This window comes from Sphingobacterium sp. UDSM-2020 (assembly GCF_016132525.1).
Taxonomy (GTDB): Bacteria; Bacteroidota; Bacteroidia; order Sphingobacteriales; family Sphingobacteriaceae; genus Sphingobacterium; species Sphingobacterium anhuiense.
On sequence record NZ_CP066166.1, the window covers coordinates 2,662,681 to 2,720,351 of the forward strand.

At 38.7% G+C, this 57,671-nt stretch carries 53 protein-coding genes (2 of these 53 only partly in view); 23 read left to right on the forward strand and 30 right to left on the reverse strand.

The features are described from left to right. Together JAZ75_RS11185 and JAZ75_RS11190 are read left to right on the forward strand one after the other, a co-directional pair. Positions 1-220, forward strand: partial view of a RagB/SusD family nutrient uptake outer membrane protein gene (locus JAZ75_RS11185; RefSeq protein WP_208701848.1) — the 3' end only. It extends 1,181 nt beyond the left edge of the window; only the last 220 of its 1,401 coding nucleotides appear in the window; its start codon lies off the left edge, out of view; its stop codon occupies positions 218-220. A 54-nt stretch (positions 221-274) separates the two neighbouring features. Next, on the forward strand, positions 275-1,072 hold the full coding sequence (locus tag JAZ75_RS11190; RefSeq protein WP_208701850.1) for a hypothetical protein: 798 nt from the start codon (positions 275-277) through the stop codon (positions 1,070-1,072). A gap of 155 nt (positions 1,073-1,227) precedes the next feature. Here the strand turns inward: JAZ75_RS11190 and JAZ75_RS11195 are convergent, their stop codons facing one another. The 4 genes from JAZ75_RS11195 to JAZ75_RS11210 form a co-directional block, all read right to left on the reverse strand. Further along, positions 1,228-1,458 (reverse strand): hypothetical protein, encoded by a 231-nt coding sequence (locus JAZ75_RS11195; RefSeq protein ID WP_208701852.1) that lies wholly within the window; start codon positions 1,456-1,458, stop codon positions 1,228-1,230. Between the two features lie 276 nt (positions 1,459-1,734). Beyond that, a complete protein-coding gene (locus JAZ75_RS11200) occupies positions 1,735-1,968 on the reverse strand; it encodes a hypothetical protein (protein ID WP_208701854.1) in 234 nt (77 codons plus the stop codon). Between the two features lie 441 nt (positions 1,969-2,409). Next, complete coding sequence (locus JAZ75_RS11205; RefSeq protein WP_208701856.1) at positions 2,410-2,640, reverse strand: hypothetical protein; 231 nt, start codon at positions 2,638-2,640, stop codon at positions 2,410-2,412. A gap of 131 nt (positions 2,641-2,771) precedes the next feature. After that, the gene (locus JAZ75_RS11210) at positions 2,772-2,999 is read right to left on the reverse strand and encodes a hypothetical protein (protein WP_208701858.1); all 228 of its coding nucleotides are present in this window, start codon (positions 2,997-2,999) and stop codon (positions 2,772-2,774) included. A gap of 487 nt (positions 3,000-3,486) precedes the next feature. On the opposite strand from JAZ75_RS11210, the gene JAZ75_RS11215 reads away from it, so the two are divergent. Continuing rightward, positions 3,487-3,804, forward strand: coding sequence for a hypothetical protein (locus tag JAZ75_RS11215; RefSeq protein ID WP_208701860.1), 318 nt, complete (start codon positions 3,487-3,489; stop codon positions 3,802-3,804). 70 nt (positions 3,805-3,874) lie between these two features. On the opposite strand, the gene JAZ75_RS26190 is transcribed toward JAZ75_RS11215, so the two are convergent. Further along, complete coding sequence (locus JAZ75_RS26190; RefSeq protein WP_208701861.1) at positions 3,875-4,294, reverse strand: MauE/DoxX family redox-associated membrane protein; 420 nt, start codon at positions 4,292-4,294, stop codon at positions 3,875-3,877. A gap of 830 nt (positions 4,295-5,124) precedes the next feature. Here JAZ75_RS26190 and JAZ75_RS11225 point away from each other — a divergent pair. Beyond that, positions 5,125-6,957, forward strand: coding sequence for a hypothetical protein (locus JAZ75_RS11225; protein WP_208701863.1), 1,833 nt, complete (start codon positions 5,125-5,127; stop codon positions 6,955-6,957). A 71-nt stretch (positions 6,958-7,028) separates the two neighbouring features. Continuing rightward, positions 7,029-7,127, forward strand: coding sequence for a nucleotidyl transferase AbiEii/AbiGii toxin family protein (locus JAZ75_RS11230; protein WP_232789415.1), 99 nt, complete (start codon positions 7,029-7,031; stop codon positions 7,125-7,127). Between the two features lie 66 nt (positions 7,128-7,193). Here JAZ75_RS11230 and JAZ75_RS11235 read toward each other — a convergent pair whose 3' ends face one another. Further along, positions 7,194-7,760 (reverse strand): hypothetical protein, encoded by a 567-nt coding sequence (locus JAZ75_RS11235; protein ID WP_208701865.1) that lies wholly within the window; start codon positions 7,758-7,760, stop codon positions 7,194-7,196. A gap of 913 nt (positions 7,761-8,673) precedes the next feature. Between JAZ75_RS11235 and JAZ75_RS11240 the strand changes: the two genes are divergently transcribed. Both JAZ75_RS11240 and JAZ75_RS11245 read left to right on the forward strand, forming a co-directional pair. Beyond that, a complete protein-coding gene (locus JAZ75_RS11240; protein WP_208701867.1) occupies positions 8,674-10,488 on the forward strand; it encodes a hypothetical protein in 1,815 nt (604 codons plus the stop codon). A gap of 365 nt (positions 10,489-10,853) precedes the next feature. Then, positions 10,854-12,425 (forward strand): M28 family peptidase, encoded by a 1,572-nt coding sequence (locus tag JAZ75_RS11245; RefSeq protein WP_208701869.1) that lies wholly within the window; start codon positions 10,854-10,856, stop codon positions 12,423-12,425. Between the two features lie 34 nt (positions 12,426-12,459). On the opposite strand, the gene JAZ75_RS11250 is transcribed toward JAZ75_RS11245, so the two are convergent. The 3 genes from JAZ75_RS11250 to JAZ75_RS11260 form a co-directional block, all read right to left on the reverse strand. Beyond that, on the reverse strand, positions 12,460-13,098 hold the full coding sequence (locus tag JAZ75_RS11250; protein WP_208701871.1) for a hypothetical protein: 639 nt from the start codon (positions 13,096-13,098) through the stop codon (positions 12,460-12,462). A gap of 373 nt (positions 13,099-13,471) precedes the next feature. Continuing rightward, on the reverse strand, positions 13,472-13,978 hold the full coding sequence (locus tag JAZ75_RS11255) for a hypothetical protein (RefSeq protein WP_208701873.1): 507 nt from the start codon (positions 13,976-13,978) through the stop codon (positions 13,472-13,474). A gap of 150 nt (positions 13,979-14,128) precedes the next feature. Further along, complete coding sequence (locus tag JAZ75_RS11260; protein ID WP_208701875.1) at positions 14,129-14,521, reverse strand: hypothetical protein; 393 nt, start codon at positions 14,519-14,521, stop codon at positions 14,129-14,131. 464 nt (positions 14,522-14,985) lie between these two features. Between JAZ75_RS11260 and JAZ75_RS11265 the strand changes: the two genes are divergently transcribed. Then, entirely contained in the window at positions 14,986-15,858 is an 873-nt protein-coding gene (locus JAZ75_RS11265; RefSeq protein ID WP_208701877.1) for a hypothetical protein, read from the forward strand. Between the two features lie 301 nt (positions 15,859-16,159). Here the strand turns inward: JAZ75_RS11265 and JAZ75_RS11270 are convergent, their stop codons facing one another. Continuing rightward, entirely contained in the window at positions 16,160-17,359 is a 1,200-nt protein-coding gene (locus JAZ75_RS11270) for a hypothetical protein (protein ID WP_208701879.1), read from the reverse strand. Between the two features lie 181 nt (positions 17,360-17,540). Next, positions 17,541-18,566, reverse strand: a complete 1,026-nt coding sequence (locus JAZ75_RS11275; protein WP_208701881.1) for a LacI family DNA-binding transcriptional regulator — start codon at positions 18,564-18,566, stop codon at positions 17,541-17,543. A gap of 532 nt (positions 18,567-19,098) precedes the next feature. Here JAZ75_RS11275 and punC point away from each other — a divergent pair. Then, positions 19,099-20,307: a purine nucleoside transporter PunC gene (gene punC / locus JAZ75_RS11280; protein ID WP_208701883.1), complete on the forward strand. Its 1,209-nt coding sequence runs from the start codon at positions 19,099-19,101 to the stop codon at positions 20,305-20,307. Positions 20,308-20,315: 8 nt separating this feature from the next. Here the strand turns inward: punC and JAZ75_RS11285 are convergent, their stop codons facing one another. Beyond that, a complete protein-coding gene (locus tag JAZ75_RS11285) occupies positions 20,316-21,377 on the reverse strand; it encodes a hypothetical protein (protein WP_208701885.1) in 1,062 nt (353 codons plus the stop codon). Between the two features lie 414 nt (positions 21,378-21,791). On the opposite strand from JAZ75_RS11285, the gene JAZ75_RS11290 reads away from it, so the two are divergent. The 3 genes from JAZ75_RS11290 to JAZ75_RS11300 all read left to right on the forward strand — a co-directional run bounded on the left by JAZ75_RS11290 (position 21,792) and on the right by JAZ75_RS11300 (position 24,416). Then, positions 21,792-21,935: a hypothetical protein gene (locus JAZ75_RS11290; protein ID WP_165902528.1), complete on the forward strand. Its 144-nt coding sequence runs from the start codon at positions 21,792-21,794 to the stop codon at positions 21,933-21,935. A 115-nt stretch (positions 21,936-22,050) separates the two neighbouring features. Further along, positions 22,051-23,736 (forward strand): ATP-binding protein, encoded by a 1,686-nt coding sequence (locus tag JAZ75_RS11295; RefSeq protein WP_208701887.1) that lies wholly within the window; start codon positions 22,051-22,053, stop codon positions 23,734-23,736. Positions 23,737-23,750: 14 nt separating this feature from the next. Beyond that, positions 23,751-24,416 carry a response regulator gene (locus JAZ75_RS11300; protein WP_021188241.1) on the forward strand — a complete coding sequence of 222 codons (666 nt, stop codon included), beginning with the start codon at positions 23,751-23,753 and terminating at the stop codon, positions 24,414-24,416. A 96-nt stretch (positions 24,417-24,512) separates the two neighbouring features. Here JAZ75_RS11300 and JAZ75_RS11305 read toward each other — a convergent pair whose 3' ends face one another. From JAZ75_RS11305 to JAZ75_RS11325, 5 genes are all read right to left on the reverse strand, one after another. Continuing rightward, on the reverse strand, positions 24,513-25,232 hold the full coding sequence (locus JAZ75_RS11305) for an outer membrane beta-barrel protein (RefSeq protein ID WP_208701889.1): 720 nt from the start codon (positions 25,230-25,232) through the stop codon (positions 24,513-24,515). A gap of 558 nt (positions 25,233-25,790) precedes the next feature. Further along, on the reverse strand, positions 25,791-27,287 hold the full coding sequence (locus JAZ75_RS11310) for an acyl-CoA dehydrogenase family protein (protein ID WP_208701891.1): 1,497 nt from the start codon (positions 27,285-27,287) through the stop codon (positions 25,791-25,793). Positions 27,288-27,592: 305 nt separating this feature from the next. Next, positions 27,593-28,459, reverse strand: coding sequence for a helix-turn-helix domain-containing protein (locus tag JAZ75_RS11315; RefSeq protein ID WP_132771045.1), 867 nt, complete (start codon positions 28,457-28,459; stop codon positions 27,593-27,595). 275 nt (positions 28,460-28,734) lie between these two features. Then, positions 28,735-29,367: an NAD(P)H-dependent oxidoreductase gene (locus tag JAZ75_RS11320; RefSeq protein WP_132846078.1), complete on the reverse strand. Its 633-nt coding sequence runs from the start codon at positions 29,365-29,367 to the stop codon at positions 28,735-28,737. A gap of 104 nt (positions 29,368-29,471) precedes the next feature. Beyond that, entirely contained in the window at positions 29,472-29,909 is a 438-nt protein-coding gene (locus JAZ75_RS11325; protein ID WP_208701893.1) for a MarR family winged helix-turn-helix transcriptional regulator, read from the reverse strand. A gap of 394 nt (positions 29,910-30,303) precedes the next feature. On the opposite strand from JAZ75_RS11325, the gene JAZ75_RS11330 reads away from it, so the two are divergent. From JAZ75_RS11330 to JAZ75_RS11355, 6 genes are all read left to right on the forward strand, one after another. Next, positions 30,304-31,557, forward strand: coding sequence for a hypothetical protein (locus JAZ75_RS11330; RefSeq protein ID WP_132846080.1), 1,254 nt, complete (start codon positions 30,304-30,306; stop codon positions 31,555-31,557). 19 nt (positions 31,558-31,576) lie between these two features. Continuing rightward, entirely contained in the window at positions 31,577-32,623 is a 1,047-nt protein-coding gene (locus JAZ75_RS11335) for a type II asparaginase (protein ID WP_208701895.1), read from the forward strand. A 36-nt stretch (positions 32,624-32,659) separates the two neighbouring features. Then, positions 32,660-34,072 (forward strand): aspartate ammonia-lyase, encoded by a 1,413-nt coding sequence (gene aspA, locus JAZ75_RS11340; RefSeq protein WP_410528626.1) that lies wholly within the window; start codon positions 32,660-32,662, stop codon positions 34,070-34,072. Beyond that, the gene (locus JAZ75_RS11345; RefSeq protein ID WP_208701899.1) at positions 34,069-35,415 is read left to right on the forward strand and encodes an anaerobic C4-dicarboxylate transporter family protein; all 1,347 of its coding nucleotides are present in this window, start codon (positions 34,069-34,071) and stop codon (positions 35,413-35,415) included. Before aspA ends, JAZ75_RS11345 begins: the two co-directional genes overlap by 4 nt. Positions 35,416-35,640: 225 nt before the next feature. Continuing rightward, positions 35,641-36,831: a PQQ-like beta-propeller repeat protein gene (locus tag JAZ75_RS11350; RefSeq protein WP_208701901.1), complete on the forward strand. Its 1,191-nt coding sequence runs from the start codon at positions 35,641-35,643 to the stop codon at positions 36,829-36,831. A gap of 123 nt (positions 36,832-36,954) precedes the next feature. Next, on the forward strand, positions 36,955-37,728 hold the full coding sequence (locus JAZ75_RS11355; RefSeq protein WP_208701904.1) for a glucose 1-dehydrogenase: 774 nt from the start codon (positions 36,955-36,957) through the stop codon (positions 37,726-37,728). Here the strand turns inward: JAZ75_RS11355 and JAZ75_RS11360 are convergent. Continuing rightward, entirely contained in the window at positions 37,725-38,531 is an 807-nt protein-coding gene (locus JAZ75_RS11360) for an XRE family transcriptional regulator (protein WP_168127317.1), read from the reverse strand. The two genes, JAZ75_RS11355 and JAZ75_RS11360, sit on opposite strands and share 4 nt — an antisense overlap. 206 nt (positions 38,532-38,737) lie before the next feature. On the opposite strand from JAZ75_RS11360, the gene JAZ75_RS11365 reads away from it, so the two are divergent. From JAZ75_RS11365 to JAZ75_RS11375, 3 genes are all read left to right on the forward strand, one after another. After that, positions 38,738-40,186 carry an exonuclease domain-containing protein gene (locus JAZ75_RS11365; protein ID WP_232789416.1) on the forward strand — a complete coding sequence of 483 codons (1,449 nt, stop codon included), beginning with the start codon at positions 38,738-38,740 and terminating at the stop codon, positions 40,184-40,186. Positions 40,187-40,223: 37 nt separating this feature from the next. Then, positions 40,224-40,646, forward strand: coding sequence for a DUF3995 domain-containing protein (locus JAZ75_RS11370; protein WP_132841817.1), 423 nt, complete (start codon positions 40,224-40,226; stop codon positions 40,644-40,646). A gap of 117 nt (positions 40,647-40,763) precedes the next feature. After that, positions 40,764-41,288 (forward strand): GNAT family N-acetyltransferase, encoded by a 525-nt coding sequence (locus JAZ75_RS11375; protein ID WP_208701906.1) that lies wholly within the window; start codon positions 40,764-40,766, stop codon positions 41,286-41,288. Positions 41,289-41,383: 95 nt separating this feature from the next. On the opposite strand, the gene JAZ75_RS11380 is transcribed toward JAZ75_RS11375, so the two are convergent. The 3 genes from JAZ75_RS11380 to yiaA form a co-directional block, all read right to left on the reverse strand. Then, entirely contained in the window at positions 41,384-43,183 is a 1,800-nt protein-coding gene (locus tag JAZ75_RS11380; RefSeq protein ID WP_208701908.1) for a mechanosensitive ion channel family protein, read from the reverse strand. A 243-nt stretch (positions 43,184-43,426) separates the two neighbouring features. Further along, the gene (locus JAZ75_RS11385; protein WP_208701910.1) at positions 43,427-43,897 is read right to left on the reverse strand and encodes a hypothetical protein; all 471 of its coding nucleotides are present in this window, start codon (positions 43,895-43,897) and stop codon (positions 43,427-43,429) included. A 67-nt stretch (positions 43,898-43,964) separates the two neighbouring features. Then, entirely contained in the window at positions 43,965-44,432 is a 468-nt protein-coding gene (yiaA, locus tag JAZ75_RS11390) for an inner membrane protein YiaA (protein WP_132770422.1), read from the reverse strand. 133 nt (positions 44,433-44,565) lie between these two features. Between yiaA and JAZ75_RS11395 the strand changes: the two genes are divergently transcribed. Together JAZ75_RS11395 and JAZ75_RS11400 are read left to right on the forward strand one after the other, a co-directional pair. Further along, positions 44,566-46,074 (forward strand): hypothetical protein, encoded by a 1,509-nt coding sequence (locus tag JAZ75_RS11395; RefSeq protein ID WP_208701912.1) that lies wholly within the window; start codon positions 44,566-44,568, stop codon positions 46,072-46,074. A 96-nt stretch (positions 46,075-46,170) separates the two neighbouring features. After that, a complete protein-coding gene (locus JAZ75_RS11400) occupies positions 46,171-46,923 on the forward strand; it encodes a DUF72 domain-containing protein (RefSeq protein WP_232789417.1) in 753 nt (250 codons plus the stop codon). A gap of 61 nt (positions 46,924-46,984) precedes the next feature. On the opposite strand, the gene JAZ75_RS11405 is transcribed toward JAZ75_RS11400, so the two are convergent. The 9 genes from JAZ75_RS11405 to JAZ75_RS11445 form a co-directional block, all read right to left on the reverse strand. Beyond that, positions 46,985-48,328, reverse strand: coding sequence for a GH1 family beta-glucosidase (locus tag JAZ75_RS11405; protein ID WP_208701916.1), 1,344 nt, complete (start codon positions 48,326-48,328; stop codon positions 46,985-46,987). A 281-nt stretch (positions 48,329-48,609) separates the two neighbouring features. Next, a complete protein-coding gene (locus tag JAZ75_RS11410; RefSeq protein ID WP_208701918.1) occupies positions 48,610-48,915 on the reverse strand; it encodes a hypothetical protein in 306 nt (101 codons plus the stop codon). A 143-nt stretch (positions 48,916-49,058) separates the two neighbouring features. Further along, a complete protein-coding gene (locus JAZ75_RS11415; RefSeq protein ID WP_021190746.1) occupies positions 49,059-49,502 on the reverse strand; it encodes a DUF3347 domain-containing protein in 444 nt (147 codons plus the stop codon). Positions 49,503-49,632: 130 nt separating this feature from the next. Beyond that, positions 49,633-50,490: a heavy metal-binding domain-containing protein gene (locus tag JAZ75_RS11420; protein WP_208701920.1), complete on the reverse strand. Its 858-nt coding sequence runs from the start codon at positions 50,488-50,490 to the stop codon at positions 49,633-49,635. 101 nt (positions 50,491-50,591) lie between these two features. Next, positions 50,592-50,819 carry a heavy-metal-associated domain-containing protein gene (locus JAZ75_RS11425; protein ID WP_208701922.1) on the reverse strand — a complete coding sequence of 76 codons (228 nt, stop codon included), beginning with the start codon at positions 50,817-50,819 and terminating at the stop codon, positions 50,592-50,594. A 197-nt stretch (positions 50,820-51,016) separates the two neighbouring features. Continuing rightward, the gene (locus JAZ75_RS11430; protein WP_208701924.1) at positions 51,017-52,087 is read right to left on the reverse strand and encodes a flavin reductase family protein; all 1,071 of its coding nucleotides are present in this window, start codon (positions 52,085-52,087) and stop codon (positions 51,017-51,019) included. A gap of 13 nt (positions 52,088-52,100) precedes the next feature. Further along, positions 52,101-53,528 carry an MFS transporter gene (locus JAZ75_RS11435; RefSeq protein ID WP_208701926.1) on the reverse strand — a complete coding sequence of 476 codons (1,428 nt, stop codon included), beginning with the start codon at positions 53,526-53,528 and terminating at the stop codon, positions 52,101-52,103. A gap of 25 nt (positions 53,529-53,553) precedes the next feature. Continuing rightward, on the reverse strand, positions 53,554-54,903 hold the full coding sequence (locus JAZ75_RS11440; protein WP_208701928.1) for a TolC family protein: 1,350 nt from the start codon (positions 54,901-54,903) through the stop codon (positions 53,554-53,556). Positions 54,904-55,114: 211 nt separating this feature from the next. Next, a protein-coding gene (locus JAZ75_RS11445; protein ID WP_208701930.1) for an efflux RND transporter permease subunit crosses the window boundary here: on the reverse strand, positions 55,115-57,671 show its 3' portion. The gene runs 545 nt beyond the window's last position; only the last 2,557 of its 3,102 coding nucleotides appear in the window; its start codon lies off the right edge, out of view; it ends in the stop codon at positions 55,115-55,117.

Sequence of the window (57,671 nt, forward strand, 5' to 3'; positions counted from 1 at the left end):
GCAAATTCTTACCGAACGACGAAAGGAATTGATTTTCCGAACACTTCGCTGGACGGATTTAAGGCGTTTGAATAAAGATCCTCAGTTTGCGATTACCTTGCGACGTGATATGAATAATATTACTTATGAACCATTAAAACCTAATGATTTGCGTTACACATTTTTAATTCCAACCAAAGAAGTGATTTTGTTAACGGGGATGGAGCAAAATCCAAGATAAGGATGTAGCTCTGATTTACCAATTGATAATTTAAGAGATGAAAAGATGAATATCATGAAGATAATGTTAAAAACAGGAGTGACATGCTTGCTTACGCTTACAATTGGGTTTCTGCTTTCTTGCCAAAAGAATGAAGTAATTGGAACGCTCGGCATTGCTAAAGTAAATGTGGTTAATGCAGTTGTTGGAGGAGGAGGAATAAAGGTTAATGTTTCTCCAAAAGAAATGAGTTGGAGTAGTATCCCTGAAAATCAAGTAATAGGATATGGTACGGGAAAGCTGTATATGGTGTCTACAGACAAAAGTACTCATTTGAAAGTGGTGCGTATTGTGGATACTACCCAAATTTGGTACAATAGAAATGTTAATTTGAAGAAGGAAACGATGTATACCTTATATTTATCAGGTACTCCTAGTGCTGTGGATACACTATTTTGTGCAGAAACGAAATTTCCCAAACCTATATCTAGAGATCCGGGTCATTTGATTCCTGCAAAGGATAGTGTGGTGAATATACGTTTCGTGAACTTATCCACTTCAGGGCCTGTTGTGGATATTAATATAGAAGGTCATACAACCAATGAAGTTACAGGTTTGGGATATCAGCAGTTTACGGATTTCAAAAGCTATTTGGTAACAGATCAGGATCAAGGGATTTCGCTGGAGATTAGAAACTCTTTAACTGAAGAGGTAATTGCAACTTATCAGGTGGATGTATCGAAATGGGGAAATTTGTTTAAAACAATAAGTATTGTAATTATGGGAGCTTATGATCCAGATTGGAGCTTATCTATCCCTGATCAAGATCGTTATATGGTCACAGAAGTTCCTTATGATAACGTGACCTATTGATCTTAAAAACCTGCAAAGCTATAACTTTGCAGGTTTATTTTTAGACTGCTCGTGGGCAGTAGGACTAAGCCTTAATTATAACGATTACTTAAGACATCGAAATTTGCTTATTTAAAAGCATGCTATAAATTTTTGTCAAAACACCAGTACCTTTGTTAAGGTTTTAATTTAACGTTAGTTCTATCAATTCTGTTTTGTAGTGCTAACGAAATTTCAGCTAACAAAGCTGCGTCAATTATGGGTTGCCCCATGTTATCATTTGCTTGTATAGCACAAAGAAAATTGTTGTTTCCAGGGCAAGATGGTACCGCACCTAGCAATGTGTACTCGTTTGGATTAGCTGGTTCACTAGGATTTAGTGTGGGTGTGAATGAATACCAAGGCATAATGGTCGCGCTTTTATAAATCAAAAAGCATAAACTTTAATTGGTTGCTTACTCTGTTGACAGGGTTTTCAGCTTCGCCCTTTACCTACTCGATTACGGATTTTCGGCCTGCTCCGTTTTTAATTGATTTGCTTTGGCTGATAATATTGTTGTTTCCGTCTTTTTTTAATATTTTTTTACGTGTTTGCAATTAATCAGCTTAGCTGCACTTTATTTAATTTTATTCACGCGCGTGTGAGAAAGTGTCATTTTAATTTTTATGTGCCTTTAGTTTTTTTAAGGTTTTAAAAACACATTGACAGAATTCGTTTTATTTTCCAAAGCTCTAACGATTTCACAGATTAGCATCACGGTCATGATAGGTTGTCCCATATTGTCTGTTGCTTGAATAGCACATAGATAATTGTTAACTCCTGAACAAGCTGGAGTATTCATTCCAACAAGCGTATACTGATTGGGATCACAAGGATCTCGTGAGAGTCCAGAAGGTGTAAATACATACCAGGCCATAATCGCAACGCTTTTAAAAATTAATAAACAATCTCTTTATTTGTTACTTACTTTTTATAGGGTTTTCAGAAAATTCTTTAACCATTTTTAACCATTAATATGCTATGGCTTTAATTTTACATTTGTTCTGTCTATTCTATTTTGAAGAGCGATAAGTAACTCGATGCAAAGTTCAACAGTAATATCAGGCTTTCCCATATTGTCATTTGCTTGTATTGCACAGATAAAGTTGTTGACTCCAGGGCAGCTAGGGGCCGAACCTAGAAGTGTGTACTCGTTAGGATCATGGGGGTTACTTGGAGATAGAGTTGGTGTAAATGAATACCAAGGCATAATTGTAGCGCTTTTATAGATCAAAAAGCATAAACTTTAATTTTATAACCTACTCTGTTTTGGATTTTCGGCGAGCTCCATTTTATTCCTTACTTTTTTTAAACCTTTTTAGGGTCTTAGTTTTACATTTGTGGTGTCAATTTTGTTCTGTAGAGCTGTAGCAATTTCTGAACATAATGCAGCTGTAATGATCGGGTGTTCCATATTATCATCTGCTTGTATAGCACACAGTACATTATTGACTCCAGGACAATTTGGGGCGATTCCAACAAGAACATAATTATTTGGATCACATGGTGATGCTGGAAAACTTCCAGGATTAAATACATACCAAGGCATAATCGTAGCGCTTTTATAGATCAAAAAGCATAAACTTTAATTTTTTTATTGTCTACTCTATTACAGGATTTTCGACTTGCTCCTTTATTATAAATGATGGCATTGCTCGTTGGTTAATAGTTGATACTATCTTAAAATTTTAATATCACATTTGCACTAGAAAAGTGATTGCTTAGAGCGTTGGCAATTTCACATTGCAACAATTGTGTAATGAAAGGAATTCCACCTATATCTGGTGCTTGTATAGCACATAATTGATCAAAACCAATGCACGATGGAGGTGTACTTCCAACAAGTGTATAGTTGTTGGGATTACATACATCACCAAAACCAAAAGGTGTATATTGATACCAAGGCATATTCTTATCGCTTTTATAGATCAAAAAGCATAAACTTTAATTTTTTATCGTCTACTCTGTTATAGGATTTTCGACTTGCTCCTTATTTTGTTTTATAAATGGTACCAAATCTTATTGGTACCCTCCTGCAGGAAATATTCCTGTCTTAGAATGATGTTTTCACTGTCGCATCCCGATAATACCGCCGCTGACATTTCTTTTTGCAGCGACTCATCAATGATGGGCAATCCGGCTGCATCAAAACAGGCTTTGATGGCGTAGATCTTGTCTGAACAGTCCCGGTTTGAGGGCGATTTTTTGCCGACTACATACCGTGTGTACTGCCGGGGATCGGTAGGATCCAAGCGCGTACCTTGTCTGGGTGTAAAGAGATACCATATTCTCATCTTGCTTTGCTTTGAATGAACCTAAATTTCTTTTCTTGCTTACTCGTTTACAGGGTTTTCAGCTTTCCCCTTTTATTTTTTCCATTTCTTGTTTTGAGGCGATGGTAAGCCCGTACCAGCATTTACTCTTATGGGCAAGTGGCCGGGCCTACAGCATGCACCTAAAATTAGAACACTATGAACATTATGATTTTCTAATCACATTCTTTACAATGACTTCCTTTGAGCAGTACATTTGTTGTGCTGGTTTGATTTTCCAATGCACAGCAGATCTCGGCTTCCAGATCGCAGGTGATATGGGGCTTTTTATGGTGATCGGTCGCCTGTATGGCGCAGACCATCAGGTGGCCCTCACAGTATGGCGGATGATTGCCGTACAATGTGTATTGGTTTTCGTCCTTCGGATTTCCATCCTTTGAACAGCAGGGGGTGAATGTATACCAAGGCATAATCGGGTTGCTTTTATAGATCAAAAAGCGTAAACTTTAGTTATTTAAATAAATTAAACTGCATCATTAATACACCTACTAGGGCAGTGCCAGTCAACCATATGTTGACTTTTAAATGTTTCCGCCAGGTCATGTGTTTAAACATGCCTCCACATGGGCAAGGGTAACGGTCATAGACCTGAAAAATAATCCCGGAGACGTAGACTGTGAAAATCAACATCAGTGCGAATGAAAAGTAGAGGCCTAACAATCTGGTCTCCGGGAAAAGCAATAGGAAGACAACCGAAAGCTCCAGCAGCGGTATCAGCAAAGTCAGGATCGGTACGCTCCACTTGGGGATTGCCTGTGAACCTAGTATATCGTGAAAGTATTTCATCTTGAAAAACTTCGGTATGGATGTGTAAGCCCAAAGCAGGACAAACAACAGAACAATAGCATATGTAATAATCGTCGCAATCATAATTGTAGTTTTTATCTGTGAACTAACTAAGACTAAGGTAGAAAGGATCTGCGCTGGAGCGTTAGCACATTTGTGACACTTTTTTTGTTAAGCGGTTAACAAAATAAATGCTCATTTGCGACAGTTTTATTGTTAAGAACACGCAGTATTTATTGTGAAACGATCTGGTTTTATTATTATTCAATTAAAAATTCATAACACTAGGAAATTTATATAGTTTTACCTTGAAATTGGCATCCATATTGTACGAGGTAAAAATTCTTCCTGAAAATAGAAAACCCTTAAAAATTCTTGTTTTTTTATGATCAAAATGAACTGCTTTCGGAAGTATTTTACAGTTTGTTCGGTATGCTTTCAGGAAAACTAAACCGTTAGCGCGCCATTATCTACTTTTAACTACCGTTTAGGTATAAGCACAATATAAGATTCCTGAAAATGAAGGTGTTCCGAAGGAAAGGACAGTTAATAGTGACAAGGATACTACTTTAAGATATCTATCTTATATTTTTTTCTTTTCAGTCTTTTGTTTGTTTCGTTTAAAATAATAAATTTTTTTATTGAAAATAAAATCGTTAATTTTAAATTTAGGCATAGCCTTAGGGTTGTCCATATTTGTTTCAAAAAAGGGCTTCCATAGGTAGTTGCTGTAAAACGATCAACGCCTGTTTTTTAGATAACACCTGGCCAAATACCGAATACTTATAAACCACGTTTTAACAACGAATATGACATATAAAAATAGTTTTGCATTGTGCAGTCATTGATGCAAGTCGTGGAAAAATTGTGTCAAGTTTGTTGTTAACTTTTTTTTGTATTAAACCTTTAAAAATATGACTCAAAGATTAAATGAACAGCAGTCCTTCCTGCAGGTAATTTTAAGTGATCAGCCAGAGCCACCGCTAGTATGGAGGAATTTCGATGAACCAATTGATCCCACCTTTATCTTTTTTGAATTAGAGCATATTATTTTAACAGATGGTGAGTTGTCTCTCTTTTCATTTTATGGTAAAGACTTGTTCATGCGCTTGGCTACATGTGCGTCATATCGTGATCAAAAACTATATTCTACTCCCAACGAACCTGTAGTTACTTTTCATATCCAGATGGTAAGTGATCATTATAGCCGTTTTTCAGATGACGCTAACCCGAATCTGTGGATAGCGAACCAAAACCGGTTATTCTGGCAAAATAAAGAGACTGTCATCTATGAATTGCCCTATGGTGTCTGCAGACATTTGGATCTGTTTTTTAGACCCGACCTTTTCTTAGAAATGGCGAACAGGTATCCCGTTTTACGGGAAATGGCAATGGAAGTGAAAACGTCCACATCTAAAAGCTTAGATTTTTTTGTAGCACTACATGATCAAGATATCAATGATCTGGTTGATCAGCTATTCGATGAGCTGGGAAAATATATGGTGAGTAAAGAACGGTTTCAGCATCTTGTAGAATGTTTACTCTTGCGCTGTATGGGAGTGTTTGTACCTGTTGAACCGATGCCGGATGATGTAATAACTGGAGCTGATTATTATTTGAAAGATGAACCTACATATGCATCTCCATCCGATGATAAGCCACTTTACTACCATAGGGAAGAGCTGGAAAAACTTGTTGAAAGCACGAAGTCCTTCACGAAAGTAGAACTGAAAAACAAATTTTATGAAGAAAGAAATGTCTATTTTGAACATAAGAAAACTGTAGTAGCCTTCAATATGCTCATGGAGGAAATAAAAGGTTGTTACACCAGGATCATGGGCGATATGATTGATCTTATCGCAGATTCGTATTTTGCAATAGCGACATGCTTAGATAGACAATCTGCAAATTATCCCCTGGCTGAGGTGGATTTAGAAATAGTAACTGAAGCTATAGTGTTTGCCTGTAATCAATCTGCAGAACTTCGTGTGTTACCTCCAGATGGTGTGGACCTGCATGATAAATGGTCTAAAAAACCTTTCTACCAAGACATGAATCTGGATGAGTTAAGCGTGTTGGTAGCGCAGGTTGTATCCGAAGTTGATGTAAATTCGCCTAAACTGGATGGCTCCAAAGAATCTACAGCGATATTTGCAGAATATATGAAAGCGAGTTTTGGTTTGAAACACGTTTCCTATTTTATGGACGAGCAGGAAAAAGATAAACCACAAGAGGTTGTTGAACTTTACCACATGCTTATTCAAAATTTGTCAGATGAATTTACCATAACCGAAGATGGCGAAATCAGAAAAAGCGACCTGATCCGTATTCTGGATTTTGCTTATGAAATGAACGATATGGTTCCGATGCTATTAATCGAAATTGAACATTTTTCAAAGGATATCAATTATGTTGAAAAGCAAAGTTCTGAAAAAATATGCTGGTGGCTTCTGGCTATGCAAGAAAGAAATAACGATCTTCATGAACGGGATTTGATGTTGCGTAAAGATCGGCTATTTGGTCTGGTGGACGTATATGAATCTGCGGGAAATGGGATGCATACAGTAGAATCGTATATCCGTCAAAGTAAGGCGGTTTTTGTCGATTTGCTATCCAAGCTCATAAAAGTGCGGTTCAGGATAGAGGAACAGACAAGTAGAGGAACTTTTATGTTATGCGTCAAATCATTTATTAAAGCAGGAGAAAACACCTATAAATTACAAAAGGAACCAATTAAGAAGTATTAATTTGATTCTGATTAGTATGAATGTAATATAAGACCGTAAATCCTCATCTTAGGTCAGCTTTACATATTCTAATGCAGGCACCGATTTTTGATTCATTTCGATTGGTAGGAGGTACTTCATTAAGCTTACAAATCGGGCATCGCTTATCAGTTGATCGTCAGCAAGCTTAATCGTCTTTTAGGATGTGATAGTCCTAATTGCTTGATTGGCTATTGCGGTCGTGAAAGGTTTAAATCTTATTTTATTCTGCCCTTAAAGTCTGCGTCAGCATACTGCTCATAAACTGTTTTGAGGGATAAACAAATCGCTTTAACACACTCGAAATAATACGCTACTGTAATCCAATTTCGGTCGGTCAGTTTTTCAAAAAAATATCTGGAATCAAGGAAAAGTGTCGATAGTGTTTTGATGGCACCTTCAACATTTTCAAGTTTAGACTTGTCCTCTAAGGGGATAGTTTCTGCTTTATCTTCTGATATTAGTATAGAAACTTTGAAGAAATTGGCATTTTTGTCAAAGTTTATTAAGTAATGTTGTTTGATTAAGACTTGAAGAAAATCAGGTATTTCCCTAAATAAATTTTCAAGACGGTGACCTTTTACTATGGCATTTTTTCGTGTGGTACGAATAAATGCCTTGAGGTATAGTTCAATACAGAGGCCACTCATCACATTTAAAGCGTTCATTTCTCCGATATATTGATCGTTGAGCTTAATATTTTTATTTAAAATCTGAATCGAGTTAAATATTCCATCCGCTTGCATTTTTGCAAACTTGCTTTTATTTAAACTAAAATTTTTCATTGTTTAGGTTTTTGAAAATTAACAAGTTAATGTTAAGATAGTAATTTATTTTCTCAATGCGTAATTAATGCCTTGTATAAAGTTTAATTTTTAATGGATTCTGATTTTTTCCTAACCAAATCAACACTAACTTCTAGATTTCTTCGACTCGGCTTCGACTCGGCATTGGGATTTCATCGGCTACAGTGCATGAAAAGTCGAAGGATTGTCGAGCAAAACCTGTGTGGAGGTAGAAAAAAAGGTCAAGACAGGGAAAAGATAGTTAGAAGCAATTTACTGGATGTGGCAAACAGCAAATCGAAGCATTTTCTGGCAGGTACCTGCTATCTACCTGCTTTTAACCCGCTTCGGATCTTGTTTTACTTCCGGTCGTCGTTGCACCGCATGTGCACCGTACCTCTCCCGTCCCTGCACCAGGAAAAGGACGGTGCAACTACTGTGCAAGTGCGGCGCACTTGCGAGAAAACCTGCTACAAGGGTAAAAGAAGGTTAAAAGAAAGTCCGAATAAGGCTAAAACAAACGCTGGTCAAAGCAGCCGTTTTACAAGCAGGTAATAGCATGCCATGATTCTTATCCCTTCAGGCGGTATTTTTCACAAAAGTTTTCTTTAAAAAACAATAAGAACTTGATTATTGAAAGTAAATAATTAATTTTATCACGCTTGAAATATTCATGCGAAAGAAATCTTTGTTTAAAGATTGATGTGGTCATTATGCTATTTTATAACGCTCAAGACGGGATTCCATTAAAATAGTTGCTGATCAGCTTTCAAACACGTATAAACCAAATTATTGAAATGAATGATACTTGCTGTATGTCGGTATTCTAGCTGTTTACCAGAAGGTAATGGAACTGTTACCGGTATGCTGCTGTAAATTGCTTTCCCTAACGCTTGTTTAAACCCTTATAAATATGAACCAGATCGCTAAAGATAAGAAATCAAACCTACATGTTTCACTAACAGACTCTCCGGATCGTGCTTCAGTTCGCCTGGGGAAGGATTTTTATGATGATCGTTCTGGTGTTAAACATAAACTAGTGGAGTTTGTCACAGATGGTGGGGGTGTCAATAACCAATTTTATTATGGTGATGATGCAACCCTGCGCTATTCTTTATGTATAGGAGACGGTGGAATCCCGTTGTATTCGATTCCGGAAGAACCGGTGGTCATGTTTCATATTCAGCAGGATAACGAGCAATACGCAAAGTTTGAACAATCGGATGAATGGAACCGCTGGAGCAAAGGTGAAATCAGATTAGCCTGGCAGAGCAATGAAACAATCGTGTATGAGTTGTCTCCCGGTTATACCAATCATATCGATCTGTTTATTCGGCCGGATCTCTTTCTGGAAATGGCCAACAAATACCCCGTCTTACGCGAAATGGCCATGGAGGTCAAAACTGCGAAAAACGGAAATCTTGATCTGTTTGTCAGTAACCCTGACGGGTCAATTCATCTATTTGCAACCGAAATGCTGCATGAACTTCAACGTTATGAAGTGAGTACCCAGCGGTTCCAGCATTTGTGTGAATGTTTGCTATTAAGGAGCATGGGCATTGTACTGCCTGTTGAACCTTTGGCTACGGATGCTGTGCAAAGGGAAAAGCATCTGGATTGGTCAGACTTCGATGACAGCTTATTTCAATTTGATGATGATGACGAAGAGGATGATGATGAAGGTGATGATCTGTTTACACCCTATCAGGATTATCTTTTGGATAATTTGAAGGCATATGGAAAAGAAGAACTTATCCATAAATTTTATGCGGCAAGGACTGAATTCAATGAGCTGAAAGGCGATTATTTAAAAAATAAAAAGCTTCTGAAGAAACTGAAAGAGGGCTATTTGCTGCTTATGGAAGATTCAGGAGAACTGCTGGCAGAAGCCTACTTTAGCATGGCGCTGGGGTTAGATGCGCAGACGGAAAAATTCCTGTTTGATGACCGGGAAAAGCATATATTGAGAGACGCAATAATCTGTGTCATGAATCAATGTTTTGCGTTGCGCACAGTGAAACCGGAACAGGTGAATTTGTATAACAAATGGAGCAAAAAGCCCTATTTTCCTAAGCTGGAGATCACAGAATTTGAAAACATGATGGAGATCATTGGATTGCAACTCAATATCGATGTGTCCGAATGGGGCGATACTAAAGAAAGTACAGCTGTTTTTTGTGAACACCTGCAGGATCAATTGGGGGGCTTTCGATCTTTTTCTAATTTTATGGGAAGGGATGAAAATAATAAACCGCAAGTACTTGTCGAACTCTATCATAAGCTGATGCAAAATTTGTCGGATGAGCTCACCATTACTGATGAAGGGGAGATCAAAAAAAGCGATATTATACGCATCCTGGACCATGCTTATGATAGCAATGATCCGATACAGCTGCTATTAATAGAAATCGAGTACTTTTCTCATGATGTAAATTATGTAAAAATGCAGGATGAGGATAAAATACGTTACTGGATAATAGCGCTGGAGGACCGCAGTAAAGAACTTCATAAACAGATGGAGATACTGGAAAAGGATCGTCTATTTCGTTTGATCCATATTTATGAACAATCTCCTGCTGGGTTAATGGCGGTAGATCAACTGGCCTGCAGTGAAAAGGAAACGTATGAAAATATTACGGAATCGCTTTTGATTATTGTCAAGGGTATGACGGATTGCGCGACGAAAGAAATTGTGCTTGGAATTGCAAAATCAATGATTATCGCTTAGTAAAATGTATTGAATGGTGCTAAAGGAAAGGCTTTATTTTAAAAGTCTTTTAATGCCAATTTTCTCTTTAGCATGAATGATCAATGCTTTAGTTACCTTAAAGGTTATCCATTTTTTTAACAGTTGTCGGTTCAACTTCTTCAATGGGATCGCTCTTGTCTTGTAAAAGTGCTTGTCAAAATGAAGTATTGTTACTTGATGACCACTATGGAAAATAGAGCCTGCCTATTATTGAAAAAAATAAATCTTAATCTTTTTATTTTAAGGACTAGGGAAGTCTCGGGGTTTCGGAACCTTATTTCGGTAGCGTTGCTGTAACAGCATGCCTTTTACCGTTATCGATGATATCCTTGTACCCATAATTTATGAAAAGTAGATTCTTATTGCTTATTCTTTTTTTACTGTTAACATGTACGGTAGATGCGCAAAACAAAGATGCCCAGCTGTATGCCAGAACGATCAATAGCGGCAATGCGAAAGCGCATCTCAATATACTGGCTTCAGATGAATGGAAAGGTCGTGAAGCGGGAACGCTCTGGGGCGATAAAGCTGCACAATATATTGCTGCTTATTACCAAAAAATAGGGTTGAAAGGTGCCGTTAACGGAGCTTATATGCAAGCGATAAATGCAAAGCGGGTTCCGCTATTAGAATCGCTAAAAGTAAACGGTAGCTATTTTAAACCTATTGTCGATTTTTTTAATATGCCTGCTTCCATTTCACTTACGGGATACAATATGCAGACGGACAGCATCCTCTTTGCCGGATATGGGGTTATCGACGAGGGCATGCAACCGTACAACGATTTTCAGGATCATATCGTGGAAGGTAAAGTGGTCATGTTGCTGGGATCGGGGCCCCGGGATGCCGCATTTTCATTTCAGCAGAAGATCAGCTACCTATCTTTCCATAAAGCGAAAGCGGTGCTCTTGGTAGAACCTGTAGTAGATAATAAATCGGATGGACTTCTTTTGCATCTCTCTGGCAATCCGATGATGCTGGAGGGCTCTCCGGAACTGGCCACGCTGGAAAAGATGGGGCAGGGGATGCCGATTATTTATCTGGGTAAAAAAGTAGCAGATGCGCTCTTAAAAGATGCCGGCACAGATCTTACTGCTGTCCGCAAAAAACTTACTGATACGAATAAACCCTATCCCTTTGTTTTTAAAACGCATTTTTCAGTGCAGGCTTCGCGGGCATTGGATGCTGTTCATCCGGCCAATGTATTGGGCTTTATTGCTGGCTCGGATCCCATGCTGAAAGATGAGGTGCTGCTGCTGAGTGCACATTACGATCACCTGGGCATCAATCCTTATGTGACGGGGGATCGTATTAACAACGGTGCCGACGATAATGGATCGGGAACAACCGGAATGCTGCTGCTGGCGGATGCTTTTATGCGGGCTGCTAAAGCTGGAAAAGGACCCAAACGCAGTATTTTGTTTATGGCAGCCACAGGGGAAGAAAAGGGACTGCTAGGGTCGACCTGGTATGTCGACCATCCGGTGATACCTCTGGATAAAACAATCGCCAACCTCAATGTGGATATGATCGGCCGTACCGATACTTTACCGCATCCCGATAAAAACTACATGTATATTATCGGCTCCGATCGACTGAGTTCGGATCTGGACCGGATCGTGAAGCAAACGAATACGACCTATACAAAACTGGAATTGGATGAACGCTATAATGTGCGCAACGATCCTTTTCAATTGTACTACCGTTCGGATCATTACAACTTTGCGAAGCAGGGGATTCCGGTTACTTTTTATTTTGGCGGTTTTCATGGCGACTACCACAAACCCAGTGATGATATTGCTAAGATCGATTTTGAACTGCTATGCAAACGGGCGCAATTGATTTTCTATACAGCATGGGAATTGGCAAATGGCGTTACCAGGCCTGTGGTAGATAAAAAGGTGGAAAAAAGGTAGGTGCTCATGTTGTGAAGGTGCTAACAGATGTTGATCAGGAATCTGACCGTTCATCGGGTTCTTTCGGATGCCGCTTGTTCATTTTTCTTTTAGCGGCATTGTAGGTCTGTCTGCATAGGCCGACATGAATGGCTTTGACAGTGGAGCTGGCGATGTTGCAGAATTCGGGATATGCATCTTCCAGTGTGCGGATCCGTGTTTCCGTAGGTTCACTGAGTAAGATAATCCGGCGCTGATAAGTTTGTTCTTTTTTTGTGCTGAGCTGTTCAAGGTGCTGTGCGATCTCGGGAAACTCTACCCGGAGCTTTTTAAGGTCTTCGTAAGACATCGAAAGAACAGGTCCAGCTTCGAGCATCTGCACACTATGGTTGCGCTCCTGTCCGAGATAGAGGCTGCTGTGAAATAGTACCGGTTCATTTCGGCTCCAGATGTAAGTGCCGACATTACGCTGTGTGTTTTCATTGACATAATAGGCGTGCACCATAGCATGTGGCGAGAGCCATGCCCTTCCTGTCTCGGCTGTGCCCGGTAGCTCGAGGGTCTGATATTTGATGGCCGGCTGAATGCGCGTGATCGGTAAAGCACGTTCAATCAAAGCATTTTTTTTTTCTGCTGGTAACTGTAACATAGTCTGCAGATAGCTTAACAGTAATTTTCGTTTTAAATCTTGCATAATCGTAAAATAATCAGTCGCTAGATCGCTTTTATTAAGGTTTTATATGAAACGGTAGTAATAGATTTAATGCTAGAATATTGGATTTAAGTTCAAGATAATGAGTGTTGTCGAAATAAAAAATGACTTTCGTCACTTTTTTTTATGTTTTTGATCACATATTTAATTTTTGTGTGATCAGGTTTGGTAGGGCATGTCCAATCGGTACAAGTGTTTGTGAAAATCTGATAAAATTCCATTTTTCATGCGGTTCACTTATTAAACTAACATTCTCCAGTACATGTGGAATCTTGCCTGTACATGTACTGGAGAATGATTGTAACTGTTTAGCTTATTAATTATTATTTAGCATGTGCTATTTCCTCTTTTTGAATTAGAGGTTGGCTTTGATGCGGGTATAACCCTGCCGGCTGAGTCCTACATGCATGGCTTTGGTTACGGTGGATGCTATGGTGCAAAAAAGACGGTTTTCAGCCTCAAATTTCCTAACCCGCTCCTGTGAAGGTTCATGGAGTAGACGAATCCGGTCTTGGTAGGCCTGATCGTTTTGAATAATAAGCTGTTCAATATGTGCGGCAACTTCTGGAAATGCCTCACGGACCGTTAGCGCATCTGGATAACTCATCGATAAGACCAAACCCGGTTCAAGCATCTGTATATAATTGCTGCGTTCTTCACCGGACAATAAACTGGAGGTAAATAAGATGACTTCATTTCTTTTCCATACCTGGGTACCGCAATTTATTCCTTTTTTCTTATTGTGATAATAACTGTGGATCATCGCTTCTGCCGAAAACCAAACGCGGCCTTGCTCCGCGGGGCCTGGAGATTCTAGCTGTTCATATTTTATGGCTTTTTGTTCCGTGCAAAGTGGGATCACAAATTCCAATAATTGGTTTTGCCTTTCAGGACTGATATCAAAATTCTTCTGGAGATACTGTTTAATAATTCGGTATTTATAATCGTTCATAATCTTAGTGCTTCCGTATTTTAGAGAGATAAACTGTTTTTTATTTTTGCAGTGTTTTCATCAGCTGGTTATGCGGTACCTGATCCAGATCATAAAGGGATAAATGATTGTACTGTTTGTCGTGCTGCTGCTGACTGCAGGAAGAGGGGTGCTGGATACAATAATATCTTTGACTCCAGGTTTGTCATCGGCCGCCACCGTTTCTTTGTCAAAACTCACATGAAGCTGGGCTTCCCAGGTGCTAGCGATACCTTCGGCAAGGGATGTCCTAAAGGAATCGGGCATGTTGGTGATCTGGTCGATCTGATTGCTGTGTAGGTCAAAGTAAGTCAGCATGAATGATAAAAAATTAGCTCGAATTTGCGCAATCAGAAATTGTTGTTCTGTTAAGGTAAGTGAGAAGAAATAAGTTTGAAATGCAGCAACTCCGGTGTTGTCTAGTGTATTTTTCATTATTTATCTTTTGTTTGGTTAGATCAATAAAATTCGGAACTTTTATAGCGAATCCACTATGTAAAAATGGGTATTTCATGAAATGTACATTTTTTGTACATGTTTTTTTAATATTTTCGTTTTAAAGAAAGTTAATAATTTGACTGAAAATTAGATGGTATTTTATTATTTAGAATATATTATTTCCAAAATAAGCGTTTTTAGTAAAATTATATTTGTATTTATTGTTTGAAACAAGATTTTGCTTTCGTAAGTTTGTGTTAGACCTATTTCTTTGCTCTATGATTAATGTGTATTTAAGAAAGTATGTATTTTATCTGATTGGTATATTAATATTTTCTTTAGTGGTGAATTTGGGCACCGCCGTGGACGATATCTGGTTACGGATGAAGAAGCCGTTGTTTCAACAGGTGTTCATTGCAACGCTAGTACTTTTTCATTGTTATCTGTACTTTATACAAAGGATGTCTTATCGTATACGCTATAAATGTCCTTGGTATAAGACTCTCAATAAAGGGACTAAATTTCCTGTTTTCATCCTGTTATGTTCTGGTCCCGTATTGCTGATACACGTGCTGATTTTAAATTTTTTGCTGGCGCAACGAAATCATGGATCTATCTTTAATTGGGATTATTTTCAGACTGATTTTTGGTTCTTTTTTATTCCTTTAACGTGCTATGTAATCTCTTTATATTTCAAACCGAAAGTGTTTTTGTTTCGTGTTCCCGCAGCAAATAAGGTAGGGTATTCCCGGCAGGAAAATTCAAGTACCACAGCACCATCTGAGATTGGAATCAATGCAATCGATCAAGAGAATTGGTCTTTAAAACTGTGGGAGGAGAGCAGGGTTATAAAATTTGTTTTTGAGTATTATCAAATACGATTGCAAAAACAAGAATGGAACATTGAAGGGAATATTCCACTGTGGAAAATTGTCTTTTTTGAAAAGACCGCATCGATCACTTTTGCTTATTTCGTAAATGGTGAAAAATGGGGAATACATCATTTTGATAGTACAGTTCTAGATAATCCCTGGGTAGTAAAAATCAATCAAAGTAGTTATGTCAACATGTTATATGTGCCGGATAAATCTGATTACCGTGTTGTATTAAAGGTCAGTGATGATAAAAAAAAAGAAAACCGTGTCGAAATAGTGAGGTTATACGCCACTATAAGAACAGCTCTTAATGCGGTAAATGATCCGGGAAAAATAGATTTAATGCTAATCATCAGCCGACGGATGAAAGATAAAAATTACGCTAATTTCTGGAAAGATGACTTCCAAAAACAACTAAATGTCCGTGATCTTGAAGAAGGCATTGGAAGTATACAATAACAGTCCCTGTAGCATCTGCACATTTTTAAAAGATTAATGCTTGCACAAATTTGGTAAAAACGACATTGGGACTGGATGATACATAACTTTTTGTCTAGAGGTACTGAAGAAGATGTTGTTGGATTTGGAAAATTAAGAATTTGAAATTTAATTTTAAACAATAAAAGCTTAAAGAATCAGATAAACAGCGCAAAAGATATTCAGAACATAAAAGCATTTACGTGTTATAGATTGATTATCTGCAGCTGTATTTTATTTCGTAAAGCTACCTTTTCATCTTAATAAGAAGCGTTAGAGAAGGTTAAGGAAGAGTCCAGTCTAGTCTAGTCGTTAACTTTCCGTTATTATATTGGAAAGGAAAGACATCTGATGTTATATGTCCATTTTGTAAGAGAAGTTTAATCTTTAATTCATAGGGAGTATTGTTTTTGAAGTTTAATTCATTTAAATCAATTGTCCCTTGAATTAATCCAATAGATTGAGGTGAAAATCGCCATGTAACAGCATTGTAATCTTTATTGACTCCCGTGCCTTCATTGTTAACATTAGGATCCATATACACTAAAATATCACTTACCGGAAGTGTTGAAGTATAGGAACCGTTTACAAAGAGTTTTTGTTGACGATTGTCAATATTAAATCTAGGTTGCAAGCTGTATATGGGTTTAAGATAAGGGGTGCTAGAAGATTTGGCGGGTTGAAAAACTTCATTTCTGTTCAAAATAGCGGCATCAGATTCGGTTAGAAATGTTGGTTGCCCTTTACTGAAACTGTAATTTCCACTACCCATCAATGAAGTACCGTGTATAAATCCTTCACTGTATTTAGCTTCACTGTGAGGAAGATTTAATCCGTGACCCAGCTCATGTAACATACCGCCCAAATAGTTGGAATTGGGGTTTGGTATACCAGTAACAGACATTTCCGAATTGTCAACAGCAAAACAAAATTTTCCGTGACGATAAAAAGGCTGATTACCGCCGTCAGTTCTTGCTGGCAGCAAAACTAAACAGTGGTTATCGGATGAAAACTGAGCTGGATTTTTAGTTTTAAAAGTTTTGATTTCATTGATGATCTTACCTACAGAAATAGCAGACTTGTACGGATAATCTGCCTGTGTCCCTGAAGCTGGAATTTCAATAATTTTGACGAGTCCTGTTAGTTGATCTACAGGCAGGCCTAAGTAGGTGCTGTATCCATACCGCATCATCTCGGTATGTATCCAGTTTTGAAAATAAACGAATAACGCAGAGAGCCTAGTTTTATAATCTTTTAAAGCTGGATTATCTGTTGGTACAAACATGACAATGTTTAAGTTAACAGGATTTGATACGAATTCCTGATTCGTCAATGAGACATTTTCATTGTTATTATTGTTTAAATTTTGATCCTTGATATTCCTACTATCAATCTTGGTCTGTGAACATGAAAAACACATTATTATTAACGGGAGCACGAATGTTTTGACAAATCTCCGCAGTTTCAATGATTTTTTTTTCATGAATTTTAATTAGTTATAATATAATAGATTTTGCTAAATGTGAGAATCAACTTAAACCTATTCCTAATATTAGAGAAAACTTTACATTAACTGGTGCAAAAAAACAGAACAAACGTTTGCGTAATGTGCGAAAACGATTAAGAAAGGAGATAATTTAATGTAGATTTATTTACTAATTATTTTAAGAAGATTGACGGATTTCGACCGATGCAGCTAGCTTTATATTTTTAAACAAGGTAGTCTTTTGGGATTGATTCTCCAATATCTCTGATAGGAGTAAAAAAGCTTGAGCTCCCATTTCTTTGGAAGGTTGGACGATACAGGATAACGGCGGTTCAAAGATGTTTGTAAACCGGAAATTAGCAAAACCAATGAGGGATAGCTGAGCTGGTACTTCAATATGCAGCGCGTGCAGAACTTCTAAAGTTTGGTATGTTAATTGGTCTGAAGCCGTAAATATGGCATCTGGAGGCAATTCTGATTTCATTTTTTGGGATAAATAGAGCATTAACTCTTCTTGACTTTTTCGTCCCTTTTTCCCAACATCAATTGATAGTAAGTTTTTACTATGATATTGGATATTATAGTCTCTAAGGCACTGTAGATAGCCACGCCGACGCTCTTCTACCACTCCCTTCGCAAAACTTGAAATAAAGAGAATATTAGTGCGTCCTTGATTGATTAAATGGGTAATGCTTTTATACACTGCAGCATAATTATCGATGCCTATTTTGTGTGTGTCGATGTTGTAATTTGTCCGGTCCATTAAAACAACTGGAATTCCTTCATCCTTTAATTTCTTCAAATACTCCATCGAGGCCCTATTTCCGGTCGGTGTGATAACAATTGCATCTGCACCCTTCTTATATAAAGTCTCCAAATGGGTCATTTCACATACAGGGTCATCATTGCTTTGCATAATGAGCAGGTTATAAGCGGTCTTGGACATCTGTTCTTCAATGCCCTCTAAAATCTGCGAAAAAAAAGAATTTCCAATTGCCGGGACGATCATTCCTATAATGTTTGTCCTTCCTGTTCTTAATAGTTTTGCATAATGATTGAATGAATAACCATTTTCATTGGCATATTTCTGGATTTCTATCTTCGTTATATTGCTTATTTCATAACTATCTGCCAATGCCTTTGATATTGTACCTGGTGAATAACCCAGAGCTTTAGCAATATCTTTTATTGTTATCCGTTTCATGTTCGTTCGTTTGATGATTCTTTTGATAAATTAAAACCCAGTTTTTGAACACAATATGATCCTGGGTAGGAGAATACAGATGATTTCATTGCCAGTATCTACAATCTGAAATACTCATTTTTGACAACATAGATTCTTAGATTTATAATGAAAATAGTAGCTTTTCCTTATCCAGGTTTTACCCAAAATAGAATATACCGGAGAACAGATTAATCACCACATTAGTCATGTTAACGAATTTATATAACAACTTGGTCGGTTTTAGAATACTAAGTATAGACAATCGATTGCTTAATCTACGAAATCGATTGTGTTACATTTTATTTTCTCCTAGTTTTGATTTTATAGTAGCTTTTGTGACTATCCCTAATTGGTTTGCTATATGTTTTGCATCGTACTATTGATAGACAAATAAGGAAAAGATCACGTAAAATGTCAAATCGTAAGTGAGGGGGCTTTTTAAATTACTTAATTTTTCACAAAATTAAACATTGAGCATCTTTGGGTAAGCGTTCCCTTAAAATTGTTACCTTTGCAGAAATTTAGTGAAAACGATATGTTGGATAGGAAAAAGAATAGTTTTTTGTTTTTGATTTACTTGGTTGGACTGAGTATTATTGGTTTTTTGGCAACGGATATGTATCTGCCGGCATTTGATAGGATGCGTCTGGATCTTTCGACAGATAAGAGTAGTATCAGCGCGAGTTTAAGTTTATTTTTAGCTGGTTATGCTCTTGCACAGCTGGTCTGGGGGCCAATAGCTGATAAGATCGGGAAGCCCAAAACAATCCTTATTGGACTGTCATTGTTTACACTGGCTTCTGTGTGTATTTTTTTTACCAACGATGTGTTATGGTTGCTTATTTTACGTTTACTGCAGGCAATCGGTGTCTGTGCAGCGGCGGTAAGCTGGCAGGCTCTGGTCGTAGAATACTATCCGGCATCGCAGACCAATAAAATTTTCGCGACCATCATGCCGATGGTGGCTTTATCTCCGGCTCTGGCTCCTTTGCTGGGTGTATATCTGTTGCAACATTTTGGATGGAGATCCATCTTTATCACCCTAGCTGGTATCGCCGTGCTCCTGATGCTGTATACCTTCACTTTAATGCGCAAGCAAAAGTTGGATGCTCCAGTTGATACAAAAGCAGGTGAAAAAACGAAACAGTCCTATTTTTCACTTTTAAAATCCAACGTGTATGTGGGCAATGTGCTCATCTATGCGTTTTGCTCAGGTTCATTTTTTGCCTGGTTAACGGGCTCTCCATTTTTTCTCAAAGAACTGGGGTACGACGAAAGTCAGATCGGATTGAGCTTTGTTCCGCAGACCATTGCATTTATGCTGGGCGGATATGGCTATCGTGCGCTGGCAAACCGTATTGAGACCAAAAAACTGATGCCGGTTTTACTGATTTTATATTCCGTTTCTCTTCTAGCGATATATGCTATGAGTGTGATGACGACACCTACATTGACATTATTACTGATCCCGTTCTGCGGTATGGCATTAGCAAACGGTGCATGTTACCCGATTGTAGTTGCTCAGGCACTACGTGTTTTTCCAAATAATCTGGGTAAAGCCGCGGGCTTACAAAATGCAATTCAGCTAGGAATCTGTTTTATAGCGAGTGCCATCGTTTCTGTTTTTTCAAAAGATGCACTATTGGCTACATCAATTGTCATGGTAGGGACAATTCCATTTATGTTAATCGCTTATAGGTTGACGGTAAAAGGTAAATAAAAATTATTTTACGGTCCCCGCCTCATGCTTTCTCCGACGGAAAATTCTCCCGGGTAGAGCAGTATGATATAATGATTGGGATCCTTTAATAATTTGAGATCCTGTAAAGCTGATGCGTCTGGGGCAGTTGAAAATTCAACATGATTATTTGTTTTAGAGATCTGTACGGGGTAGATTGTTTTTTCTGTTAAGGTATCAGGATTTGTTTTTATTTTGATATAATTTGGATGATCAGGATCTAGTGTAATAATTTCTGAATATGGCTGTTGCGTTGTATCATTTCCAGAAACATATTGTACCTCGATCAAGCACATCCGTTGTTTTGCGATCAAGAAATGGGATACAGCATACAGGAAGAACAGACCAGCGATCATACCCATAAAATAAATCAGTTGCTTCAACTGAAAATTAGAGAAAGTAACATGCACTTTCATAGACGTTCTTTTTGAGGGCGGTTTTTCCCTGGGGGTTTCCTCGCGGGAAAGCCTCCCTTTTTTTTTGTCTTTATTTTTTAAGATAACCTCCCCATCGCTCGAATTATCCGCAGAAGCTATTTCCACCTCTTCATTTTCGAGTATTTCCTCTTCCGCTATGTGATTTTCCTGTTCTTGACTCTCGTGACCAATTGCTGTTGTACTTGCTTCAGGTAAGATCGTTTTTTCATGATCATCAGGATCGCAAAATTCAGGTGTTCGCTTTTTTAAATGGCGCAATTCCCGCCATTTATGGAATGGTCTTGGACCAAACTGTGTGAGTATGGCCAGTAGTTTGACGATGTTTTCGTCGGGATTGCTCGTTTTAGCTGTTATAAAATTTTTAAGCGGTTTCAGTTTATCTAACGGAAATCGACGGATGCTGATCTCCAGATCATCATATCGTTTGGTAGGATTAAAGAAATCCTGAAATACCTGTGTATCTTCTTTCGATAGTCCATTTGCAAATAATTTTAAACTCAAATCTCTTAGATTCCCGGGTGTGGGATTCTCAAGTTTTAGATCTAACTCATGTTGGGAAAGCAACTCCCTAAAGTTACTTATCACCTCTTTTTTAAATTCTTCAAACTCAAACATTGTCCCAAAATTAAAGTAACCCTAGCACCCGATTTTACGGTTTTCCGTAAAATAATAGACTCTTTACGCACTTTTTTGCACTGGAATTTTCGGAATTCTATCGGAATTTCTGGAATAATAACGGAAAGGTTGGAAAGATCGGAATCCTTTGATGTTTAGCTTTTTATCTGCGTTAATTTTGATTTGAAATCAGTTGATCAATCGACTAGTTCTTTCTAGGAAAGCGACGAAAAGATTTCATAAGGAGTGGATATCGCGGTCGTTTTTAACCGGTTTGGGAAGCAGTTATTGGTTCCCGCGATTGAAGCTCACTCACTTCCCAAAAAATTCAGAAGGCCTTCTGAAAACATTGTAGTAACCCCGGGCATGAGGCCCGCGGGACTACCAGGTTTTTGACTTTTAATTTTTTGAAAAATGTGGTATTTCATTTTAGCACTTTTATTTGGCAATCCTTCCAATACAGATACAAATGATCATCAGACTGTAGCTTCTGCACAGAGAAGCAGTGATGAAACAGGTGGCACTGGAGGTAAGGGACCTGTCCGTCCTAATAAATAAGCGATACACTTTTCTGTATAGAAAAAAGGTAACATTATGTTACCTTTTTTGTTTTTAATAGCTTGGTTGTTTTTAAGGTAAAAAATCGATATTTTCGAACAAAATAGATCCTTTATTGAAACGCTTTAGCTTATACATACTTTTAGTCTTTTTGTACTCCTGCCAACAAGAAGTCATTCAAAAGGAAACTTCCATTGATAATCCGGCTTATGATAAGGCGTTCGAGTATCTCGAAATGGGAAAAGCAGATAGCACCTTTTTTTATTTTAATGCAGCAAAGCAGGTCTTTTTGGAAAAAGGCGATAGTCTCCAAGTGGCCAAGTGTTTGATCAATATGGCGCTTACCCAACAGGAGAAAGGTGATTATTTTGGATCGCAGGAAACGGCATTGCAGGCTGTACCTTTTCTGGATGAAAACAAACCTGAGCATCATGCTTTTCTGAGTATGAATTTCAATGCCCTTGGACTGGCTACCGATGATCTACGCGACTATCCAAAGGCTATTCTCTTCTATGAATTAGCAATTAAGTATTCTGACGACCCACAAAATACACTGATCTACCGGAATAATTTGGCACTCAGTTATCTTTCAGATGAAAAATATGAAGAAGCCCGAGAGATATACGATGATATTATCGATGAAACCCATAAAAATCCCATTGAGCATGCGCGGGTATTGTCGAATCTGGCACGAGTCAAATGGAAGCAAGACCGAAACTATCCCGCTATTTATGAGTTTCAAAAAGCCTTGAAGATGCGTGAAAAGGAGAAGGATCTTCGCGGGCAAAATTCAAGTTTGGTATTTCTTACCGAGTATTACGAAAATCGTAAACCTGATTCGGCTTTGTTTTATGCTAAAAAAAGATATGATATTGCAAAAAAAATAGCAAGTTCTAATGATGAAATATTAGCATTAAAAAAATTAATTAAACTAAGCCCTAGTGATTCTGCGAAGTCCTATTTTGAAATTTATAATAACTTAAATGATAGTATTCAGCAAGCGCGTCTGGCCGCGACCAATCAGTTTACTTTGATTCGCTATGAGGTAGAAAAAAATAAGGCTGATAACCTGACCCTGCAGAAAGACAATGCTGAAAAAGCCTATAATATTGTTAAGCAGCGGATCTGGACATTCTGCGTTTCCTTATTATGTGTTACGGTTATTGTAGGCGGTACTTTATGGTATAAGAGACGCAAAGAACGTATGCAGTTTGAGGCACAAAATAGAATCAAAGCCAATCAGCTTACTATCTCACGTAAGATTCACGATGTGGTAGCCAATGGCCTTTACCGCGTCATGACCGAAATCGAGAATAGGGAAGATATTGACCGGGAAGGGATCCTCGACCGTCTGGAAATGATGTATGAGAAATCTCGTGATATTTCTTACGAAACCGAAATAACGCCAGATGCGGAGCCGGATTGTCAGAAACAAATTGCTGAACTTTTGAAATCTTTTGTGACTGAAAATAGAAAGGTCATTATTGCCGGAAATGATGCTGAGCAATGGGAGGGGGTTACGGCACATATCAAGCATGAAGTTCATCATGTGCTACAGGAACTGATGGTTAATATGCGCAAGCATAGCCAAGCAACCGATGTGGTGATCCGTTTTGACTGGTCTCCTGGGCTATTGCGTATCTTTTACAGTGATAATGGTGTAGGAATGCCCGAATCGCAGGTAAAAGGTAATGGTCTTACCAGTACGGGAAACCGTATTTCTAATTTGGATGGTAAGATTACCTTTGTCAATAATGCAGGGAAAGGGCTAAAGGTTGAAGTGTCCATCCCTATTTTTTAAAAAGATCTTATTATATGTTTAAAAAAGTACTTATAGCCGAAGATCATGAAATTGCCAATATTTCGGTTCAGAAAACACTTCAGGAGCTAGGGATCCAGACAGCAAAATATGTCTATTATTGTGATGATGCATTTACCTGGGTTAAAAATGCACAGCGGGACGGTGAGCCCTACGATCTGTTGATTACCGATCTGACTTTCGAAGAAGATCATAATCCGCAACGTTTATCTGGAGGTCTGGCACTTATTCAGGCAGTTAAAGAGATTCAATCTCAGTTGAAAATCATTGTGTTATCAGCGGAAAGTCGGACTGCTGTTATAGATGAACTTTTTAAAAGCAGAGCCATCGATGGTTATGTGCGTAAAGCAAGACGAGATGCGCAATACCTGAAAGAGGCTTTACAGGCCGCACACCAGGATAAACTTTATCAGTCCCCTGAAATTAAACAGTCTATCCGGGAAAAGAATTCACATGAATTTACTACGCTCGATATTCATATCATCGCCCTATTGGCAAAAGGGATCCTACAGAAGGATATTCCACAACATCTGCAGCAACAACAGATAAAGCCATCAGGACTGAGCAGTGTCGAGAAAAGATTGAACCTGATGAAAGAAGTGCTAGAATTCTCCAAGAATGAACAGCTTATTGCTTATTCAAAAGATATCGGTTTAATTTAAATAAACCGATATTCTATCCTTGCCGAACCGGTTATACAGGGCTTCTGAATTTATATTCAGAAAGCGAATCCCTGTCTATTTAGCACGTACTTTTTATTATTGTAAAGAAGGTCTTAAGAGTTGAAACTGCAACCCTAAACGAAAGACATTTAAACGGGTCGCATCTGATGAGGATGCGCCATCCATCTCCCCTTTATAATTTTTAGTACCCCAGGCGTAACCCGCAAATACCGTATAACGGTCATAATTGACGTTGAACTGTAGGCGGGGTCTAAGATCCATTTTCATGAAATCCTTGCCTCTGTCTTTTTCAAATTCGGTTTCATTGCCTTTATTGTCTTCAATACTTCCTTTTTCTTTTATCTGAAGCGTGTTGGCGATATCAACGCCCAACTGCATATCCAAAGTAATAGGTTCAAATGAAAAACGATAGCCAATGAAAGGATTAAAATTTAAAAACTGCTGGTTCAGCTTGGTCATGCCTATGATGTTGTTCGTGTTTTCTAAGCTTTGAAGATATATTTTAGTCTGTAAACGTTCAAATGCACCCTCTACACCCAGTAAGAAATTGTTGCTAAATACGTAGCGGTAGTTGATCGCTCCGCCCAGGTTAATACCATACTTTACTCCAAAAGGATTGTTGGTATAATAGTCCTGTGGGCTAGAACCGTTCAGGAATGATCTAGAATCGCTTCCTGGTCCTGTAAAATTGGAAGAACCTGAAGTAATACCTACCCGCAATTCATGTGATTGGGAAAATGCAAGAATCGGAATACTGCATGTGAATAAGCTTGCTAGAATGATTTTCTTCAACATAAATGGAATTTTTAAATTATTTCATAACAAAGAAACAGTTGCTCCTTATATTATGTTTAAATTTAGGTAAATCATAGCAATAAACCCCATTAAGAATTTTATTTTAAATAAAAAATGGTTAACGTAGGACCTGTACGTTAACCATCTGTAAAAAATTACTAAGTAATCAATTTGTTTGCAGTCGATCCAGCATTTTAGGGATAAACTGCATGCAACTGCAAACGTTGTAAATAAAAATTCGCACCTACCTTTAATGTGAATGATACAAAGTTAAAATTCCTAATAACGGGATTTTACGGTTTCCCGTAAAATTAAGATTTTATGACATTTCTGCATTATTTATTGTTTTTAAAGCCAATAGGGCCATATTTTTTTTAAAATATTTTTTTAAAAAATGAATTCCACTATGATTATTCATTTGGTTACATGTTCATTGGTAGGAGGGAAGTTTGACTATGTTGCGATGATGAACCGATTAAAATCAGTCCTAAACAGAAAAGACACATCGTACGACGATGTGTCTTTTCTATATGCTTTGAAACTGCAAGTCCTAATTCATTATAAAGATGCGAATTTCATCCAGTCCGCATTTTCTTCATAATCCATTAACGGGTCTGCTGTGTTGTTGCTATGCAACTGACCAGCAAACATCGCCAGGTCCATCTTGATATGCTGACGTGTTATTTCGGTCATCTTATCGTTAAACCCTGCATTGTTGATCAACAATACATATTGATAACAAACAACGCGTGCGATCATTCTTCCCAAAGTCATCATTTCGCGTTGTTTTGGCTGATCTGGAAGATTGAAATTAAGAATTTCACTGAAGAATGGTGCAGCAAGTTCTGTCCCTTTATATTGTTTTAAGAATGCCAGAAGATTGTTTTCTTTGCTTTTGCGCATCAGTTTGGCAATTGCTTCAGCAATCTGTGTATATAACATTTCATTAGATCCTTCAAAAATCTGAAATGGTCTACTATCTACAACACCTCTGCCGGCAATATGGTCTAAGCGGTATCCATTTGCTCCTGACAATTGCAAGCATATCTGTGATGCTTCCTGCATCAGATCTGTCACGAATGCTTTTACACTATTGGCATCTACACCATGACTAGATAAGTCATTGCTGATTGAGCTTACTGTGGTGCTGTATGCACACATTGCCGAACATAGGGTAAAGGCTGCCTGTAAACGTGATAACTGAAATTTAACGGAGTCCATTTCATTAAGGCGGATGCCTGTAACACGTCTTTCATGACAATGTTGCATCGCTTCATCCAGCATACGCTTGATAAAGCCCATACCCATACCCGGGAACTGAAGTCTGCTACGGTGCAGTGTATCCAGCATTAATTTTATGCCAGTACTTTCTGGAACCAATCGCTGTGCTGCGGGTACTTTGATGTCAATATTATTGATTCCATAAGGAATAGCGTATAGACCAAGACTGTTGTAACGTCTTTCAACTTCAATTTTTTGTTCTGCGGCTGCGTCTTCCGTTAAAAAGAAATCAATATCACGGGTCAGATCGCCATTTTCATTTCTTTTACGTGCAGTCACCAACCAGTAATCGGCTGCTCCTGTAAGACCTTGCCAATGTTTCTGGCCCTGTATGCTGTAATGATCTCCTACCTGCTCATAAGAAGTACGCATATTGAGCGCATCGCTGCCAAAGTCAGGCTCTGTGATCATCAAGCCACCCATTGCCTGGTTTTCCAAAAACTGTTTGAATACTTTTTCCTGAACGGTGATATTGCCATACTTCGCTAATGGTTCTAGAAAAAGGGCAATGTTGATTCCGAAAATAAGGGACAGCGATAACGATTCGTAAGAAGCTGCTGCTAGTACTCCAAGACACTCTTTAACATGTACTCCACGACCACCATGGCTTTCTGGAATAGCAACCGCAAGCGGTGTCATGTCCATGATTTTGCTTAAAAAATCAGGCGGTAAATCGCGCGATAGACTAAGGTTATTATAGTCATATTCCTGATTAAATAAGCTGGATAATCTTTCCTTAAATGAGGAAATGTAAATATCAAAATCTTGCGTCATGGTTGATTGTTCTAAAAAGTTAAGCATCTTAAAATGTAGGATTAAATGATGAACAATAACGAAGGGGTTTATGCAGATACCATTCTTGTTCAGTGTCTCCTAACTTTTCTGATGAGAAGTGAGTACTGAAGTAAGGTAACAAAAAACTTGTTATCAAAAAATACATTTTTTTCTGGTTTAACATGAGTTTTATAAAAGTGATTGCATATTCACCATCGCTTTGTACAAAAATAAACCTAAAAACGCAATCTCTTTGTTTTATTTAGTATAAAGATTAGGACAAATCGTGCATGTGTGGCACGAAACTACCTGGCTTTATTTCGATAAGAGGTTGGTGACATGCCTACAATTTTCTTAAAGATGCGTGAGAAATAGGACGGATCGGAGAAATCCAATTCATAACATATGTCGGCAATGCTTTTGTTGGATTCGAATAGCAGGAGCTGGCTGTGCATAACCAGAACTTCCAGAATAAGTTCCTTTGATGATTTTTTAAAAACAGCGGAGACACATCTATTGAGATAATTGGGGGATACGGCTAATTTATCGGCATAGAAGCCGATTTCCTTCTGTTTCAGGTAATTTTTGTGCACAAGTTGTTTAAACATCATCGCAATCTCCTGACTGCGGTTGAGCATGTTGTTGGTGTTGGAAAGCTTGATGATTTTTAATAGCGCTGATTTAAGCAAGCTTTCAAAGAGTTCTTTATACGGAGATGCCGTATGCAACTCTTTGTAAAGCAATCTAAATAGCTGGTGCAGATCGTGATCATCTGCTGCAGAAAGATTGTGAAGCGGTGATATGGTGAAAATATTTAAAATTTCCTGTTCTCTGAAAATGGAGGTCATGGCTGCATCATTGACCAGAATACAATGTCCTTTGGCTGATTTATCAACCGATCTGATCACCGATATATTACCGTAGTTGCTCATGAGGATCGCCGGCGCCTGAACCACGTATTCTTTGGGGCCGATCTGGTGTTTAAAATAGCCTTCGGTTATATGAACAAGTAAATTGTAACCCAGAAAAATAGGCGGTGTCGGAAATTTAATATAGGGCGCAATTTCGCTCAATCGAAATATTTTGACTGACGATTGCATGTATTTTAGATGTTCCAGACTGCCGGACATAAACCGTTCGACAAATTCGTTCGCATTTACTTGTTTTTCCATTCTTGATCCTAATATAATATTTCTGGTACTTACCGCCAAAGCTAAAAAGATGTTTCTTTTCTGTACCAAAGTTACGCATTGAAATGATAGCAATTTTATACTAATCTTGTGCCAATAATCACCTTTAAATCTTTCTCCATCATATTGAGGCCGAGACTGCCTTAGCATGGCAATGTTTCTATACAGAAAAGGGCTATGTGTAAAACATAACCCTCTCTTTATTATTAGCCAATAGATTGCAGGATATGGTATTATTTTACTAATCCTGCTTTTTATTATTTGTAGATAGCAAATTCTTCCATCGGATTTCTTACTTTCTTCATTGGTGCTAACCAATCTTTTTCAGCATCACGGTAGCCCACGTACATTAATGATACGCTTTTTAAACCTAAGCTTGCTAAGTCAAGTACTTCATCTACAATCTGATTGTTAAAGCCTTCAGCAGGAGTAGTGTCAACACGCAATTCCGCTGCCTGTGCCAATGCCAGCCCTAAACCAATATAAGATTGTTTTGCGGTATGTACAAAATGCTGTTCTTCAGTCTGAGAAGCGTATAGCTTTTTGATCATATCTGTATAACTATTGAATCGTCCTTCAGGCAATTCACGCTCTTCTGTTGTACGGTTGTAGATGGTATCGATGCGTTCTTCGGTATACTTGTCCCATGCAGCAAATACCAATAAATGAGAACAGTCGCGCATACACTCTGGATTTAAAGCTCCAGCAACTAATCTTTCGCGTACTTCTTGACTTTCGACAACGATGATTCTAAAAGGTTGCAATCCTGAAGAAGTGGGCGCTAAGCGTGCCGCTTCTACAATTTTTTCGATGTCTTCTTTACTTACTTTTTTTGTGGGATCGTATGCTTTTGTAGCATGGCGCCACTGTAAATCTTCAATTAATGCCATTGTTTTAATTTTAATGATATGTTGATAACGGAGCGTGCAATTTTGATATTAAAAGATTTGTTCTTTTAGGTGTTTTCAATTGTCAGATACTCCTGATATCAAGGTTATACTTCTGTTACTATTTTACTTTTTAATATTTTATTGGCAATGTTGCGCATACTTTCAATCTCTTCAGCACTGATCTCCAGTTCTTCTATTAATTTCTGCGGTATGCATTTGGCCTCTTTTTTCAGGTCTTTTCCAGCTGCTGTCAGGAAGATTTCGACAACCCGCTCATCAACCTTACTCCGTTGTCGCACGAGCAGATGTTTTTGTTCGAGACGTTTCAGTAACGGTGTCAGTGTACCGCTATCTAAAAACAGTTTATGACCGATCTGATTGACGGTCTGCTGGTCTTTTTCCCAAAGAACCATCAATACTAGGTACTGTGGATAGGTCAGTCCGATCTCATCGAGATGAGGGCGGTAACGCTGAATGATTTCCCGGCTCAGTGCATAGAGGGGAAAACAGAGCTGATTGTCCAACTTTAAAAGATCTTTCATGTCAATTTTGTTTGCGGTACAAATATAAATATTATTTACAATTAGGTTGTGTGCAATTTAAAAATAGCGCTTTTTAATTTGTTTATTGACAATGATATGGCATAGATGGGGATAGCAATATTCTTTAAAAAGTTGTCTTGCTATCCTTTTTTAATAGTTTTCCTTCAAGAGTTGTTTCCTAGGAAAATATATAAAATGCGGTGTGGTTGTATTAGGTTAGAATTAACTGAAATAGGATCTAAATAAATTGTATTTGTAACTTATAATGGTAATTAATTGTTTTTAAGTATGTTGTGGTTTATTTGAAAATTTGTAAAACATTTTAACGGAGGCATTGGTTTAACTGAGAGTAAAGGATACTGATAACTTACTGTTGGCTTAGATTAGAGTCTTTATGAATAGACCAATTACTACTAAATACCGATTAGCAATATTAATGTCTTGTTGTTTACTGTTTGTGCAACCCCTTTGTGCGCAACTCATACGTTATGAGACAAAGGATTCGCTGAATGGGAAACCTAAAATGACTTCTTTCTTAATCGGCCGTTTGAAATTAAACGGAATCTACGATATCAAGGGTAACCTGCATGGTAACAGTTCTTTTTTAATCCACGAAAATGATGTTTATGGCCGTGATAGACCGGCATTCTGGGTTGACATGCGACAGAGTCAAATACGTTTTGCTTCCACGACGCAGCTGAAGAATGGCAAGGAGATCAGTGCGATGTTGGAAGGTGATTTCGAGGGGGGACCTAACCGGACTTCACTGTTCAGACTGCGCCATGCCTGGATTAAGTATGATCACTTTACTTTGGGACAGAATTGGTCCACCTTTGGAGATCCGGATCTGTGGCCGGCAAGTTTGCTGGACTGGGATGGTCCGACCGGGATGGTTCTGAGTCGCCGCATCCAATTGAATTATAAAAACAAATTTACGGAAAAGGGCGGTGCTGGTTATGAACTTGCGATAGAGCAAATGGAACCCCGTAGATTGTATGATTATACCATCAATATAGATCGTGGGGTAGATTATGCACCCCGACGTATTCCTGACGTCATCGGTGCACTGCGCTATGATTACGATGGAGGAAGCTTCTTGAAGGTAGCAGGGGTTTACCGCAATATTGCTTACGATTCGAAAGAAGTATTGACTGGGGATACGGACTACAGGTACAGGACAGCCAATGGCTGGGGGCTGACAGGGATGGCCAGTATTTTTTTTAATAAAAAATCAGGATTGGTCAACAACCTGCAGGCACAATGGAATATGGGGCGAGGTATCGCTGATTATTTTTTGGCTATCGGAGGTTCAGGACTGGATGGCTTCGCTCACGAAGAACAGCCCGGGCTGCTCAATTTATTGGATGTAACTGCGGGATTTATATCGTATCAGCGCTTTTGGACACCTAAATTCCATACGATGCTTATGACTTCTTATAATCATTTTTCGGGCGGAGAAAATACGCTAAGTCCTTGGAATAAAATGAATAATTATCAGTTTACCTTAAATCTTTCATACAATGTTCTAGAAAATCTGATGCTGGGATTAGAGCCGCAGTTCGGTTATAAACAGCTAGAATTTGATGAAGGGCTTACAAAAGGGAAAAATGCAATGCGGATGAATTTTGGAATGCTATTTAATTTTTAACCAATCAATTTATAATACAATGAAAAGACTACTCATATCTCTAACCCTGCTGCTGTTCCTGCAGTTGGCCTATGGACAAAAGCCTAAGATCATCATATTGGCCACGGGTGGAACCATAGCAGGACAGGGGGCTTCGGCAAATCGTGCAGGGTATACCTCAGGAAAGATTCCGGTATCTGATTTGATCGGAAGTATTCCATCGATCAACGAAATCGCGGAGGTGAGCGGTGAACAGATTTCTTCTGTTGGCAGCCAGGATATGAGTTTGGATATCTGGAAAAAGTTAGCGGTTCGCATTAATGAGATTTTCAGTAAAAAGGAAGCTGACGGAATTGTGATTACACACGGTACCGATACGCAGGAGGAAACGGCTTATTTTCTGGATCTGGTGGTGGCTTACGATAGTCCTGTTGTTTTGACCGGTGCTATGCGTGCCTCTACCGCTATCAGTGCTGATGGCCCTAAGAATTTATTTGATGCCATAACCTTGGCGGCTGATGCGAAAAGCAAGGGCAGAGGGGTGCTGGTATCTTTTAATGAATCCATTTTTAGTTCAAGGGATGTGACCAAATTGAGTACGACTAAAGTCAATGCATTTGGTTCACCTAATAGTGGTGCAATCGGTCAGGTTTTTGACGGAAAAGTGGAATTCTACAAATCTTCAGACCGTCAGGTGAAACCTTTGGCTCCTTTTAAAATAGATGCTAATACGGTCTTCCCAAAGGTTGAAATTGCATACATGTATGCCGATGCTTCACCAGCTTACCTCAACCTGCTGGTAAAAGAAAAGGCCGCGGGTATTGTCATCGCGGGGGTAGGGAATGGGAATTTTTCCAAAGCTTTTACTGAACAGGTCAAACAGGCTGTAAAAACAGGCATCATGGTGTGTCGTGGAAGCAGATGTGTATCGGGTCGGGTCGTCGAAGATGGAGAAGTGAATGATGATGAATTAGGAACGTTGGTATCCGATGATCTAAATCCACAGAAAGCCCGGATACTACTGATGCTGGGCTTGTTAAATACACATGATAAAGAAACATTGCAAGGTTATTTCTTGCGTTATTAATAGCATTATAAACGATTATCATTTTAAATAATTAAAATTATGACATCTTCTCGAATTGAACACGATTTTTTAGGTGAAAAAGAAATTAGCAACGACTGCTATTACGGTGTACAGACGTTACGCGCGAAGGAAAATTTTGATATTACTGGAATTCCGATCGGTAGTGAGCCTCTTTTTATAAAGGCATTTGGTTTTGTGAAAAAAGCGGCGGCATTGGCGAATAGGGATCTGGGTATTCTGGATGCAAAGAAAGCCGAAGCGATCGCGTATGCCTGCGACCGTTTGATCGCAGGTGAGTTTACGGATCAGTTTATCAGCGATCTGATTCAGGGCGGTGCTGGTACTTCTTGTAACATGAATGCTAATGAAGTGATTGCCAACCTGGGACTTGAATATCTGGGGCACCAAAAAGGAGAATATAAATATTTGCACCCGAATAACGATGTTAACTTGTCGCAGAGTACAAACGATGCTTATCCTTCTGCTTTTCGAATTGCAGTTTATCTTAAAATTGGGGCTTTCTCCCACGCTTTGGAGGATCTGCAAGGCGCATTTTTTAATAAAGGGAAGGAATTTGAGGGCATTTTGAAAATGGGGCGTACGCAGTTGCAGGACGCTGTGCCGATGACTTTGGGACAGGAGTTTAATGCTTTTGCAACCACGCTGGGCGAAGATGTACTGCGTATTCGGGAGGCTTCGCAATTAATTACAGAGGTGAATATGGGAGCTACAGCAATCGGTACCGGCGTGAATGCGCCTGAGGGATATGCACAGTTATGTGTAAAATACCTAGCCGAAATAAGCCAGGTTCCCGTTACGCTTGCCGCTGATTTGATCGAGGCAACTTACGATACTGGAGCTTTGGTCCAGCTGAGCGGAACGCTGAAGCGTAATGCAATAAAATTGAGTAAGATCTGTAATGATCTTCGTCTGTTGAGCAGCGGTCCTCGTTGCGGTCTAAATGAAATTAATCTACCGGCTATGCAACCGGGTTCTTCGATTATGCCTGGAAAGGTTAATCCAGTTATTCCTGAGGTGGTCAACCAGACCTGTTTTTATGTTATCGGTGCGGATCTTACAATTACGATGGCGGCAGAAGCTGGTCAGTTGCAACTGAATGTAATGGAACCTGTCATTGGCATGGCTTTGTTTACCTCCTTGCAGTACCTGACCAAAGCTTGTGGTACCTTGAAAGATAAATGTATCGTCGGTATTACCGCAAATGTTGAACATAGTAAAAATCTGGTGATGCAGAGCATCGGGATCGTAACACAACTGAATCCGATCTTAGGATATGAAGAATCTGCCTCTATAGCAAAAGAAGCTTTAAAAACGGGTAAATCTATTCACGAAATTGTGGTCGTGGAGCGTAAATTGATTACGCAAGCGAAGTGGGATGAGATTTATTCGATCGAAAATTTGATTCATCCTAAATTTATATCGAAATGATAATTGTGCAATTTGTGATTCTGTTGGCGATGATCTTAATCGGATCACGTATGAAAGGAATCGGTCTGGGTGTCATGGGAATGATCGGACTGTTTATCTTTGTGCTGTTTTTTAAAATGACACCGGCGGATCCGCCCATATCGGTCTTACTGATTATCCTTGCTATTGTAACGACGGCGGCGACTCTTCAGGCCGCAGGTGGTTTGGATTATCTGGTGAGTATAGCGGAACGTATAATCCGTAAGAATCCGAGTCAGATCACCTTTATTGCACCATTTACGACCTATTTTCTTTGCTTGTTTGCAGGGACGGCTCATATTGTTTACTCGCTTTTGCCCATTATTGCAGAGGTTTCGGCTAAACAGCGTATTCGTCCGGAAAGACCACTTTCGGTATCGGTCATTGCTTCGCATCTAGCTATTACGGGCAGCCCGATGAGTGCTGCAAGCGCCTCTTTAGTTGCTATACTGGCTTATTCTTCGGCTTCTATCGATATCATGAAAATATGTATTCCAGCGGCACTCTGTGGTATATTTGCCAGTATATTAGCGGTACGAAAGAAGGGATTGGAACTGGATAAAGATCCGATATTTCTGGAGAAAATGAAGGATCCGGAATTTGCGAGATCGATGGATCCTAGTCAGATGGAAAATGGGACTACCCAATACCAACCTGAGCCAGGGGCTAAAATTGCGGTTGCCATATTTGGATTTGCAATTCTGCTGATTATATTTTTTGGCGCTTTTCCTGCTTTTGTTCCTCATGTGGGTGGAGGTCCTAGTTTCAGTGTAAATGCAAATGGAACGATCAATCTGACCAGTTTGATCATTATGATCACCTTGTCGGCTTCAGCATTTATCATGCTGATAACAAAAACTTCTGCTGTAAAAGTCGCTAAGATGAGTTTATTTACATCGATGGCGACGGCTGTTGTTTCGGTGTTGGGTGTGGTATGGATGAGTGCTACTTTTATGCTGGCGAATGAGGCAGTTATTGAACATACTTTTAAGGATATTGTAACGGTATATCCCTGGACTTTTGCGATCGCTTTATTTTTGATGGGTGCTTTGACTTTTAGTCAGGCAGCGACAACAAGGACAATTATGCCAATGGGTTTGGCACTGGGTATTACAAGTCCACATTTATTAGCGATGTTTCCAGCTGTAAATGGTGATTTTCTGCTTCCCGGTTACCCGACATTGGTCGCTGCAATAGATTTTGATCGAACGGGAAGTACGAAAATTGGAAAATTTGTCGTGAACCATAGTTTTATGATTCCGGGTCTGGTTGCAATCGCCGTTACTATTTTTGTCGGTTTTATCTTAAGTGGTATACTGCTTTAGCTTGTGTAATCCACAGGTTCTGAAAGTTTTTGAGAGACATCCTTTCTGCTGCAAAGGATGTCTTTTTTTTAAGGTTAATTTTGATATCTTTGATTGGTATCAATGCTCTATTGATGCGATATTAGAACCTAATAAATAATTGATCCATTTTAAAACGCTGGAATCTGTATGCCTTATTTTAAAAAATATTTTTACTGTTTTGTGCTTGCTTTCTTTTTTTTAGAAATGAATTTATACGCGCAACAGTTGGCTAGAACGGCCGATCGTCACAATTATACTTCCGGTGCCTTGATTCAGGAACGGCCTCAGGTGAAGTGGCGTTTTCAAACCGAAGGTCAGGTTTATTCTTCTCCCGTTTTATATGCCGACAAAATTATTATTGGATCCTGTGACAGTAATCTTTATGCTTTAAATAAAGCTGATGGAAGCGTACTTTGGAAATATAAGACAGGTGGAGAGGTACGGGCTACTGCGGCGGTGGATCAACAGGTTGTTTATTTTTTAAGTGCTGATGGTCATTTTTATGCGCTAGATGTGCATACCGGAAAGCAATTGTGGACTTTTAAAACGGAAGGTGAAAAGACTTATGATATCTGGGATTATTTTCAATCTTCGGCAGCTGTAGAATCGGGAATCGTGTATTTTGGATCTGGAGATGGACATGTTTATGCGCTTGATGCCAAAAATGGAAAAGAAATCTGGAAATATAAAACAGCAGGTATTGTACATGCTTCGCCTACTGTGACAGCCCATGAAATCTTGATCGGTAGTTTTGATGGTTATTTTTACTGTTTAGAGAAAAATGGTGATTTACGTTGGAAATTTAAAACGATTGGTGAGCACTATTTTCCGAAGGGAGAGGTGCAGTTTCATGCGGTTGCGGCGGATAGTTCTGTTTATTTTGGAGCCCGGGATTTTAATAGCTATGCTTTAAAAATTAAAGATGGTACTGGACATTGGGTTTACCATCAGCCCGGAAGCTGGATCAGTGTACCTAGTCTTGCTGGAAAACAGCTGCTGCTGACCATGTCGGATTCTTATAGTGTGCTTGCTTTGGATAAGGTTTATGGAGGGAAGCTTTATGAACCACGGATTCCATTAAATACGTTTAGCAGTGCTTCGATCACAGATTCTGTGGCTTATTTTGGTGCATTGGATGGTGTGCTTTATAAGTTAGATCTTTCGAAAGGTACGGTTTCAAGTGTTTTTCAAACGGCATCTAGTAAACTGAACCGGTCAAGTTTTTTTGATGAAAAAGATAAGTTACGAACTGGACTGGATGAAAAATATGCACATGATATCCATAAATTGTTTACGGGATACCTGCAGATGGGCAGTATTTTTTCTACGGTCTGGATTGATGGTCAATCATTGTATTTTGGTTCTGTAGATGGCGCTGTGTATGCACTTGAATAGGTTTGTAAGATATGTGATTTGTTTTTAGAGAAACTATTATGCTCCTTGTTTGTTTAAAAATTGCGAGCAATGATGTCTTGAAGGTTCTTGTTTGCTTTTATTATTGATTACAACAGAACAGGCATGGATATTTCTAAATTATTTGATTTAAGCGGTAAAACGGCTATTATTACTGGCGGAGCAGCAGGTATAGGAAGGGCTTGTTGCCAGATGCTGGCTGCTTATGGCGCGTATGTCGTGGTCGCTGATTATAACTTTTCTGCAGCGAAGGAAACAGCAAGTGAAATTAATCAAGATGGTGGAAATGCACTAGCAATTGAATGTGATGTAACGAAGGATGAAGCGTTGGTTAATCTGGTGGATGCAGCCGTTTCAAAGTATGGTGGAATACATATTTTAGTAAATAATGTGGGTGGAGGTGGAGCAGGGAAAGAAAGTCCTGATCAGATCGCTGTTTCACAATTTGCCAAGGTATTTGAAATGAATGTTTTTAGTATGTGGCGGCTATGTCAATTGGTAGCTCCCCATATGAAATCGGCAGGTTATGGGAGCATAATCAACATGTCATCTATGGCTTCTATCAATACCAGTCCTGCAATTAGTGCTTACGCTTCTTCTAAGGCTGCAGTAAATCATATGACTAAAAATTTGGCATTCGATTACGGACCGGAAATCCGCGTGAACGCGGTGGGTCCTGGAGCGGTTCGAACACATGCACTGGGTACAGTGTTAACGCCGGAAATAGAACGCAGTATGCTGAAGCATACGCCCTTGCAACGCTTGGGGGAACCAGAAGATATTGCTGGTGCGGTGCTTTATTTTGCGGCTCCGATTTCCAGCTGGACAAGCGGACAGGTACTGTTTGTAAATGGGGGCGGGGTGCAGACCTTGGATTAGGGTTTCTGAATAATCATTTTTTTTATGTCATCTAAACTTTGGAGTACTGTTGCAATAGTTGCTGTTGTTTCGGGCAATTCTGTTGTATGGTAACTATGAAACTCCCATATTTCTAAAATTTCTTCAAGTGGAACGGTATACAATTCGTAAATAGGATTTAAAGAACGACACTGTAACATTCCATCTTGAAGCAGTGTGATGGCTTTGAATATAATATCCTGCCCCTTTAAGACTACAAGCGCGAGTGATTCGGGTTTTATTTGGCTCCAGTCTTCAATAAATTTTCCCGTTATATCCATATTTTGAGGAAAGGGCAACATGGAGTCTCCAACTACAGGAAAGGTACGATAGGTTCGGTGCTTAGAAAGATTGGGAATATGATATTTCGGTAGCTCTGAAATATAGTCCGGATCAGCATACCCTCCAGATACATAGCCAGCTCGTCCTTTTATGGGCACATAGTCAACATGTTCCTGATCGGATTTGTCAACACTGATGGCCAGAACTCTAAGATTTCCGCCTTTGATATAAATATCGTTCCCAGCTTCCAGATCGCGAATCTTTAACTCACCTAGCTTACTGATGTCAACGGTCATTAAGGTATCTAAACTGATCTTAAAATAATTGGAGATGGATAACATAAAATGTGGTTCCATGGCTTTTGTTTTGCCAATTTCAATAAGTGCAAGTTTTACCCGTGTTACATTGATGGCTTCGGAGAGTACTGCCTGACTGACTTTTTTACGCTCCCGGAGGAACTTTAGGTTATTGGTAAAAAATATTTTTGGTTCTTTATTTTCCATTTGCTATTATTAGAAACATTGAATTGTTTCTATTGGAAACAAATGTAGTGTAAAATATTGATTATTTGTAGGGCATTATCGTGACAGCTGACGATTTGGATTTATTTTTGTAAATAGAAAAATTACGCAAAGTTGATCGGAAGAACGTTAGTTAGTTCCTGTAAGATATAGAATAATAAGTTGCAAACTTTGTTAAATTGATTGAGGTGAACAAGTTGAAAAACATAACGTATGCCATCGTGGATATTGAAACTACGGGTGGAAATGCCCGGGGCAGCCGTATGACAGAAATTGCGATTGTGATTCATGACGGAGAGAAAGTCATTGATCGATGGGAATCGTTGATTAATCCGGAACAGCATATTCCATTGGCTATTTTTGCACTGACGGGAATTGATAACGAGCTGGTGGCAGATGCGCCTGTATTTGGTGATATTGCGCAAAAGGTTTTCGATATGCTGGATGGGCGTATTTTTGTTGCTCATAATGTCAACTTTGATTATTCATTTATTCGTCATCAACTGGAAGAACAGGGGTATAAATGGACGGCACGAAAACTATGTACAGTACGACTGAGCCGTAAAATAAAACCGGGTTTTCGATCTTATAGTTTAGGAAAGCTTTGCGACAGTTTAGCTATTCCTATTTCAAATCGTCATCGTGCCGGCGGAGATGCAGAAGCAACGGCCATATTGTTTTCTTCTTTACTGCAGTGGGATACTGAAGGTGTGGTGGATGAAATGCTGAAGAAAGCGGCTCCGGATCAACGACTCCCGCCTAATTTGGCACCAGAGGATTTTGAAGCCTTACCGCAGCATCCGGGCGTCTATTATTTTATGAACCAATACGGAAAGGTTATCTATGTTGGAAAAGCTATAAATCTGAAGAAGCGTGTTGCATCTCATTTTACGGGGCACAATATCAATAAACAACGACAGCATTTTTTAAGGGAGATCTATCATATCACATTTGAGGTGTGCGCGACGGAACTCATGGCGCTATTACTGGAATGTACAGAAATAAAGAAACTATGGCCGGCCTATAATCGTGCATTGAAACGTTTTGAGCCTAAATTTGGTTTGTTTAAATATGAAGCACAGAATGGCTATCTGTATCTTGCGGTCGGTAAATTGAAAAAGCATTGTCAATGTATTCAGGTATTTAATCTGGAATATGATGGGGTACAGGTCTTGCGGCAGTTGATGGTCAAATTTGAGCTCGATCATCGTATGTGTACATTTGGTGCTACAGAAATACCTTATGCAAGTAGGTGTTTTCCCGATGCACCGGATTTGCCGGAAGTTGAAAAACATAATGCGCAAGTGGAATTGGCTGTCGATCATCTTTTGGAGCAGCAACCTACCTTTGTAATCGTTGATAAAGGAAGAACATCAGAGGAGAAAAGTTATGTCTGGGTAGAGCAAGGTAATTTTTATGCCATGGGTTATCTGGATGAATACGTGCAATTCGAGTCGATGGAAGATATCCGTTCTAGTTTACAGCGATATCCCGGCAATCACTACATGATGCAACTGATCAATGCCTATATGACGAAGTACCCAAGAAAGGTAACTTATCTGAACGATTGTCAGAAAGCTGTCGTATTACCTGAATTAACCGGAGATTCGGATGAAGAATCTTTGATCTTGTTTTAAGTATCCTTATTATTGAATTAAAATAAAAAATAAACGAATGGAGTTTATACTTTCAAAAATAAATATTGTTGTTTTCTTGTTTCTTGCCGCGATGCATCTGTATTGGGTATGCAATGGGCAGTTCGGAATTGCGGCCACGATTCCGACAAAGTTAAATGGGAAGAGAGTTTTTACCCCCAGTCGGTTTGGAACCTTTATCGTCGCTGTTGGGTTGTTTCTGTTTGCGGTGCTCAATATGGTTTTTGATGGTCTTGTTCAGGTACCAATAGCACCCTCCTATGTTGTTTATGGTATGTGGACTATTGCCGTTATATTTCTACTTCGATTTATAGGGGATTTTAAATATGTTGGTATTAGTAAAAGATTTCGAAAATCTGTTTTTGCTAAGAAAGACACTTATTTCTTTAGTCCTTTATGCTTATTTCTATTTGTTTCCCATATTTTACTCGTCATTGACTAGTATATGCTAGAAGTATTTGATGTAGGGGATTCAATATTTGAGTAAGAGGATTTGGTTATACTTTTGCAACGATATAAGTAGGTTGTCTGTTAGAATAGGTGTAGTCATTTTTATAAGATGAAAGCAGATATTAAAATTAAAATCGCATCCGGAGCGGATATGGATGGAATACTTGCGTTACAATTTGAAAACCAGCCTGCACAGGGTGGTACATTGTCAGGTGAACTTGGACGGGAGCAAATTGTAGCCATGATGCAAGATATGCCTCAAGTAGTGGCTATCTCGGAAGATCAAGTTGTTGGATATTTATTATCTACATCTAAAATGGTCTATAAAGAGCATCCTGTACCGATTCTTGATGCTATGTTTAGTGCTTACAGTGGCGCTTTAGATTCGTACGTGTATGGTCCAATTTGTGTAAATAAGGATCTGCGCGGAAAAGGGGTGGCACAATTGATGTTCAGCGAACTTATAAAGCAGGTGCCAAATCGAGAAGGGATTTTATTTATTAGAAGAGACAACATACCATCTTTACGTGCTCATGAAAAAATGGGTATTACAAAAGTTGGAAGTTTTGTATTTAGGGATACCGTTTTTGACGTACTTGCTTATTTGCCTGTAGCAGATGAGGGTAAAAAATAGAAGCTTAAGCTCAAAATAGATATTAATTGCGACCAACTCGGAGAAACCAAGTTGGTCGTAATTTTTTGGTGTAATTAACGTGTTTTGACGTACTTTTAGATGTGATCTATTCCTGCTTTATATTGTGGAGTATGGTCCACTTTAGCGAAAATATGAGGTGCATTCATTTCAATGCCTGCGGCTAGAAAATCGTTCAGAATCAACTGAAAGATCTCGGACTGTGCCAGTGCGATTTCAGCAGACTGCGAAATGTAGACATTTAGTTCATAGAGGACATAAAAGTCATCTAGTTTCTTCTGTAAGACAAAAGGTGCTGGCGTGGTATTGACCCGTGCTACCCGCGGAGGTATGTTTAAGAGCATTTCATGGATGCGTTCCCAAGGTTCTTCATAGCCTACTGTTAATTCGACCTGAAAACAAATTCCCTGATCTGAAAAGGTGGAATAGTTCACGGTGTTCCCTGATAAGATGGATGAATTAGGGATGGTTATCTCCTCATTTTTAATGGTCCTTAGTCTTGTTACCAGCGGTGATTTTTCAATCACGACGCCAGTTTTATCAGCTATCGTGATGCGGTCTCCGATTCGGAAAGGCCGCATATAGGTAATCACAAGACCTGCAATAATGTTGGATATTGCTGAAGATGAACCTAATGAAAATAGCACCCCAATAAATACGGATATACCTTTGAAAATATCCGAGTTAGATCCTGGTAGATAAGGGAATATCAGGACGAGTGTAAATGCTTGCAATAGAAAGCGGACAATGGTAAATGTCGGCATCGCAAATTCACGATGGAAACCATTCACTTCTAATTTTCCTTTGTCAATCTCCGTAAAGATGTATTTTACCAATCGGACGGCATAACGCATGACAAATAGGATAACAAATACCGTGATGAGGTTGGGAATATAATCCCAGATCGCTAAAAATGCCTTTTTTAGAGGTTTGGTAAATAGGCCGATCAAACTATTGGCCCAACTTTGTGTAAAGGGGAAGACACTGAATACAATAGGCAACATGATAAAGGCCATTAATATGATAAGTGCCCAGCGCAACATGTTGATGCTATTGATCAGGATGCGGGTTTTTTGAACGGAACTAATTAAAACATAATTCTTGATTTTAACATCTTTGATCAGCTGTGTGCGTTCGGTCATGATCCGCTGCACACTGTAATCTTTAATTTTATTGATCAATAGTATCAATAAGTAAAAAACAATAAAGATGAGCGCGATAAGCCCGATGCGGATCAATAATTTTGAAATACTGTTTTCTTCTTTTTCTCGGTTAATGGTTTCCTGAATACTTTTTAGATATTGTTTTGCAATTTCTTCTTTACTTTTTCCTTCAAGCAGTGCGTCTAACTCAGTAACTGAAGTGATAATGAGGTCTTTATATACAATGTCTGAACTGATTTCATTGTTTTCAATTTTGAAGGAATCGACCTTTACGAAATCATCTTCGTATAAGTTTTGAATGCGTGTGACGACATTGTCAGCTCGGTCTTTTGCTAAAGATGAACCGAGTTTATTGTATATGTAAAACAGCGTATCGTTAAATGGAGCGACAGCATAACGTTTGGTGTTTTTTTTGATTGAATCAACTTTTATTTTTAACTGCTGATTTCGGATGATATTTTCTTCATCAAAGTTCGTGAGCTGTTGTTTTAGGTCTTCTTTCTTTGCGCTATTTTGTGTCTTTAGATTTGTGATTTCATTTTGAAGCTTAACACGTTCTAAAGAGTCGTTAATCTGTTGCTGCCTGATCCCATTTAATAGGGAGCTCAGTCCAAGTTCTTTTGTATTAACTGAATCTGTCTCCTGAGCCGGGAGCTGAAGGACGGCTGAAAAGCATAATAAAGCAGTAAGGAAACAAATGTAAAGTCTTTTCATATTGCAAGCTATTTTTTGATTCTAAGCCATATGACGAATGTACTTATGGTAGATTTAGTAGACCAAACATAGATAATTTTGCTTGTATTACACAATGCGGCTCTTAGATATTCTGCTATGAAACGATACATTGTACGATCTGGGCATCTTTTCTTAAAAAAAGCCCCATAAAATGATTAAGTTCCATGGGGCGGTTCGGATTATTTGTTAATGATCATAGAAGCGAAATAAGTGATTTATCTTTTATGGAGTGGTGCTGGTCACTTTTTTTTGCCCTCTAAATTTTGAACGAATGACCTGATGATGGATGGTCATGAGGGTAAGAGTTGCTGTTACCAATACTGGTAGTAGGGATAAATAAACCGTATAATAGATTTCTTCATCGAAACTATAGGTACTCCACGAGGATTCTCGATCTACAAAAATATTGTAATTCCAAAAGAACCAAAAGCTGGTCAATAGCACGAATTCTACTGCGATTTGATATCGGTTTCTCTTGATCTTCGCTATTAAAAGAAATAGTAGGCTTAGGATAATGGCGTTGCATAAAGAAATCAAGCATGCATCGTATATGAAACTACAGTCTAGACAGCCACTTGATGTTTGATCCGCTAATTTTCCCATCGACCAATATGTTTGAATAAAAGTAAATGCAAATAGTGTCATCGCAACAAAAGCTGTACTGCTCAATAATTTAAGTTTACTTTTTTTCATTTATCAGTATTTATTAAATAAACCCGCAGGCTTGCTGTGCAAGTCACTGCGGGTGGCAACCGCTAAGTTACAATTCGTTTTCCTCAAACATCTTGGCGTCGCGGGTATTTTTTTGTACAGCGATGGCTGAAAATATACTTAAGCAGAATGACATGGCATAAAATCCTTTTTCACTAAGCAGCAGATCGGCGTTCCAGAGCCCTACGGTAAGCAGTACCATTGCAGCAATTGTTGCAAACCAGCTAAGGCCATAATAAAGATCGGTTACGGCAATGCCTTCTGCTCTGTCTCGCACACTTTTCTGTACGGAGATTACGGCAAATAAACCGAATAATAGGATCGTGAAATAATATCCTTTTTCATTGAGCTCCATGGTAGCGTTCCAAAGCCCGATGCAATACCCCATGGAGCCGGTTAGTAAAGCAAACCAGGATGCGCCGATGAATGCACCTGTAGGTTTGAATGGATTTTTTGTTTTTTCTTCGTTTTTTGTAAGTGGAGTGTTCTCCTCTGTTTTGTGTTTTAGCGGTTCCATAATTTTTGTTTTTTTATGTGTTATTATGGAAGCAAATGTCCGCTGTTGTCGCTAGATGTACAAATGAGATATTTGAAAATACTGATGATATAAATTAATTTTTTAGTAGGTTTGTTTTTAAAATTAACCTATTATGGATGCGCTTGTGACATTAATAAATTTACTTGGTGATCAGGATAAAAAGGATTTTAAGGCATTTATGCGCAAGAAGAATAAGCGACACGATGTTAAAAATATTCTATTATTTGAATTGCTAAATACTGACGATATAAATGGCTTAGAAAAGCTGTTAAAAAAAACAAAAAGCAGGGATTCTTACCATGCTTTGCGTAAAAGACTGCACGATAACCTACTTTTATTTCTATCTCAGAAGACATTTGAAAGCAATAACAGTCAGGCTTCGGAAGTGATGCGTTTAATCGTTGTAAGCCGTTTTCTTTTGGAAAATGATGTGGATAAAACTGCTTTCAAGTGCTTGGTGAAGGCCGAGCAAATCGCAACAAAACTGGAACAGTACAATTTGTTGAACGATATATTGCTTCTTAAAATAAATTATGCGCATAGTGAAGCTTCAGAAAATTTAGAAGACTTAACAACACGTTTTATGGTCAACCAGCAACATATGCAACGGGAGGCAAAATTGAATCTGGCATATGCTTTTCTGCGTCAGGAAATGCGTGAGGTAAATCTGAAAGGTAAAGTGGTCAACTTGGCCGCACTGATGCTCGGGACCATACGAAAATATCAGATCGCAGTCAAAGATTTAATGAATTATAAGTCTATTTATCAGATACTTTTTATAGCCAATGAATATGCGGCTATTCATCAGGATTATAGTTTTATAGAACGTTATATCCAGCGCATCCAACATTTTATTCAGGGAAAGAAGAAAGCGGATGAATCGCACTTATTTTATCAGTTGCATGTCCTTTATTTTTTGGCAAACTTTCATTTACGCAACAGAAGCTTTGAAAAGAGTGCGGAGTATCTTTCTGAGATGAAGAACCAAATGGAACAGCATCGTTTTCATGAATCTCAATTTTATCCACGGCATCAGTTGTTATCGGCTCTGAATCTATATTTTACTGGAATGGGTGGAGAAGGAACAGCTGTATTGCTGAAGGCTTTGGAAATGACAACAAAAAAGACAAAACAGGAGGACATAGAAGATTTAAGGATATGTTTAACGATGTTTTTATCGTTGCAGGATGACAGATCTTGCTTACGCCATCTTGCCTTGTTTCAGCATACTGATCAATGGTACGAGAAAAAAATGGGTATGCTTTGGACCATTCGTAAAAATCTGATGGAAGTTTTGGTTCATGCACAATTCGGGCATATCGAACTTGCTGTTTCACGGTTAAGTAGTTTCAAACGTCGATACAGTGGTTTTCTTACAGAAACTCATGAGGAAAGAGTATTACATTTTGCGAGTCTTGTGGAGAAATATTTCAATAAGCCTGATATTGCGTTTAATCCTGTATTTCAAAAAACTGCGGTCGATCTGTTAAAGAATAAAGAACATGCGGATATTTTTCATATTTGTTTTATTTCATGGCTGATCGCTAAGTGGGAGAAAAAGTCGGCCTATCAAATCGTACTTCAGCATTTGTCCAGTCGACATACATCCGAAAATATTTAGATGGTTCAATTTGGAATCCTGAGTAATTTTTGCCTAATGTAATCTTAATATTTAGGATTAAAAATAACTTCTCTCCGAGGTGCTTGTTGTATGGTTATGGAGTCTTTGTATTTTTCTGGTACGAGCGGTATTTTACTGCCTTATAAAAATAAAAGTTTTTATCCCGAAAATCTTCAGGAGAAAAGCAGGCTTGCGGTCTATGCTTTATTATTCAATTCGTTGGAGGTAAACAGTTCATTCTATAAAATACCACGTGAAGAAACTGTGAAACGATGGGCAGATGAAGTACCGGATGGATTTCGTTTCACCTTTAAATTATGGAAGGGAATTACTCACGCAAAAGGTTTGATCTTTGACCCGAATGATGTTGCTCATTTTTTGAAGGTGATTGCCGAAGCAGGCGAGAAGAAAGGTTGTTTACTGATTCAGTTTCCCCCCTCTGTTACGTTTAATGCTGCTGTGCATGTCAATCTTTTGCTAGAGACTGTTGTTAATGATGAGCATATAAAGGGATGGCGGATATGCGTCGAGTTTCGGCATCCATCTTGGCATTGTGAAGATACATTTAGCCTGTTAAATTCGTACGGAGCCAGTCTTGTGCTGCATGACAAGAACAGTAATGGTATGCAATTGTCCTATAGTGAAACAGATTTTATTTATCTGCGATTTCATGGTCCCAATGGTAATTACCGGGGCAGTTATGAAGATGATTTTCTACAGGAATATAGTTCATATATTCGGGAATGGCTAGCTGAAGGGAAAGAGGTTTTCACTTATTTTAACAATACAATGGGCGATGCAATTCAGAACTTGAAGTTACTGTCGGAATATGTGAATGATAGGTATTAATATGGTAAGTGGTATCGATTTTATAATCAATACCACTTAGCTAATGTCAAATAGCTTGAACCTATATCTTCTCCTTCAGAAGATCAGCATACCAATGTCCCGAAGATTTAACGATGCGTTGTTGCGTTTCAAAATCAACATATACTAAACCAAATCTGGGATGATAACCTTCTGCCCACTCAAAGTTGTCGAGAAAAGTCCATGCAAAATAACCATTGACCTGAACTCCTTCTTGTTTGGCCCTAAGTACTTGGGCAATGGTCGACTGTAAATACTGCACTCTCTTGGGGTCATCGACCTGATTGTTAACCACCTCATCTGGAAAAGCGGCTCCATTTTCAGTGACAATCAGTGGCGGTATGTTGGGATAGGCACTGAATTTTTTCAAAACATGGTACATGGATTCAGGAAATACTTCCCAGTTCATGGCCGTGAGTTCGACCTTGCGCGATTTTGCACTTACAATTTTTGCGCGTAGGTAGGGGACGAATAAGGAATGACGGATGATTTCGCGGGTATAATTTTGTACTCCGATAAAATCCATATCAAACTTTAGCTCGTTTTCATCATTGTGCTTGATATATTTTTCAATTCTTCTCAAAATTTTGATCTCATCTGTAGGATAGCCCATACCTAGCAGGGGCTCTATGAAAAATCTATTGAGTAATACATCTGCTTTTTTAGCCGCAAGGATATCTTTTTCTCTTCCGCTGAACGGTTCAATATGCGAACAGGAGAAAGTGGTTCCAACGGTACTGTCTGGTTGTAATGATTTAATAATTCTTGCACCTTTAGCCTGTGCTAGTGATGCATGATGTGCAGCTGCTAAAAAGTAATCAATTCCTTTTTTTCCAGGTGCATGTACGCCAAAGAAGTATCCAGCGGCACTAAATACCGCAGGTTCATTTAAAACCATCCAGTTTTTTACCCGATCGCCAAAGTGTTTGACACAGAGTGCTACATAATCAGCAAACCAGTCGGTGACTTCCCTGTTGATCCATCCACCTCTTTGTTCCAGGGCATGCGGCAGATCCCAGTGATAGAGTGTTATCCAAGGTGTAATCCCTAATTCTAAAGAAAGATCGATGAGTTTATTATAGAAGTCAATGCCTGATGGATTGGCTTCTCCTGTACCTTGCGGTAGAATACGGCTCCAGGCAATGGAAAACCTGTAGTTCCTAATATTTAAGCTGTGCATCAAATGGAGATCTGCTATGTAGCGATTATAGAAATCGCAAGCAATATCTCCGTGCTGGTTTTTAAAGATCTTATTCTTTTTTTTTACAAAAGTATCCCAAATAGAAAGGCCTTTTCCATGTATATCATGAGCTCCTTCAATTTGGTAGGCGGCTGTAGAAACTCCCCAAATAAAATCTTCGCCAAAGGAATCTTTAGTTAAAATCATTTACGGAATTTATTTTCTCAAGTGGTGCAAATATCACTTATTTAAGTTGTTTTAATATTTGTGAAATCTAAGAGGAGAATAGAATGAACTAAACTGCACTAGAAAGATACGAAATAATACCCTTTGGAAGAAATGTGTGATCGTTTTCATAATTCAAATGTTTTAAACCACTGTTTACATTAATTTGCTTATATAAATTTACAAAGCATATGTTAACTGTGTATGAATTGATTATGAAGTTTTTGAGTATTGTCAGGGCTCTTGCTTTTTAAACTATTTCATCACCATATATTTTTTGACATACCGATCTGTGTTAAGGATTCAATAGTTGGTTCAGAGAGCAGATGGAGATCGCGTTGTTTTTGGAATTCTAAGAAAGCGGGCATATTTAATAATTCTTTTTGAATGGCCTCATTTTTATATTGTGACATATGGATAAAGGTGTTGCTGCCATTAACCTGGAATATCGTATATACAAATTGATGATTGTCCAATTCTTTAAACTCATCAAGAAAAATCTGAATGTTTTCTTTGTTCGCATCAACATAGTCTTCTTTGATGGTATAAGTCACTTTTATAGCTATCATGGGGTATCTTTATGAATGAATACTGGTTTATGTATTCGAAGATAATGAATTTGATGCTATGGAAAGTAAAAACTCCGAACGAACAATTGGATATTGTTGGTTCGGAGTTTTTTATTTGAATCGAATGCTCAGCTTTTCACGGGTTACTTCTTGGTTTCAGTAACTTTACCACAGGTAAGCATCGCAGATCCATAGTAAGGATTTTTAATCGCCGTTTCATTGCTTAACCAATAGCCTTTTTTCATCGGGCAATATTGATAATACACTGGTTGGCTGACCTTATCACTGCTTTTTACGATTTGCCACATGATCGTTGAAACTTCATTGAATGATGCACGCTGTTTTTCAAGATTGCCTGCTTTTGCTAATTTATCTACTTCAAGGGTCAAGTTATCTTTAAGTTTAAAAGCACTTTCTGCTTTTACCACTTTCTGAAGTGCTTGAATGGATTCGGAAGCCTTTTTCTCATCACTGCTTACCAATGCATTTTTTACACCATAATATTTACTTAATAGTGTTTCTGTATTTTGGGCAAGTGCCACATGTCCAAATAGTGAAATTGCCAATATCAATAAGTTCTTTTTCATATCTATTTTCTGTTAATCATTTAAAGATAGTTTTAAAATTTTACTTTTGAACTGCTTCGTTATTTTCTCGATTTCTAAAGCAGAGGTTCTGTTTTCTGTGTCTTTCAAATGCACTCGGCTTTACATTTTGCTATACCTGATGCTGACGAAGCTTTACTTCCTTTTCGCTTTCCTTTATTGATCTTATGTCAATATTAAAGTCTGCTGTATGGACTTTTCCATGTATTTTAAACTGCACCCACATCTTGTATTTACCAGCCTTTGTAATGTTTGTTTCTGCGTATATCGGGTATTGTACATGTGGTATGGGCCGGATCTGTAAAAACTCTTTATCCGTCTTATTGATCATTAATATATGAGCTGATGTTCCCAAATACTGTTCCAAACTACTGTTATGCAGTTTCTTTTCGCATTTTTCGATGGCTATCTTTATACGTTGTATGTTGCCGGTTTTAAAATTATCGGTATTTTCAAGGATAACTGTATAGTCATCTATGTAACATATCGGTTTTTTTGAAGTGACCTCACGAGAAGTCATATAGTACCCTTTCACTTCGATTTCTAACATGTTTAAGACATGTTCTTTGCCAAGAGGTTTAAAATAGGTGAACAAATGGTATTTTCCACCGTTATGAAAAGTCTGTGTTACAGCATAGCTACCGTCTTGCTGCAGCACTGGATGGATGTGTCTGAACCAATTAAGATCTTCACTAATGACCATGACATGAATGTTCATTTCATCAGAAATGTCCAATGCTACTTGTTTTTGGTTTTTTTTGATTGCAATTAGTAGTCTAACGGGATGTCCTGCTTCAATAATCTGTGGTAAAGTTGTTAATTGTACCTGATATTGATCTGGATTTTCCTGTTGAACAGATCTCAGATCCATTCCACATGTCGAACAGCTGTTGCCTTGAGTCCCGTTCACTTCGGGGGGCATAGGACAGGTGTATATGCTCATCTGAGGTGCATGGCGGTGGTTTTCCATATCTGAAGATTTGCTTTGGGTGTAATTGCGGAATTTCGATATGCTTCCGCAATTACTTAACCCAAAATTCTTAGTGTTTAAAGAATCTGTTTAATTCTTTTTTAAGATTTTAAAGGTTCGATTTTAAAACCTGATTTCTCTACGATCTCGATAACTTCCTGTTCCGATATCCCATCTGTCTTAACTGTAAGTACTTTATCTCTACTAGAAACGTCTACTTCCCAATGGTTAATACCCGTTTTATCAGTTAGAAAAGGAGTTACTTTAGTTACACAGCCACTGCAGTTAATATTGGTCTTGAATTGAAAATTTTGATTATTGCTATCCATTTTATTTTATTTTTTAGCGTTTGTTTATAGTACAAATTTCAGTAAAAAAATACGGTGGCACTTTACGTTATTTGCTATTTGATTTGTAATATTTACTGATTATAGTCATGCTATTGATTATGCTGTTTTTATTATCGTGTCATGTGTAATCTTACTCTCAATAGTATCCCGGATAGTGTTTAGACGGCTTCATACTATTATGCGATGACAATGGAAACAGACTGATCTAAAGGATAGCTCTGGCAAAGTAGAATTTTACCTTCAGTGACTTCTTCATCCGAGAGGGCATAATTGTTTACCATTTTGATCTGGCCATTTTCTTGGATTGCCCAGCATGAACCGCAGGTGCCTTTTTTACATGAACTGGGCACCTGAATGGCATGGGCACTAATGGCTTCTAAAAGGGATTGTCCTGGTTGTACATCAATGAGAGAAGTACACTCGTAGGTCTGTTCTTCATTGTCTCTGTAATGAGTCTCAAAGTAGCTGACCAGTATTTCTCTGTGCTCTTCGTTCTCGATAACGATGATCTTATCGGTTATGACCGGATCAAAATATTCGGTATGGATATTTGATTCGGGTATCTGTAAAGCGAGCAGTGTCTCACGATACAACTGCATCAGTTCTACTGGACCACATATGAAGTAATGAGCTTTATTTTTTTGCTTTATATACTGTCCGATCAAGCTTTTAATGATCGGTTGAGAAAATCGACCGGAGATACTGTTAATGCCTTTAATCTCTTTATTAAGACCCGTAAATGAATGAAAAATACGCAACTGCTTGTTCTTTTCCATTTCTTCCAGTTGGAATTTGAATATGGTATCCTCCGGACTGCTGGTGGAATATAGCAACAGAGGGGGACAAGCTGTTTTAATAAGACTTTTTAGCATAGAGAACAAGGGTGATATTCCACTTCCACCTGCAAGAAAAACAAGTTCTGAATCAGGGATAATATGTTTCTTCAAGATAAAGTTGCCTATAGGTGCATCGATATCCCACTCGCTAATATTTTTTGCATTGTCCACTAGATAATTGCTCATTTTTCCACCAGCAACTCGTTTAACTGTAATGGACGGGAATTTATCGGCAGGTGCGGAGCTAAAGGAATAGGATCTCTGTAGGGGTTCTCCGTTAACAATACAGGAAATATTAAGATACTGACCAGGCTGATATTCAATCGTATCCTGGTCAGTACTGAAAAATATGGTTACAGCGTCTTTAGTCTCCTGTATAACCTGATGCGTGGTCCATTTATATTTTTTCATATGGTTTTAACGTTTACTTTTTAAGTGTCTTAATGAAAATTACAGCCATGACTGCTGCAATGAGACATATGATGGAAGCTGCAAAAAAACCGGTTTGAAAACCTGTGTTCAAAGCGGTAGCTTCTGTGGCTCCTGTTGCTTTTATAGCATTGGTTTTTGCCGCGGAAATGGCAACTATTATAGCCAGTCCTAGAGCTGAACCGATTTGATAGCTGGTATTTACCAGACCGGAAGCAAGGCCGGTTTCCTCAGGTTTGGCACCTGACATCGAAGCGATAGTGCCAGGTATATACGTTAGTGACATACCTAAAGCGCCTAATAAAGATGCTGGCAATACATTGATTATAAATGTACCATCAGGAGGGATTGTGCTAAAAAGAAGGAGTGAACCTGCTAAGGCAAGCAGACCTGCTACCATATTTGCTTTGAAGCCAAATCGAGCGACTAATTTACCTGTAAGACCAACCATCAGAAACATGATCGCAATTGTCATCGGTAAAAGAGCAAGTCCACTATTGAAAGCTGTGTAATGCAGGGTTTGCTGCAGGTAAAGATTGAGAAAAAACCATAAGGGTATCCATGCTGCCGCTAATAATGCCATCACCACGTTACCTGATAAAAGATTAGGGACTTTAAAAATAGCAAGAGGAATTAAGGGCTCACTTTTCTGTTTCTGTATGATAATGAAAATATTGAACAGCAACAATGATAAGCCCAGTAATCCAATGGTTTGGACTGATATCCAACCGGCATTTTCTGCAGATATAATAGCATATACCATCACAATAAGGGCTACCGTTGCTAAAATTGCACCGACGATATCTACTTTTCCTTTACGGGTAGTTCCTTTGAACAGTAGTTTTTGACTGAAAAATAATACAGCAAGTCCTACTGGAATATTAATTAAGAATAACCAATGCCACGAGAGCCATTCGGTTATGGCTCCACCAAGGAATACACCGGCTGAACCACCTGCAGCAGCAGAAGCCCCCCAGAAACCTAATGCTTTATTGAGTTCTTTGGGATCGGTAAATTTGGACAGTACTAAGGTTAGTGCTGCAGGGGCTATAAGTGCAGAGCCTAAGCCCTGTAAAGCTCTTCCGGTATTGAGGGCGGCCTCTGACCAGGCCACACCCGCTAAAAGTGAGGCTCCTGAGAGAATGGCAAACCCCCACATGAAAATCTTACGTGCGCCAAAGAGATCGGATAAACGTCCTCCTAGCAATAAGAAACCTCCAAATAGAATTACATAGGCATTAAAAATCCATTGTAAGCCACTTTGTGAGTAGCCAAGATCGGCTTTTATTGCCGGTAATGCCACGCCAATAATAGAAGTGTCCATGATCACAATAAATTGTGCGGTACATAGTAAAAATAGTGCTGCCCAGCGTTTACTGTACGGAGCAGTTGGATTTACGGTACCTGTTTTATTTTTATTCATTTTTTATTTAATTAATGGTAAGTAATTATAGGCTTAGCTGCCCAACAGCATGTTTTAATTTTACATGTAGAACCTGTATCTTATATATCGCATTGAGGTTGTTGATCTTTGCTTGTGTCAATGCCAGTTCAGCATCTGTCAACTCAAGTCTTGACCCCAGACTATTTTTGAAACGGTCATCTACCATCTGATGGTTTAATGTGGCAGACTGCACCGTTTTTTCTTGGATGTTTAATTGGTTAACTGCTTCCTTCCACTGACTGATCAACGTTGCAAGCTCGGTTTTAACTTCATCTTTTAAATCGCTTAATCGTATTTCTTCCTGTCTCATTTTGATTTTGGACTGGTTGATTTTGGACTTGGTACGGTTGCCATTGAAAACAGGTACTGTAAGCTGGAGCCCTAAGAAGGATGTTCTGGGTAATGCATATTGACCAAACTTAAAATTATCCGCTTGTGCCTGCAGCTGATACTGACCGATTAGAGAAAGCTGTGGCAATAGCTCTGCTTGGATCACCTTCATATTTTTCTGTTGCAGTTCTATGGTAAGTTCTTGAATATTGAGATCTTTTCTGTTTTTTTCGGCAATAGCCAATGCGGCATCAACTTGATGAAACTCATGCTGACTTGTTTCGATGTTCAGTTCTAGATTGTCAGATAGCTCAATTTCTTCAGGATCTTCTAGTCCGATCAGTCTTTTGAGTTCAATGCCTGCTACCGTTACATTGTTTTTTAAGTAAGAAACGGATGATTCCAAATTTGCGACAGCAACGAAGCTTCTTAATGTATCTGATTTTAAACCTCTGCCTTGGGCTAATAATGAACGGGAATCTTGCAGTGCTTTTTTATTTCTCTGAAGACTTTGTTCTAGTAGATCAAGCTGACTGTTCATCATCAACATATCAAGATAACGTGTAGAGACCAAAAGTGCAATCTGGCTTTTGAGGTCAGCTGTTTTTTCATTTTGAATCGATTCATTAATCTTTGAAGCTTTTGTCAGATGATGCGTACCAGGTGCAAGAATGGGCTGGTTGAGGGTAGCAAAAATATTATAGACATTTTTACCACCGACAGCCACATCTTGTACTGCTTTATCAGTACCTGCAAATGAACCCGGGAGGAAGATAACCTGTCTGTCAAAATAGCGCGAGTATGCAGCATTAGCCGAGATACTCGGAAGTAATCCACCTTTGACTTCATTGGTTATTTCTCGTGTATGGATTTCTTCCAATATTTGCACCTGTATTGCTTTATTTCCCTGTTTTGCCATTTCCAAAGCATCTTTGAGTGCCAGCATTTTTTTCTGGGCATGCAATGGTTTACTGCTACCAATGAGTAGCAGTAGGGTAACGATATATAGGATATTTGTTTTCATTGAATTATAATTTGTGGTGATGTTCACTTGTTACGGTATACATGCTTTTCCTTTATTTTTTGCTAAGCAAATCGCTGCTTATTGCGGAGGAAATGAAACCATCATGAGCATATTTTTTCCCTTTTAGATTTATTTGTAACCCTATTCAAGATTTTTCGATCGCTTCATCGTTTTTTTGTGTGGGTATGCTCATGATCTGTTTCAGTTTAACTTAATGTTGTATTTCGATAGCGCGCTCTTCAGTTGGTTCCTCAACAACAGCTTTTGGAGTTTTCTTACTTGATAAATACGAGTAAACTGCCGGAATGATAAATAGGGTGAGAATACCTGAAAAGACAAGTCCTCCGGCAATCACGATTCCTAATGACTGGCGGCTATTGGCTGTCAGTGCAATGGGTAATGCACCAAATATCATGGCAAGAGACGTCATAAGGATCGGTCTAAAACGCTGCTCTGCAGCTTGAATCGCAGCATCGTATTTCGAAAGGCCTGTTTCCTTGAGGTGGTTGGCAAATTCAACGATCAGAATTCCGTTCTTAGTAATCAGTCCTACTAATGTAATAATCCCGATCTGGCTGAATACATTTAAACTCTGCTCATACCAGTAAAGACTAAGCACTGCTCCAGCAATTGCCATGGGTACGGTAAGCATAATGGTAAGTGGATCGCGCATGCTTCCAAATTGTGCTGCCAGAATCATATAAATAAGTACGAGTGCCAGGATGAGCGTAAAGGTGATATTGCCTTGACTTTCGGTATAATCTCTGGACTGACCGGCAAGTGAACTTTTGAATGTTTCGCCCAGTACTTCTTTTTTTATTTTTTCGATTTCCTTTATACCTTCTGCGAGACTTACTCCTGGCGCTGTTGCTGCAGATACAGTTGCTGATGTATACTGATCATAGCGATAAATGGCCGCTGGACTAACGGCTTCTTCCATTGTTATCAGGTTATTAAGTGGAATCATCTGTCCTGAAGTTGAACGGACATAAATCGTATTCAGGTCGCTTTTATCATTTCTGTACTGGCGATCTAATTGTCCGATCACTTCGTACTGACGGTCGTTACGTAAGAAATATCCGTAACGCTGTCCTGAGAACGAGAGTTGTAAGGTATGGGCTATTTCTTCGATGGATACGCCCATCATAGAAGCTTTTGCACGATCGATATTTACTTTCACCTCAGGTTTGTTGATCTTAAGATCAGCATCAATGAATAGCAGTTTTTTACTTTGGCGTGCAGCAGCCAGGAATTTTGGAAGCACGGTAGTCAGACTATCTAAGTTCGGAGCCTGAAGAACATATTGAATAGGCATACCACCACCATAACGGGTTCCGATTGTTGGAGGTAAATAAGGGAAGAGCAGAAAGCCTCTAAATTTACCCGCAGCTGCTCCATATTGGTTATATAGATCCTGAATGCTGGATTTTCTTTCCTTTGGATCTTTAAGATAGATACTCTGCACGGCTACGTTGACCGGTGCTGGGGCCGGAATGAATGAAATAGCGACCATGGAGTAGGTTTGGTACAATCCGTCGGTCGAGTCATTTACATACTTTCCAACTTCGGTCATATGCTTTTTCATATAATCAAAAGAGACACCTTCAGGAGCTATAGCGATGAGGTTCATGTTGGAACGATCTTCTACAGGTGCTAGTTCTGAAGGAAGTTGCTTACCTATAGCATAAATAAGCAGGGTAGTGCCAGCTAAGAAGACCCAAGCTAACCATCGAACGCGCATAAATGCAATCAGTAAATAGGCGTAGCCATTGTTTAGACTAACGAAAAAGGGTTCGGTGACACGATAGAACCAACTCGGTTTTTCTTTTTTCTTCAAAAAGTATGCACTTAGCATAGGGGTCAGTGTAAGCGCTACAAATGCTGAGACCAATACTGATCCTGATACGACAATGGCAAATTCTTTGAAAAGTTGTCCACTGATACCACCCATAAAAATAATGGGTAAAAATACGGCTGCTAACGTAATTGTCGTGGAAATAACCGCAAAATAAATCTCTCTTGTACCTTTAAATGCCGCCTGAATAGGGGACATACCCTCTTCAATTTTTTTATAAATATTTTCTAACACGACAATCGCATCATCTACGACCAGTCCAATGGCAAGTACCAATCCAAGAAGTGTCAAGATATTGATCGTGAAACCGGCAATATACATAATGAAAAATCCGGAAAGAATGGATACCGGAATGGCAAGAACGGGAATAATAGTAGATCTCCAGTCTCTCAGGAATAGAAAGATAATCAAGACCACGAGTCCGAATGCTATGAATAACGTTTCTTCGACCTCTTTAATGGATTCGCGTACGGAGCGCGTATAGTCGAACCCTACGATCAAGCGATATTCTGAAGGAACTTCTTTTCTTAATTGATCTAACCTTCTGTAAAACTCATCGACTACTTCTATGGCATTTGCTCCACGTTGTATCTGAATAGCAACACCGACACCGATACGGTTCAGATTTCCTGTTTCGTTGATGATGGCTGTACGTTCATTCTCTTCTCCTAATTCGGCTGATCCAATATCTTTTAATCTTATGATGGTATTGTCAACTTGCTTAATGAGCATTTCTTCAAAATCTTTTACAGAAGTTAGGCGTCCCATCGTCCGGATGCTAAGCTCACTGTTGTTTCCTTCGATTCGACCTGCCGGCAAGTCAATATTCTCGCGGAGTAATGCTTGTCTTATATCGGCAGGAGTAAGTTGATATGCCGCAAGTTTTGCTGGTTCAAAGCGCAATCGCATAGCA

Bases quoted from the DNA above. Each gene is read 5' to 3' on its own strand.
- JAZ75_RS11190 (WP_208701850.1), top strand. From the start codon at position 275: ATGAAGATAATGTTAAAAACAGGAGTGACATGCTTGCTTACGCTTACA.
- JAZ75_RS11195 (WP_208701852.1), bottom strand. From the start codon at position 1,458: ATGCCTTGGTATTCATTCACACCCACACTAAATCCTAGTGAACCAGCT.
- JAZ75_RS11200 (WP_208701854.1), bottom strand. From the start codon at position 1,968: ATGGCCTGGTATGTATTTACACCTTCTGGACTCTCACGAGATCCTTGT.
- JAZ75_RS11205 (WP_208701856.1), bottom strand. From the start codon at position 2,640: ATGCCTTGGTATGTATTTAATCCTGGAAGTTTTCCAGCATCACCATGT.
- JAZ75_RS11210 (WP_208701858.1), bottom strand. From the start codon at position 2,999: ATGCCTTGGTATCAATATACACCTTTTGGTTTTGGTGATGTATGTAAT.
- JAZ75_RS11215 (WP_208701860.1), top strand. From the start codon at position 3,487: ATGGTAAGCCCGTACCAGCATTTACTCTTATGGGCAAGTGGCCGGGCC.
- JAZ75_RS26190 (WP_208701861.1), bottom strand. From the start codon at position 4,294: ATGATTGCGACGATTATTACATATGCTATTGTTCTGTTGTTTGTCCTG.
- JAZ75_RS11225 (WP_208701863.1), top strand. From the start codon at position 5,125: ATGACTCAAAGATTAAATGAACAGCAGTCCTTCCTGCAGGTAATTTTA.
- JAZ75_RS11230 (WP_232789415.1), top strand. From the start codon at position 7,029: ATGCAGGCACCGATTTTTGATTCATTTCGATTGGTAGGAGGTACTTCA.
- JAZ75_RS11235 (WP_208701865.1), bottom strand. From the start codon at position 7,760: ATGAAAAATTTTAGTTTAAATAAAAGCAAGTTTGCAAAAATGCAAGCG.
- JAZ75_RS11240 (WP_208701867.1), top strand. From the start codon at position 8,674: ATGAACCAGATCGCTAAAGATAAGAAATCAAACCTACATGTTTCACTA.
- JAZ75_RS11245 (WP_208701869.1), top strand. From the start codon at position 10,854: ATGAAAAGTAGATTCTTATTGCTTATTCTTTTTTTACTGTTAACATGT.
- JAZ75_RS11250 (WP_208701871.1), bottom strand. From the start codon at position 13,098: ATGCAAGATTTAAAACGAAAATTACTGTTAAGCTATCTGCAGACTATG.
- JAZ75_RS11260 (WP_208701875.1), bottom strand. From the start codon at position 14,521: ATGAAAAATACACTAGACAACACCGGAGTTGCTGCATTTCAAACTTAT.
- JAZ75_RS11265 (WP_208701877.1), top strand. From the start codon at position 14,986: ATGTCTTATCGTATACGCTATAAATGTCCTTGGTATAAGACTCTCAAT.
- JAZ75_RS11270 (WP_208701879.1), bottom strand. From the start codon at position 17,359: ATGAAAAAAAAATCATTGAAACTGCGGAGATTTGTCAAAACATTCGTG.
- JAZ75_RS11275 (WP_208701881.1), bottom strand. From the start codon at position 18,566: ATGAAACGGATAACAATAAAAGATATTGCTAAAGCTCTGGGTTATTCA.
- JAZ75_RS11285 (WP_208701885.1), bottom strand. From the start codon at position 21,377: ATGTTTGAGTTTGAAGAATTTAAAAAAGAGGTGATAAGTAACTTTAGG.
- JAZ75_RS11290 (WP_165902528.1), top strand. From the start codon at position 21,792: ATGTGGTATTTCATTTTAGCACTTTTATTTGGCAATCCTTCCAATACA.
- JAZ75_RS11300 (WP_021188241.1), top strand. From the start codon at position 23,751: ATGTTTAAAAAAGTACTTATAGCCGAAGATCATGAAATTGCCAATATT.
- JAZ75_RS11305 (WP_208701889.1), bottom strand. From the start codon at position 25,232: ATGTTGAAGAAAATCATTCTAGCAAGCTTATTCACATGCAGTATTCCG.
- JAZ75_RS11310 (WP_208701891.1), bottom strand. From the start codon at position 27,287: ATGACGCAAGATTTTGATATTTACATTTCCTCATTTAAGGAAAGATTA.
- JAZ75_RS11315 (WP_132771045.1), bottom strand. From the start codon at position 28,459: ATGGAAAAACAAGTAAATGCGAACGAATTTGTCGAACGGTTTATGTCC.
- JAZ75_RS11320 (WP_132846078.1), bottom strand. From the start codon at position 29,367: ATGGCATTAATTGAAGATTTACAGTGGCGCCATGCTACAAAAGCATAC.
- JAZ75_RS11325 (WP_208701893.1), bottom strand. From the start codon at position 29,909: ATGAAAGATCTTTTAAAGTTGGACAATCAGCTCTGTTTTCCCCTCTAT.
- JAZ75_RS11330 (WP_132846080.1), top strand. From the start codon at position 30,304: ATGAATAGACCAATTACTACTAAATACCGATTAGCAATATTAATGTCT.
- JAZ75_RS11335 (WP_208701895.1), top strand. From the start codon at position 31,577: ATGAAAAGACTACTCATATCTCTAACCCTGCTGCTGTTCCTGCAGTTG.
- JAZ75_RS11345 (WP_208701899.1), top strand. From the start codon at position 34,069: ATGATAATTGTGCAATTTGTGATTCTGTTGGCGATGATCTTAATCGGA.
- JAZ75_RS11350 (WP_208701901.1), top strand. From the start codon at position 35,641: ATGAATTTATACGCGCAACAGTTGGCTAGAACGGCCGATCGTCACAAT.
- JAZ75_RS11355 (WP_208701904.1), top strand. From the start codon at position 36,955: ATGGATATTTCTAAATTATTTGATTTAAGCGGTAAAACGGCTATTATT.
- JAZ75_RS11360 (WP_168127317.1), bottom strand. From the start codon at position 38,531: ATGGAAAATAAAGAACCAAAAATATTTTTTACCAATAACCTAAAGTTC.
- JAZ75_RS11370 (WP_132841817.1), top strand. From the start codon at position 40,224: ATGGAGTTTATACTTTCAAAAATAAATATTGTTGTTTTCTTGTTTCTT.
- JAZ75_RS11375 (WP_208701906.1), top strand. From the start codon at position 40,764: ATGAAAGCAGATATTAAAATTAAAATCGCATCCGGAGCGGATATGGAT.
- JAZ75_RS11380 (WP_208701908.1), bottom strand. From the start codon at position 43,183: ATGAAAAGACTTTACATTTGTTTCCTTACTGCTTTATTATGCTTTTCA.
- JAZ75_RS11385 (WP_208701910.1), bottom strand. From the start codon at position 43,897: ATGAAAAAAAGTAAACTTAAATTATTGAGCAGTACAGCTTTTGTTGCG.
- yiaA (WP_132770422.1), bottom strand. From the start codon at position 44,432: ATGGAACCGCTAAAACACAAAACAGAGGAGAACACTCCACTTACAAAA.
- JAZ75_RS11395 (WP_208701912.1), top strand. From the start codon at position 44,566: ATGGATGCGCTTGTGACATTAATAAATTTACTTGGTGATCAGGATAAA.
- JAZ75_RS11400 (WP_232789417.1), top strand. From the start codon at position 46,171: ATGGAGTCTTTGTATTTTTCTGGTACGAGCGGTATTTTACTGCCTTAT.
- JAZ75_RS11405 (WP_208701916.1), bottom strand. From the start codon at position 48,328: ATGATTTTAACTAAAGATTCCTTTGGCGAAGATTTTATTTGGGGAGTT.
- JAZ75_RS11410 (WP_208701918.1), bottom strand. From the start codon at position 48,915: ATGATAGCTATAAAAGTGACTTATACCATCAAAGAAGACTATGTTGAT.
- JAZ75_RS11415 (WP_021190746.1), bottom strand. From the start codon at position 49,502: ATGAAAAAGAACTTATTGATATTGGCAATTTCACTATTTGGACATGTG.
- JAZ75_RS11420 (WP_208701920.1), bottom strand. From the start codon at position 50,490: ATGGAAAACCACCGCCATGCACCTCAGATGAGCATATACACCTGTCCT.
- JAZ75_RS11425 (WP_208701922.1), bottom strand. From the start codon at position 50,819: ATGGATAGCAATAATCAAAATTTTCAATTCAAGACCAATATTAACTGC.
- JAZ75_RS11430 (WP_208701924.1), bottom strand. From the start codon at position 52,087: ATGAAAAAATATAAATGGACCACGCATCAGGTTATACAGGAGACTAAA.
- JAZ75_RS11435 (WP_208701926.1), bottom strand. From the start codon at position 53,528: ATGAATAAAAATAAAACAGGTACCGTAAATCCAACTGCTCCGTACAGT.
- JAZ75_RS11440 (WP_208701928.1), bottom strand. From the start codon at position 54,903: ATGAAAACAAATATCCTATATATCGTTACCCTACTGCTACTCATTGGT.